The 57,671-nt window shown below is 34.3% G+C and carries 52 protein-coding genes (2 of these 52 running past the window's edge); 43 read left to right on the top strand and 9 right to left on the bottom strand.

Features of this window, described 5'->3' with window-relative positions; all coding sequences use genetic code 11:
- The 5 genes from ACKI3H_RS05195 to ACKI3H_RS05175 all read left to right on the top strand — a co-directional run.
- Nucleotides 1-688 carry the end of a PTS transporter subunit EIIC gene (locus tag ACKI3H_RS05195; RefSeq protein ID WP_407371213.1) on the top strand. The gene continues 917 nt to the left of window position 1, outside the view, so only the last 688 of its 1,605 coding nucleotides appear in the window; the start codon falls outside the window, past its left edge; its stop codon occupies nucleotides 686-688.
- A gap of 34 nt (nucleotides 689-722) precedes the next feature.
- Nucleotides 723-2,051: a 6-phospho-alpha-glucosidase gene (locus tag ACKI3H_RS05190; RefSeq protein WP_407371383.1), complete on the top strand. Its 1,329-nt coding sequence runs from the start codon at nucleotides 723-725 to the stop codon at nucleotides 2,049-2,051.
- 245 nt (nucleotides 2,052-2,296) lie between these two features.
- Nucleotides 2,297-3,856: a gluconokinase gene (locus ACKI3H_RS05185; RefSeq protein WP_407371212.1), complete on the top strand. Its 1,560-nt coding sequence runs from the start codon at nucleotides 2,297-2,299 to the stop codon at nucleotides 3,854-3,856.
- A 203-nt stretch (nucleotides 3,857-4,059) separates the two neighbouring features.
- Nucleotides 4,060-4,824 carry a threonine/serine exporter ThrE family protein gene (locus ACKI3H_RS05180; protein ID WP_407371211.1) on the top strand — a complete coding sequence of 255 codons (765 nt, stop codon included), beginning with the start codon at nucleotides 4,060-4,062 and terminating at the stop codon, nucleotides 4,822-4,824.
- Nucleotides 4,821-5,279, top strand: coding sequence for a threonine/serine exporter family protein (locus ACKI3H_RS05175; RefSeq protein ID WP_407371210.1), 459 nt, complete (start codon nucleotides 4,821-4,823; stop codon nucleotides 5,277-5,279). The genes ACKI3H_RS05180 and ACKI3H_RS05175 overlap by 4 nt, the downstream gene beginning before the upstream one ends.
- Before the next feature lie 85 nt (nucleotides 5,280-5,364).
- On the opposite strand, the gene ACKI3H_RS05170 is transcribed toward ACKI3H_RS05175, so the two are convergent.
- Nucleotides 5,365-6,192, bottom strand: a complete 828-nt coding sequence (locus ACKI3H_RS05170; RefSeq protein WP_407371209.1) for an aminotransferase class IV — start codon at nucleotides 6,190-6,192, stop codon at nucleotides 5,365-5,367.
- Nucleotides 6,193-6,326: 134 nt separating this feature from the next.
- Between ACKI3H_RS05170 and ACKI3H_RS05165 the strand changes: the two genes are divergently transcribed.
- From ACKI3H_RS05165 to ACKI3H_RS05065, 21 genes are all read left to right on the top strand, one after another.
- Nucleotides 6,327-6,500 carry a hypothetical protein gene (locus tag ACKI3H_RS05165; protein ID WP_407371208.1) on the top strand — a complete coding sequence of 58 codons (174 nt, stop codon included), beginning with the start codon at nucleotides 6,327-6,329 and terminating at the stop codon, nucleotides 6,498-6,500.
- Nucleotides 6,501-6,859: 359 nt separating this feature from the next.
- Entirely contained in the window at nucleotides 6,860-7,951 is a 1,092-nt protein-coding gene (locus ACKI3H_RS05160; RefSeq protein WP_407371207.1) for an ABC transporter permease, read from the top strand.
- A 15-nt stretch (nucleotides 7,952-7,966) separates the two neighbouring features.
- Nucleotides 7,967-8,647, top strand: coding sequence for an ABC transporter ATP-binding protein (locus ACKI3H_RS05155; protein ID WP_407371206.1), 681 nt, complete (start codon nucleotides 7,967-7,969; stop codon nucleotides 8,645-8,647).
- Nucleotides 8,648-8,693: 46 nt separating this feature from the next.
- A complete protein-coding gene (locus tag ACKI3H_RS05150) occupies nucleotides 8,694-9,149 on the top strand; it encodes a MarR family winged helix-turn-helix transcriptional regulator (RefSeq protein WP_407371205.1) in 456 nt (151 codons plus the stop codon).
- Between the two features lie 60 nt (nucleotides 9,150-9,209).
- A complete protein-coding gene (locus tag ACKI3H_RS05145; protein ID WP_407371204.1) occupies nucleotides 9,210-10,718 on the top strand; it encodes a phytoene desaturase family protein in 1,509 nt (502 codons plus the stop codon).
- Nucleotides 10,719-10,763: 45 nt separating this feature from the next.
- Nucleotides 10,764-11,624, top strand: coding sequence for a phytoene/squalene synthase family protein (locus ACKI3H_RS05140; protein ID WP_407371203.1), 861 nt, complete (start codon nucleotides 10,764-10,766; stop codon nucleotides 11,622-11,624).
- 92 nt (nucleotides 11,625-11,716) lie between these two features.
- Entirely contained in the window at nucleotides 11,717-13,222 is a 1,506-nt protein-coding gene (locus ACKI3H_RS05135) for a phytoene desaturase family protein (protein WP_407371202.1), read from the top strand.
- Nucleotides 13,212-14,624: an aldehyde dehydrogenase family protein gene (locus ACKI3H_RS05130; protein WP_407371201.1), complete on the top strand. Its 1,413-nt coding sequence runs from the start codon at nucleotides 13,212-13,214 to the stop codon at nucleotides 14,622-14,624. Before ACKI3H_RS05135 ends, ACKI3H_RS05130 begins: the two co-directional genes overlap by 11 nt.
- An 11-nt stretch (nucleotides 14,625-14,635) precedes the next feature.
- A complete protein-coding gene (locus ACKI3H_RS05125) occupies nucleotides 14,636-15,745 on the top strand; it encodes a glycosyltransferase family 2 protein (protein ID WP_407371200.1) in 1,110 nt (369 codons plus the stop codon).
- 4 nt (nucleotides 15,746-15,749) lie between these two features.
- Complete coding sequence (locus tag ACKI3H_RS05120) at nucleotides 15,750-16,271, top strand: glycosyl-4,4'-diaponeurosporenoate acyltransferase (protein WP_407371199.1); 522 nt, start codon at nucleotides 15,750-15,752, stop codon at nucleotides 16,269-16,271.
- Between the two features lie 115 nt (nucleotides 16,272-16,386).
- On the top strand, nucleotides 16,387-16,833 hold the full coding sequence (locus tag ACKI3H_RS05115; RefSeq protein ID WP_407371198.1) for a CopY/TcrY family copper transport repressor: 447 nt from the start codon (nucleotides 16,387-16,389) through the stop codon (nucleotides 16,831-16,833).
- 17 nt (nucleotides 16,834-16,850) lie between these two features.
- Nucleotides 16,851-19,298 carry a heavy metal translocating P-type ATPase gene (locus ACKI3H_RS05110; RefSeq protein WP_407371197.1) on the top strand — a complete coding sequence of 816 codons (2,448 nt, stop codon included), beginning with the start codon at nucleotides 16,851-16,853 and terminating at the stop codon, nucleotides 19,296-19,298.
- Nucleotides 19,299-19,348: 50 nt separating this feature from the next.
- Entirely contained in the window at nucleotides 19,349-19,558 is a 210-nt protein-coding gene (locus ACKI3H_RS05105) for a heavy-metal-associated domain-containing protein (protein ID WP_407371196.1), read from the top strand.
- Between the two features lie 202 nt (nucleotides 19,559-19,760).
- Nucleotides 19,761-21,098: an aminopeptidase C gene (locus ACKI3H_RS05100; protein WP_407371195.1), complete on the top strand. Its 1,338-nt coding sequence runs from the start codon at nucleotides 19,761-19,763 to the stop codon at nucleotides 21,096-21,098.
- 114 nt (nucleotides 21,099-21,212) lie between these two features.
- On the top strand, nucleotides 21,213-21,788 hold the full coding sequence (locus ACKI3H_RS05095) for a TetR/AcrR family transcriptional regulator (RefSeq protein WP_407371194.1): 576 nt from the start codon (nucleotides 21,213-21,215) through the stop codon (nucleotides 21,786-21,788).
- Between the two features lie 122 nt (nucleotides 21,789-21,910).
- Nucleotides 21,911-22,987, top strand: a complete 1,077-nt coding sequence (locus ACKI3H_RS05090; RefSeq protein ID WP_407371193.1) for an ABC transporter permease — start codon at nucleotides 21,911-21,913, stop codon at nucleotides 22,985-22,987.
- Entirely contained in the window at nucleotides 22,987-23,670 is a 684-nt protein-coding gene (locus ACKI3H_RS05085) for an ABC transporter ATP-binding protein (RefSeq protein WP_407371192.1), read from the top strand. The genes ACKI3H_RS05090 and ACKI3H_RS05085 overlap by 1 nt, the downstream gene beginning before the upstream one ends.
- Nucleotides 23,671-23,906: 236 nt before the next feature.
- A complete protein-coding gene (locus ACKI3H_RS05080) occupies nucleotides 23,907-25,106 on the top strand; it encodes a dicarboxylate/amino acid:cation symporter (RefSeq protein WP_407371191.1) in 1,200 nt (399 codons plus the stop codon).
- Nucleotides 25,107-25,275: 169 nt separating this feature from the next.
- The gene (locus tag ACKI3H_RS05075) at nucleotides 25,276-26,952 is read left to right on the top strand and encodes a formate--tetrahydrofolate ligase (protein WP_407371190.1); all 1,677 of its coding nucleotides are present in this window, start codon (nucleotides 25,276-25,278) and stop codon (nucleotides 26,950-26,952) included.
- A 35-nt stretch (nucleotides 26,953-26,987) separates the two neighbouring features.
- Entirely contained in the window at nucleotides 26,988-27,620 is a 633-nt protein-coding gene (locus ACKI3H_RS05070; protein WP_407371189.1) for a cyclodeaminase/cyclohydrolase family protein, read from the top strand.
- Between the two features lie 30 nt (nucleotides 27,621-27,650).
- The gene (locus ACKI3H_RS05065) at nucleotides 27,651-28,217 is read left to right on the top strand and encodes a 5-formyltetrahydrofolate cyclo-ligase (RefSeq protein WP_407371188.1); all 567 of its coding nucleotides are present in this window, start codon (nucleotides 27,651-27,653) and stop codon (nucleotides 28,215-28,217) included.
- Between the two features lie 62 nt (nucleotides 28,218-28,279).
- Here the strand turns inward: ACKI3H_RS05065 and ACKI3H_RS05060 are convergent, their stop codons facing one another.
- Complete coding sequence (locus ACKI3H_RS05060; protein ID WP_407371187.1) at nucleotides 28,280-28,717, bottom strand: acyl-CoA thioesterase; 438 nt, start codon at nucleotides 28,715-28,717, stop codon at nucleotides 28,280-28,282.
- Nucleotides 28,718-28,917: 200 nt separating this feature from the next.
- Here ACKI3H_RS05060 and ACKI3H_RS05055 point away from each other — a divergent pair, with 200 nt between their 5' ends.
- Both ACKI3H_RS05055 and ACKI3H_RS05050 read left to right on the top strand, forming a co-directional pair.
- Nucleotides 28,918-30,048, top strand: coding sequence for an exonuclease SbcCD subunit D (locus tag ACKI3H_RS05055; protein ID WP_407371186.1), 1,131 nt, complete (start codon nucleotides 28,918-28,920; stop codon nucleotides 30,046-30,048).
- A 1-nt stretch (nucleotide 30,049) separates the two neighbouring features.
- The gene (locus tag ACKI3H_RS05050) at nucleotides 30,050-33,109 is read left to right on the top strand and encodes an AAA family ATPase (RefSeq protein ID WP_407371185.1); all 3,060 of its coding nucleotides are present in this window, start codon (nucleotides 30,050-30,052) and stop codon (nucleotides 33,107-33,109) included.
- Between the two features lie 56 nt (nucleotides 33,110-33,165).
- Here ACKI3H_RS05050 and ACKI3H_RS05045 read toward each other — a convergent pair whose 3' ends face one another.
- Nucleotides 33,166-33,723: a hypothetical protein gene (locus ACKI3H_RS05045; protein WP_407371184.1), complete on the bottom strand. Its 558-nt coding sequence runs from the start codon at nucleotides 33,721-33,723 to the stop codon at nucleotides 33,166-33,168.
- A gap of 354 nt (nucleotides 33,724-34,077) precedes the next feature.
- Between ACKI3H_RS05045 and ACKI3H_RS05040 the strand changes: the two genes are divergently transcribed.
- The 5 genes from ACKI3H_RS05040 (at nucleotide 34,078) to ACKI3H_RS05020 (ending at nucleotide 40,731) form a co-directional block, all read left to right on the top strand.
- Nucleotides 34,078-34,944: a glycosyltransferase family 8 protein gene (locus tag ACKI3H_RS05040; protein WP_407371183.1), complete on the top strand. Its 867-nt coding sequence runs from the start codon at nucleotides 34,078-34,080 to the stop codon at nucleotides 34,942-34,944.
- Between the two features lie 102 nt (nucleotides 34,945-35,046).
- On the top strand, nucleotides 35,047-35,895 hold the full coding sequence (locus ACKI3H_RS05035) for a glycosyltransferase family 8 protein (protein WP_407371182.1): 849 nt from the start codon (nucleotides 35,047-35,049) through the stop codon (nucleotides 35,893-35,895).
- Between the two features lie 327 nt (nucleotides 35,896-36,222).
- Nucleotides 36,223-37,983: an ABC transporter ATP-binding protein gene (locus tag ACKI3H_RS05030; protein WP_407371181.1), complete on the top strand. Its 1,761-nt coding sequence runs from the start codon at nucleotides 36,223-36,225 to the stop codon at nucleotides 37,981-37,983.
- Complete coding sequence (locus tag ACKI3H_RS05025) at nucleotides 37,970-39,751, top strand: ABC transporter ATP-binding protein (RefSeq protein ID WP_407371180.1); 1,782 nt, start codon at nucleotides 37,970-37,972, stop codon at nucleotides 39,749-39,751. The genes ACKI3H_RS05030 and ACKI3H_RS05025 overlap by 14 nt, the downstream gene beginning before the upstream one ends.
- 227 nt (nucleotides 39,752-39,978) lie before the next feature.
- Complete coding sequence (locus tag ACKI3H_RS05020; RefSeq protein WP_407371179.1) at nucleotides 39,979-40,731, top strand: acyl-[acyl-carrier-protein] thioesterase; 753 nt, start codon at nucleotides 39,979-39,981, stop codon at nucleotides 40,729-40,731.
- Between the two features lie 46 nt (nucleotides 40,732-40,777).
- Here the strand turns inward: ACKI3H_RS05020 and ACKI3H_RS05015 are convergent, their stop codons facing one another.
- On the bottom strand, nucleotides 40,778-41,743 hold the full coding sequence (locus ACKI3H_RS05015) for an asparaginase (RefSeq protein WP_407371178.1): 966 nt from the start codon (nucleotides 41,741-41,743) through the stop codon (nucleotides 40,778-40,780).
- Between the two features lie 211 nt (nucleotides 41,744-41,954).
- Here ACKI3H_RS05015 and ACKI3H_RS05010 point away from each other — a divergent pair, with 211 nt between their 5' ends.
- Nucleotides 41,955-43,406 carry a DEAD/DEAH box helicase gene (locus ACKI3H_RS05010; protein WP_407371177.1) on the top strand — a complete coding sequence of 484 codons (1,452 nt, stop codon included), beginning with the start codon at nucleotides 41,955-41,957 and terminating at the stop codon, nucleotides 43,404-43,406.
- 240 nt (nucleotides 43,407-43,646) lie between these two features.
- Nucleotides 43,647-44,747 (top strand): GGDEF domain-containing protein, encoded by a 1,101-nt coding sequence (locus tag ACKI3H_RS05005; RefSeq protein ID WP_407371176.1) that lies wholly within the window; start codon nucleotides 43,647-43,649, stop codon nucleotides 44,745-44,747.
- 145 nt (nucleotides 44,748-44,892) lie between these two features.
- Here the strand turns inward: ACKI3H_RS05005 and ACKI3H_RS05000 are convergent, their stop codons facing one another.
- Complete coding sequence (locus tag ACKI3H_RS05000; protein ID WP_407371175.1) at nucleotides 44,893-46,521, bottom strand: ABC-F family ATP-binding cassette domain-containing protein; 1,629 nt, start codon at nucleotides 46,519-46,521, stop codon at nucleotides 44,893-44,895.
- 254 nt (nucleotides 46,522-46,775) lie between these two features.
- Between ACKI3H_RS05000 and ACKI3H_RS04995 the strand changes: the two genes are divergently transcribed.
- Nucleotides 46,776-47,243, top strand: coding sequence for a Dps family protein (locus ACKI3H_RS04995; protein WP_407371174.1), 468 nt, complete (start codon nucleotides 46,776-46,778; stop codon nucleotides 47,241-47,243).
- Between the two features lie 44 nt (nucleotides 47,244-47,287).
- Here the strand turns inward: ACKI3H_RS04995 and ACKI3H_RS04990 are convergent, their stop codons facing one another.
- The gene (locus tag ACKI3H_RS04990; protein ID WP_407371173.1) at nucleotides 47,288-48,328 is read right to left on the bottom strand and encodes a hypothetical protein; all 1,041 of its coding nucleotides are present in this window, start codon (nucleotides 48,326-48,328) and stop codon (nucleotides 47,288-47,290) included.
- Between the two features lie 151 nt (nucleotides 48,329-48,479).
- On the opposite strand from ACKI3H_RS04990, the gene ACKI3H_RS04985 reads away from it, so the two are divergent.
- Nucleotides 48,480-49,442, top strand: coding sequence for a phosphoglycerate dehydrogenase (locus ACKI3H_RS04985; RefSeq protein ID WP_407371172.1), 963 nt, complete (start codon nucleotides 48,480-48,482; stop codon nucleotides 49,440-49,442).
- Nucleotides 49,443-49,683: 241 nt separating this feature from the next.
- Nucleotides 49,684-51,042: a branched-chain amino acid transport system II carrier protein gene (gene brnQ / locus ACKI3H_RS04980; RefSeq protein WP_407371171.1), complete on the top strand. Its 1,359-nt coding sequence runs from the start codon at nucleotides 49,684-49,686 to the stop codon at nucleotides 51,040-51,042.
- An 80-nt stretch (nucleotides 51,043-51,122) separates the two neighbouring features.
- Here brnQ and ACKI3H_RS04975 read toward each other — a convergent pair whose 3' ends face one another.
- Nucleotides 51,123-51,602, bottom strand: coding sequence for a nucleoside 2-deoxyribosyltransferase (locus tag ACKI3H_RS04975; RefSeq protein WP_407371170.1), 480 nt, complete (start codon nucleotides 51,600-51,602; stop codon nucleotides 51,123-51,125).
- A gap of 150 nt (nucleotides 51,603-51,752) precedes the next feature.
- Between ACKI3H_RS04975 and ACKI3H_RS04970 the strand changes: the two genes are divergently transcribed.
- The 3 genes from ACKI3H_RS04970 (at nucleotide 51,753) to uvrC (ending at nucleotide 55,108) form a co-directional block, all read left to right on the top strand.
- Complete coding sequence (locus ACKI3H_RS04970; protein WP_407371169.1) at nucleotides 51,753-52,925, top strand: 3D domain-containing protein; 1,173 nt, start codon at nucleotides 51,753-51,755, stop codon at nucleotides 52,923-52,925.
- A gap of 25 nt (nucleotides 52,926-52,950) precedes the next feature.
- On the top strand, nucleotides 52,951-53,211 hold the full coding sequence (locus ACKI3H_RS04965; RefSeq protein ID WP_407371168.1) for a hypothetical protein: 261 nt from the start codon (nucleotides 52,951-52,953) through the stop codon (nucleotides 53,209-53,211).
- A gap of 124 nt (nucleotides 53,212-53,335) precedes the next feature.
- On the top strand, nucleotides 53,336-55,108 hold the full coding sequence (uvrC, locus tag ACKI3H_RS04960; protein ID WP_407371167.1) for an excinuclease ABC subunit UvrC: 1,773 nt from the start codon (nucleotides 53,336-53,338) through the stop codon (nucleotides 55,106-55,108).
- A 71-nt stretch (nucleotides 55,109-55,179) separates the two neighbouring features.
- Here the strand turns inward: uvrC and ACKI3H_RS04955 are convergent, their stop codons facing one another.
- Together ACKI3H_RS04955 and ACKI3H_RS04950 are read right to left on the bottom strand one after the other, a co-directional pair.
- A complete protein-coding gene (locus ACKI3H_RS04955; protein WP_407371166.1) occupies nucleotides 55,180-55,527 on the bottom strand; it encodes an iron-sulfur cluster biosynthesis family protein in 348 nt (115 codons plus the stop codon).
- Between the two features lie 94 nt (nucleotides 55,528-55,621).
- Nucleotides 55,622-55,966: an iron-sulfur cluster biosynthesis family protein gene (locus ACKI3H_RS04950; protein WP_407371165.1), complete on the bottom strand. Its 345-nt coding sequence runs from the start codon at nucleotides 55,964-55,966 to the stop codon at nucleotides 55,622-55,624.
- 200 nt (nucleotides 55,967-56,166) lie between these two features.
- On the opposite strand from ACKI3H_RS04950, the gene ACKI3H_RS04945 reads away from it, so the two are divergent.
- Together ACKI3H_RS04945 and ACKI3H_RS04940 are read left to right on the top strand one after the other, a co-directional pair.
- Nucleotides 56,167-56,637 carry an Rrf2 family transcriptional regulator gene (locus tag ACKI3H_RS04945; protein WP_407371164.1) on the top strand — a complete coding sequence of 157 codons (471 nt, stop codon included), beginning with the start codon at nucleotides 56,167-56,169 and terminating at the stop codon, nucleotides 56,635-56,637.
- A 33-nt stretch (nucleotides 56,638-56,670) separates the two neighbouring features.
- On the top strand, nucleotides 56,671-57,671 hold the start of the coding sequence (locus ACKI3H_RS04940; RefSeq protein WP_407371163.1) for a YhgE/Pip family protein. It continues 1,819 nt past the right edge of the window; only the first 1,001 of its 2,820 coding nucleotides appear in the window; its start codon is at nucleotides 56,671-56,673; the stop codon falls past the right edge of the window.

Genomic DNA, 57,671 nt, shown 5'->3' with positions numbered 1-57,671 from the left:
TAAAAACAAAGCAAAAGCTATTTTAATTCCTGCGGTAGTGACGTCATTTGTAGCAGGAGTAACAGAGCCTATCGAATTTTCATTTATGTTTGTAGCACCGTTGTTATTCGTTGTCCATGCAGTATTAAGTGGATTAAGTATGGTTGTATTGAACTTATTAAGTGTCCGAGCTATCGGACCAAATGGTTTTATTGATTTCCTATTGTACAATGTGCCTTTGGGAATTGAAAAAACCGGATGGCCAATGTATATCTTAGTAGGACTTGTATTCTTCGCTATCTACTACTTTACTTTCCGTTTCTTGATCACAACATTCAAATATAAAACAATCGGTCGTGAAGATACTGGTCAGGAAACAAAACTTTATTCTAAGAATGAGTACAATGAAAGTAAAACTAAAAATGTACCTGCTAAAGAAGGCGTACCTCAAGAAGAAAAGGGTTTAGCAAGTACGATTGTTGCAGCTTTAGGAGGACCAGAAAATATCAATACTGTAACCAATTGTTACACACGATTGAGATTAACCTTGCATAAGCCAGATAAAGTTGATGAATTAGCGTTGAAAAATGATACAGGAGCAAGCGGAGTCATCATCAAAGACCAGAATGTTCACGTTGTTTACGGATTGCAAGTTAATAGCGTTAGAAAAGCTGTCGATCAGTATTTAGGTAGAGAATCAGATGAGTAAACCAAGTAGACAAAATGAAGGGAAGTCATTAAAAATGAAAAAATTTTCAATCGTAATTGCAGGAGGCGGAAGTACGTTTACGCCAGGAATTGTTATGATGCTATTGGATAACATGGATCGTTTCCCCATTAAAGAATTGAAACTATACGATAATGACGGTGAAAGACAAAGTATTTTAGGCGATGCATTAGAAATTCTCTTAAAAGAACAAGCTCCACAAGTGAAGTTTTCACACACAACAGATCCTGAAACAGCCTTTACAGATGTGGATTTTGTTATGGCACATATTCGTGTTGGGAAATACGCCATGAGAGAACAAGATGAAAAAATTCCTTTAAAATATGGGATTGTTGGTCAAGAAACTTGTGGACCAGGCGGGATTGCTTATGGAATGCGCAGTATTACGGGAATGATGGAAATCATCGATTATATGGAAGAATACTCTCCGGATGCTTGGATGTTAAACTATTCAAATCCAGCTGCAATCGTAGCGGAAGCTTGCCGTGTGATGCGTCCAAATTCAAAAGTATTGAATATTTGTGATATGCCTGTTGGAACGTTGAGAAGAATGTCTCAAATCATTGGCAAAACACCTGATGAATTAGAAGTTCGTTACTTTGGATTAAATCACTTTGGTTGGTGGACTAGTGTAAAAGATATCGCCACTGGTCATGAATATTTAGATGAAATCAAAAAATACGTTGCTGAGAATGGTTACTTGACTCAAGTAGAAGTGGATACGCAACACATGGACGAAAGTTGGCAAGCCACTCATAAAAAAGCAAAAGATCTATTGGCGATTGAACCACGTTTCTTACCAAATACGTATTTGAAATACTACTTCTATCCGGATTATGAAGTTGCTCACTCAAATCCAGAATTTACTCGAGCAAATGAAGTTATGGCTGGACGTGAAAAAGAAGTGTTTACAGCTGCTAAAGGAATTATTGAAAAAGGGACTGCTGAAAACAGCGGTTTCCACATTGACAGCCACGCTTCCTTTATCGTTGATTTAGCTCGTGCGATTGCCTTCAATACACATGAACGGATGTTACTGATCGTCGAAAATAATGGCGCCATTGCGAACTTTGATGATGACGCTATGGTAGAAGTTCCTTGTATTGTGGGCAGCGATGGTCCAGAACCATTAGCTCAAGGGAAAATTCCGAATTTTGAGAGAGCATTGATGCTGCAACAAGTTACAGCTGAAAAAATGGTCGTAGAAGCCTATATAGAAGGAAGTTACCAAAAATTATGGCAAGCGTTAAGTCTATCCAAAATCGTTCCAAATGTAGAAGTGGCTAAAAATCTATTGGATGATTTAATTGTAGCGAATAAAGGGTTCTGGCCAGATTTAAACTAAAAAGTGTTTAACAAAAAAAAAGCAAGAAAAGGGACCTGCATTCACCTTTCTTGCTTTTTTATATGATGAAAAATGGACTGGAAATCCAGTGTTTTAATAGACTTGTTTTCTTTATAAAAAAGTTGACAAAATTATCGTCAAACGCCATGATTATAGGTGAGAATATTTTTATCTTGAAGAAAAATAGACGCATGAATACGCAACGAATTTGGAGATATTCGGTTTAATACAAAGGGGATTAGTAAATGGTCAAGCAGCAAAGGTATACAATTGGAGTAGATATTGGTACAACAAGCACAAAAGCCGTCTTATACCAAGAAGATCTTCAAGTAATAGATAGTACTTATGTAGGGTATTCTATTCATCAAACTGAAGTAGGCATGGCCGAACAAGATCCAAAAGTGATTTTTCAAGCTGTACTTTCAGTTATACATACATTAATGGAAAAAGATAAAGGAATCAGCCATCTAATTGATTTCATCTCTTTTTCAAGTGCTATGCACAGTGTTATTGTCGTAGATGAACAAGATGAATTGTTGACCAACTGCATCATTTGGGCTGATAATCGTCCAGCAGATCTAGTTGCTCACTTAAAACAAACAGCGGACTGGAAAGACTTATATAAAAAAACTGGCACTCCAGTTCACTCTATGAGCCCATTCAGCAAAATTTTGTGGCTGAAAGAGTATCATCCTGCTATTTTAAAAAAAGCTAAGAGGATTATTGGAATCAAAGAATATATCTTATTTCATTTGACTGGAGAATACAAAATTGATTACTCGATTGCTTCAGCAACAGGATTATTCAATATTCATGAATTATCATGGGATAAAGATATCCTGAAACTTCTTGGTATTGAGGAGTCACTTTTATCTGAACCTGTAGATGTTTCCTATAGATGGAATAAAATTCAAGAACGTTATGCTGAAGAAATGGCTATTGATTCTACAACGGACTTGGTCATTGGTGCCAGTGACGGTTGTTTATCGAACCTTGGTGTTGGGGCAATGGATCCTGGGGAAACGGCGATTACAATTGGTACTAGTGGAGCTATTCGAATGGTTACCAATCATATTGTATTGGATGCAGAGGGTAGAACCTTTTGTTACTATTTGTCGAAAGACCGTTGGGTTATCGGCGGGGCCGTAAACAATGGAGGAAATGTCATGTCATGGCTGACATCAATTCTTTACCCTGAAGGCAGCAAAATAATGGACAATGGTATCGAAACAAGACTAGAAAAGCTTAATCGATTTGCTGAAATAATAAAACCTGGTGCAGAAGGCTTATTCTTTTTACCTTATTTAAACGGCGAGCGTGCCCCTTTATGGGAATCGGAAGCTACGGGCAGCTTTATCGGATTGGCTTCTAGGCACACTACTGGACATATGGTACGTGCAGCTATGGAAGGCGTACTATTTAATCTTTACGATGTTTGGCAAATTATTCAAGATGTTGGAGGTCCATCTAAAACTATAAATGTAACAGGAGGTTTTTTAAATTCTCCACTCTGGAAACAAATGATAGCAGATATATTCGGAAGAACTATGCAACAGCCAACTAGTTTCGAGAGCTCTTGTTTAGGTGCAATCTTGATTGGTAAAGGAACGGAAGAAACGATTGAAACGGTAGTTAGCCATGAGGAGAAAGAGCGCATAGAAACTACAGTTGAATCAAAAATTAGCATACAGTATAACGAACAAACAGCGATAGACTACCAAAAAATTATTCTTGTGTATCAAAAATTAACAAAAGAAATGACAAAAGTTCGTGGAATGTTGAATGAAGAACAGTATCTTAACTAGTAAATTTTTTTACAGGGCAGAATTTTCTGTTCTGTTTTTTTATTATAAAATTAAAAAGGTCTTAGTAAAAAGAAGTAAAAATGGAATGAACAGTTCTAATAAGTTCATAAATTATGCTATACTAAGTTGAAATTTACATGTACAAAGAAAGCTGTAGGTTAAAGAAAGCGGTCAGCCATTGTGGGAAAGGAAGAGACGATAAAATGGATTACAAAACACTAATGGATGTCGCCATATTAGCAGGGAAAATTATGCTAGAAAGTAACGCTGAAACTTATCGTGTAGAGGATACAATGAACCATATTTTAAAAACATCAAAATTTGAAACAACTGAAGCATTTGCCATTGCTACTGGATTAGTCGCTACGCTAGATGATCCTAGCTTGGAAGATCCAATTACGATAGTGAATCGAATCAAGGTGCGTGATACGAATTTAAATAACATTGCCAGTGTAAATACGATCTCGAGACAATTGACTAGTGATGAAATCACAATTTCAGAAGCGTATACAGCTTTGCAAACTATTGGGAAAGTACAATATAAGTCTATCCATAAAGATATTGCTACATCAGCTTTAGCTGCTGCATTTGCTTTACTTTTAGGTGGTGGCCTTTTTGAAATACTGGCTGCTGGAATAAATGGTGCTTTATTGGCCTTGATCTTAAAAGGCGAAAAGAAGTTAGATATGGGCTCTTTTGTTCGAAATGTTTTATCTTCTGCTGTGATATCTGTGGGCGCTGGATTAATGGAGATGTTTATTTTCCCAACACTTATGATAAGTGTCGTTATAACGGGTACTATCATGCCTTTAGTTCCAGGAACGGCCATTACAAATGCCATACGAGATACTTTACAAGGAGACTACATGTCTGGTGGTGCTAAAGCTTTAGAAGCCTTTGTTACAGCTCTATCAATTGCTTTAGGCGTTGCGATAGGGCTAGTACTTATTGGAGGTGTGCTATTTTGATCAGCCAAGTCATTGGAGCTTTTTTAGCAGTCGCTGCAGCAGCAATTATCTTAGAATCGCCAAAAAAACATATTTTTGCAACAGCTATAGTAGGAGCTATTGGTTGGGGAGTTTATCTGATTTGTCTTGAAACATTAGGATCTGTTGTGTCAACCTACATCTCAGGATTAGTAATTTCTACTCAATCGCATATTTTTTCACGTATTTTTAAAGTTCCTGTAACCATTTTTTTCTTGCCGGGTTTTTTTCCATTAGTGCCAGGTTCGGGAATGTACTTAACGGTCTATGAATTTATTCAAGGAAATACTGATTTGGCACAAGGACATCTTCAAAATACTATCCAAATAGCGGGGATGATTGCTTTGGCTATTTTTACAATAGACACATTATTTAAAGTAATCCAGAGAGCGCGATATTTAAAAGGAAAACGAACCACATCAATGAAAAAAGAATAGAAACCGTTTCCTGATAAACCTATTAGAAACAAAAAATCCGAAATCGCATTTTAGATTTCAGATTTTTTGTTTCTTTTTTTGAGGTTTAAAAATGAGGAATTTGGTGTTCTATGATATATGTTTCGACTAGATCGGCATATTCGGTCAACAGCGTTTTGATTATCGGGTTGGTTGTAGAATGTAAAGGTACTTCTCCAATTGATTTGATGGGTAAGATGTTGTTCCCTGTGCCCGTTATAAAGGCTCCATCAATTTCAGCGAGTTTTGAAACAGCAATCGTATCTTCTCTAACGTCAAAATTTAATTTGGTACACAGTTCCAATGTTTTTTTTCGAACAATACCCAGCAAAACGTTTTTAGCTGGAGAAGTGTATAATTTATTGTTTTTTACAATAAATAAATTTGACCGACTGCCTTCAGTCACATGATCTGTTTGATCAACGAGCAATACCTCATAAGCAAGTTGTTTTTTACGTTCAGCTAAAACAACTTGCTGGTAGTCTTTACGCAATGTTTTAACATTAGGATCTGTTCGTTCTAACTTTAACAATGTGGTATGCATACCATTGAGGTAGTAGTCTTGTGGAGGATAAATAGACGTCGTGAAAAAAATCAATAATCCTTTTTCGGCATTTAAAATAATTTTGATATTTTTATTAATAACATGATTTAATGATACCAAGTGGTAAATACGCTTTGTTAAGACTGTATCGGAATCTTTTAAGTGTAGACCAGTTGCTGCTGCTGAAGCTCTAAAACGTTCTAAATGATCTTCTAGAAAAAGAGGGACACCTTGTTGAACACGAATAACTTCATAAATGTTTTTTCCTTCTAGCTCGTCAAATATAGTATTTTGTTCGGTCGGTATCATTTGATCGTCTATAAAATAAAAGGTCTCTTCTACTTGTTCCATAATTAAACTCCCTTTTGTGTGAACGAATAAGTCGTTTGTTTTCTTCTATTGTAATGAACTTACTGTACAATTAGCAAGAATAAGATTAGTGTATGATCGCTTGATGCTTTATAATGAAGGTTAATGTGTAGCAAATGAAGGAAGAATTATCTATTTCTAAGGATTCCATTCGCATTTTAGGAGAAATGGACTACATTGTTAATGAACGCATAATCATACGATCGTTCGTAGGGGAGCTAAAAAATATAACATTAGAAAAAATTCAGTTTAATGAAGAAGTGTATACGGTATCAGTGAGTTATTTTTAAACACATAATCCAATTTATTACGAGGCACATGTGAAGTTAGAACACGAAGAGAATTTTCCATTTGATCGAATTCCTGGTGGAAAAAATACAACTGGGAGCAAGGGAGGCATGTAGTACCTTTCTATATAATAAACGATTGTGCATTATGGGGCTTCACAGCTAATTTTACGGATCGTTTTATCCAACTGTTGAAGAAGCATAAAATGGATACTTATTCTGAAAATAAGTGAGATAAGTTTACAATAAATTTTATTCTGGTTATACTATATCGTGTGAGATATAAAAAGACTGATAAACTAAAAAAATTATTGTGTTTATTATTCTAAAGAGAACAAGCTACTTTAAAAGGGGGATATAACATGTTTTTAGCATGGAAAGAAATAAAGCATTCAAAAACTAGATTTGCTTTGATTATTGGGGTTATGATCTTGGTGTCTTATTTGGTTTATTTTTTAACTGGATTAGCGTATGGATTAGCTCAAGATAATCGTACAAGTGTAGATAAATGGGAAGCAGATGCCATTGTTCTAACAGATGAATCAAATACGAACATCAATATGTCTATGATGACATTTGAACAAGCTGAAGAAGTTAAAGCTGATGATACTGCTCTACTAGGATTAGCTCCTAGTGTGATACGAAAAGAAGGCGAAACGGGTGAATCATCAAAAATAAATGTAACTTTTTTTGGGATTGAACCAGAAGAATTCATTATGCCCGACGTGATTGATGGTCGAGTATTTGAAAATGATGATGAAGTTGTGGCTGATATTAGTTTAAAAGAAGAAGACAATATTGAGTTAGGCGATACAATCCAACTTGCTGGAAGCGATAAAGAAGTAGAAGTTGTTGGATTTACTGAAAACGCTAAATTCAATGTGGCTCCTGTTTTGTACACGACAATTCCTTCTTATCAAGAAGTTCGATTTGAAGAAGCAGATGATTCGGAAAATGGACGTATTAGTGCAGTAGTTGTTCGCGATTCATCAGAATCGATACAGGATGTTGTCACAGATTCTGATGACTTGGTAGCCTATTCTATTGGAGACTACATCTTTAAGATACCTGGTTACAGCGCGCAAGTTTTAACATTTGGATTAATGATTGGATTTTTAATTGTGATAGCAGCAGTTGTTATTGGGATTTTTATTTATGTATTAACTTTACAAAAAACGAGTATGTTTGGCGTTATGAAAGCACAAGGAATATCTTCAGGTTATATAGCAAAATCAGTTGTAGCACAAACCTTTTTATTATCTACTATCGGTGTTGGAATTGGTTTGATTTTAACAGTTATCACGTCTTTTGTTCTACCGGCAGCGGTTCCTTATAGTACCAATTGGTTGTTCATTGTAGGAATCACAGCTTTACTTATTGTTGTAGCGGTATTAGGAGCGTTATTTTCAGTGCGTACAGTAGTTAAGATTGATCCATTAGAAGCAATCGGATAAAGGAGGAAACCAAAAATGAAATTAATAGAGTTGGATAATGTGAGCCGTTCATTTGGTGAAGGGCATAAACGAGTAGAAGCATTAAAAGATACTACTTTTTCTGTAGGAGAAGGAGAGTTTGTTGCGATTATTGGTCCAAGTGGTTCAGGTAAAAGTACACTCTTAACGATTATTGGAGGGCTGCAAAAACCTTCAAAAGGTACCGTTATGATTAATGAAAAACCTTTTAGTGAAGTTTCTGAAAAAAAACGAGCTGCTTTACGTTTTGAAGAAATTGGATTTATTTTGCAAGCGTCAAATTTAGTCCCATTCTTAACGGTAAAAGACCAACTGAATCTTGTAAACAAAGTTGAAAAAACAAAAGTTGATAAGCAGAAACGAGACGATTTATTAGATGAGCTAGGTATCTTGGATTTGAAAGATAAATACCCAAGTGATCTATCAGGTGGAGAACGCCAACGGGTAGCAATCGCTCGCGCTTTGTATCATGAGCCATCTGTTATCTTGGCAGATGAGCCGACAGCAAGCTTGGATTCTGAAAAAGCATTTGAGGTAGTAGAAATATTGTCACGTGAAACAAAAAATAAAAAAAAAGCGACTATTATGGTTACTCATGATGAACGGTTGATCAGTCAATGTGATAAAGTGTATGTTATGAAGGATGGTATGTTGTCTTTAAGAGAATCAAACGAATAAGATCTGAAAGACAAAACTGGCACTTAGATTGGAAGGAGAGATTGAATTGGATGAAACCATGTTTGTTCGGTCTTTAGAAGACCAACTATGTTTTGAAGTATATAAAGCTTCAAGCGGGTTTTCAAGAATGTATGGAAGAGCGTTAAAACCTTTTGGACTAACGTTTCCCCAATACCTTGTTTTATTAGCATTGTGGGATGAAGATCATGTATTTATAAAAAACATTAGTGACCGTATAGGTATGAGCATAGGGACACTTAATCCAATCCTTAATCGATTGTCAACACAAGGCTGGATTGAAAAAGTCTCATCTGATATAGACAAACGTGCTGTAATTGTTACCTTAACTGAGAAAAGTCAGCAAACTAAAAAAGCCATTTCAAAAGCGATTTTAAATGAGATTATGCATTGCAATATGGCAGATATAAGCAATGCGGCTTTTATAAAAGGGTTAAAGTCATTGAATAATGAATTTGATCAATTAGAAGAAAAAAATGATTAGTACGACATAAACTCAAAAGATTCAATAGAGTTAGTGAGTGGGAAAAGAGGGGTGTTTTTGATGAAAAAAATAGCAGTCATCGGGGCGGGTGTAGCCGGTCTAGCGAGCGCTATACGTTTGCAGCACGAAGGATATGAAGTAGAAATTTATGAAAAAGAAGCCATACCTGGTGGGAAAATGCATCAAATTAAAAAGGACGGCTATACTTTTGATTTAGGTCCCAGTATCGTTATGATGCCACAAATCTATCGAGAAGTTTTTGAATTAGCAGGAAGAAATCCGGATGACTATATCCCAATGAAAAGACTCGATCCTATGTATACTGCTTTTTTTGGAACAGAAGATAAAGATAAGTTTGATGTATCTTCTGATTTGGTCAAATTAATGGAATCTCTAGAAGGAATTAGTGATGAAGATGCGAAGGGTTTTTTGAGTTATCTTCAAGATATATATAGCCGTTTTATTGTAGCAAAAGACCATTTTTTACAACGTCCGTTCCGTAACGCCTTGGACTTTTATAATCCGTTTATGATTAAACAGGCTTTGAAATTAAAAACTTTTGATAGCGCCAATCATTCCATCGGTAAATTTGTAAAAGATAAACGATTGCAACAAATGCTTAGCTTCCAAACCTTATACATAGGAGTTTCACCGGTTAACGGACCTTCTCTTTATACCATCATCCCTATGATTGAATTGCTATATGGCGTTTGGTTTATTGAAGGTGGTATGTATACGATGGCCAAATCTATGGAACGCTTATTTTTAGAATTGGGTGGAAAAGTTCATTACAATTCACCAGTAGAAAAAATCTTGATTAAAGACAAACAGGCGTATGGAATTTCACTACACGATAAAGAGGTTATTGCAGATTATGTTGTCTGTAATGCTGATTTCCCATATGCTATTAAAAATTTGGTTCAAGATACAGCTGCTAAAGGAAAATACACAGATAAAAAAGTCGATAGTATGAAATATTCTTGTTCTTGCTTTATCATGTATTTAGGTATGGATCGTAAATACGAAGGTGTTGATCAATTGCATAATTTTGTGTTTGCTGAAGATCTAGATAAAAATCTTGAAGATATTTTTGCTGGTAAGTTGCTAGATAATCCTTCTTACTATTTATATATGGGTTCAAAAATGGATCAATCAATGGCTCCAGAAGGAAAAGATGGACTTTATCTATTAGTCCCTGTTTCTGATTTATCTATTGCAGATTACGAGTGGACTGAAGAAACGATCCAGCATTACCGATCAGAAGTTTTAAATTCGTTGAAACAACTTAAAGGTTTTGAAAACGTTGAGAATGAGATTGTATCGGAAAGCTATATGACACCTATTGATTTCAAAGAAAAATTTAATGCGTACAATGGTGCTTGTTTTGGACTGAGACCTAATTTATTACAAAGTAATCATTTTCGTCCGCAAGCTAAAGCTAAAAATTGTGAGAATCTCTACTTTGCTGGAAGCAGTACGCACCCTGGAGCAGGAGTGCCAATCGTATTGATGTCTGCAAAAATAGCTACTGAGGAATTGATTTTAGATGATCGTGGCGTTAAGGCATAATTCATTACTGTATGAAGCTTAATCTATACTATAGGAGGCCTGGATATGGAAGCGAATAGACAAGAAACCATAAAACAAGATTATCAGTACTGCGAAGAGATCATAAAAAAACATTCAAAAAGCTTTTATTATGCTTTTTCGCGTTTACCAAAAGCCAAAGCACAAGCTATATTTGCCATTTATGCTTTCTGTCGAAAGGCTGATGATAGTGTAGACTTGGTTGATACAAAAGAAGAACAACTTTCGGCAGTAACAATTTTAGAAAAAGAACTGTCTCTATTCGAACAAGGAAATCCTATAGATCACCCAATTTGGCGTGCGTTAACAGATGTTTTTGACCGTTATGACATGTCTATTGAGCCTTTTTATGATCAATTAATAGGTCAAAAAATGGATATAGATTTTGCTGAACCAAAGAATCTAACGGAATTAGAAACCTACAGCTATTATGTTGCTGGATCAGTTGGATTAATGTTGTTGCCTGTTTTAGCTTCAAAATCGCACCAAGACCTCACTCAACTAGCGATTAATTTAGGAATAGCTATGCAATTGACAAATATCTTAAGAGATGTTGGCGAGGATTTCCAAAAAATTGATCGAATTTACTTGCCAGTTTCTGAGTTGACTGCTGAAAATTATACACGAAAAGATATAGAACAAAAAATTATCAATGTTAATTTTATTCGTATCTGGGAAAAAATGGCTCAACGTGCAGAATATTTATATGATGATGTGCAAGAGGGGTTTCGCTATTTTGATGAAGATAGTCGATTACCGGTCAAACTTTCGTCAGCGATTTATCGTGGGTTATTGAATGCTGTACGTAAGAATAATTACGATTGCTTTACTAAGCGTAATTATGTATCGCCAGTAGAAATGAAACGTATTTATCAATCGATAAAATAAGAATTTGTCCTTGACCAATAAGCTTTATAGCTTTAGTTTAGGACTTTTCTTGTCTATTCATTATAATAAACTATATGAGGAGTGGGTTAACTATGTCAACTCAAAAGAAAACGGTTATCGTTATAGGTGGAGGTTTAGGCGGCCTTTCAGCAGCTATTTCATTAGCTCAAAGTGGATACACCGTATCGCTTTATGAAAAAAATCATCATCTTGGAGGCAAATTAAACCGGTTGGAGCAAGATGGATTTGGATTTGATTTAGGCCCTTCCATTTTAACAATGCCACATGTATTCGAAAAGTTATTTACAGGAAGCAATCGCAAAATGGCTGACTACATATCGATTATTCAACTAGACCACCAGTGGAGATCTTTTTTTCCAGACAATTCGGTTATTGATTTGTACAGTGATTTAGAAAAAATGAACTATAAAAATAGTGAGTTAAGTGAAAAAGATATGAAGGAATATGCAGAATTTTTAGAGTATGCTAAAAAATTATACGATGCAACTGAAAAAGGGTATTTTGAAAAAGGGTTAGACAAAACAGGAGAAATTTTCCGTGAGCATGGCTTATTTGGCTCGATGAAAGACTTTGATTACTTTTCATCCATGTACGACGCTATTGAAAAAAGAATCAGTAATCAAAAAGTGCGCGATATGTTAGCTTATTTTATTAAATACGTAGGTTCTTCTCCGTACGATGCACCAGCGGTACTTAACATGATGATTTATATGCAACATGCTCAGGGTGTATGGTATGTTCCTGGAGGTATGCATAAAATTGCCGAAGGATTAATTAAATTAGCAACTGAGATAGGTGTAGAACTGCATACTGGTCTTGGTGTTACATCCTTTATCAAAGACGAACAAAATCAAATAAGTGCTGTAGAGCTTGCAGATGACTCTTTAAGAAAAGCCGACTATTATATTTCTAATATGGAAGTTATTCCGGCTTATCAAAAATTACTAAATGAGGAACCTGCTTTTATTGAAAAATTAGAAAAACGTTTTGAACCTTCAAGTTCAGGATTGGTGATACATCTTGGAGTGGACAGAGAATATCCGCAACTTGCTCATCATAATTTCTTTTTCTCATCTGATCCAGCCAATCATTTTGATACAGTCTTCAATCAGCATAAATTACCTAAAGATCCGACTATTTATTTAGTAAATGTAAACAAAACAGATAAAGCTCAATCAAAACCAGGACATGAAAATATTAAAATTTTGCCTCATATTCCATATATTCAAGATGAGCCATTCACTCATGAAGAGTATCTTTTACTTCGTGAACGTGTATTGATCAAGTTAGAAAAAATGGGATTGACCGATCTACGGAAGCATATTGTGACAGAAGATTTTTGGACACCAGATGATATTGAAAAAACTTATGGATCTCACAAAGGTTCAATTTATGGAACCGTTTCTAATCGTAAGAAAAATCATGGCTTTAAGCATGCTAAACATAGTGAACGGTATGACAACCTTTATTTTGTTGGAGGAACTGTAAACCCAGGTGGAGGTATGCCGATGGTTACGATGAGTGGCCAACAAGTGAGAGATAAAATCGTTCAAAGGGACCAACAAGATGATAACTAAAGCAGGCGTTAGCGATAATAAGACAAACTGGTCCATTATTCAACAGCATCAAAAAACGCTCGTAGCGGATAGCAATCATCTCAATACAACTAGACGAAAACAACTTTTAGAGGTTTTACGTATGTTATTAATGGAAAATGAATCCGAATTGCTCAGTGCTTTATATAAAGATCTAGGAAAATCACCAGAAGAAGCGTATGCTTCTGAACTGGCAGTATTGCTTCAAGAAATTGATTTTATGAAACGTTGCTTAAATAAATGGCAGCAACCTAAGCATAAGCGCCATATTAAACTAGGTTCGGTGAGCAAAACAACAGTTGAACATCATCCTTATGGTTCTATATTGGTCATTAGTCCATGGAACTATCCTTTACAGTTAGCGCTTATGCCTGTAATCGGAGCTCTTGCAGCAGGAAATAGCTGCTTTATCAAACCCTCTGAATTTGCTCCAGAGACCGCCAAGCTTCTAGCTAAATTAACAAGGGCTTATTTTTCGCCAGATGTTTTAATGGTTGTAAATGGAGACGCCACAGTAGCTGCTGAGTTATTAGAATTACCTTGGGATTTTATTTTTTTTACAGGAAGCAACAATGTAGGAGCCATTGTGCATCGCGCAGCTGCTGAAAAACAAATACCTGTTGTATTGGAGTTAGGCGGTAAAAATCCTTGTGTTGTTGATGAGACCAATTTAACGATAGCCGTTGTACAAAGAATTATATGGGGGAAATTTTTAAATGCTGGTCAAAGTTGCATTGCTCCAGATACTGTTTATGTTCATCAAACGATTTATCTTCAATTTCTTCAGATGGCAGTTGAACAAATCAAAAAGTTTTATGGTCTGCATCCTATTGAAGAGGGAACAATTGGGAGAATGGCTCATGAAAAACAATTTGAAAAGATGGTCGATTTTTTGAAACAAGGAAGTATTTATTATGGCGGAAAAGTTGATGCTACACAAAAAAGGATAGAGCCAACGGTATTAACAGATATAACAGCACGTAGTTCAATTCTTGAGGAAGAAATATTTGGTCCGATTTTACCGGTCATCCCATATACAAACTTATCAAAATTAGTAAATGAACTGAAACGAACGGACGATCCGCTTGTCACTTATATTTTCAGTAAAAATAAAGGAACTATTGAGTACGTTAAAACTAAATTACGTTCAGGAGCTTTTAGTCTGAATCAAGTAATTTTACACGCAATTAGTTCGGATAGTTCGTTTGGCGGAGTAGGAGCCAGTGGATTTGGACGATATCATGGCTCAGCAAGTCTAGATGCATTTAGTTATGAACGAACAGTCTATACTTATCTTCTGCCATTTAACATCCAAAAACAATACCCGCCCTATCAATCTAATGATTTAAACCTGCTTCGTAAATGGAGACGTTGGTTATTTTAGGAGGAGCAATGATGTTGTTCATAGTTGTATTAGTAAGTTTTATTTCAATGATGAGTGGCTTTTTGATGCTTTGGAAAGTTCCTTTGGCTATAAAAGACACGAATAATAGTAGTGTGAAAAAGACAGTTTCGATTATTATTCCTGCTAGGAATGAAGAAGATCGGTTGCCGACGCTGTTGGCATCTTTAAACAATCAGTCATACAAACCTATAGAAGTCATTGTTGTAGATGATGAGTCTTCTGACAGGACAGTTGCTGTTGCTCAACAACAAGGTGCAAAAGTTATAAAAAAGAGAAAAAATGATGAATGGATGGGGAAATCCGCTGCTTGTTGGAGTGGGGCCAATGAAGCAAAAGGTGATTGGTTATTGTTTTTAGATGCAGATACATTCTTTGAAGATAAAACCAGCTTGGAGCAACTGTTAGCGACTTATCAATCTGGCGATGCAATTGGAATTCTCTCATTCCAACCCTTTCATAAGATAACGAACGGGTATGAAAATTTATCTGCTGTATTTAATATTATATTAATGGCGGGCATGAATGTATTTACCCCGTTAGGTACTCAAATTGAGACGGCAGGTTCATTTGGACCTTGTATTTTATGTGATAAAGAAGAGTATTTTATTGTCGGAGGACATAAAGCTATAAAAGGAGCTATAATGGATGATCTTGCTCTAGGTGAAAAATTTAGGGAAAACAATTTTCCAGTTCGCTGTTATGGAGGACGGGGAATAATCCAGTTTCAAATGTACCCTGAAGGAATCAAGCAATTGGTTGAAGGATGGACAAAAAGTTTTGGCACGGCTGCTCAGTCTACCCATCCCCTAGTTACCAGTCTGATTTCACTTTGGATCAGTGGAGCATTTTTTACAATTGGTTCTTTAATCGTAGCTTTGTTGGCAAATAATACTAGTCTATTGATTGTCGCTAGTTTAGTTTGTACAGTTTTTGCCGTACAATTTTATTGGCTTGCTCATCGTTTTGGCCAATTTAGTTTATGGATTTTGTTTGGTTATCCACTATTCTTTTTGTTTTTTATTGGTTTATTTGTTTGGTCACTCTTTTTGACAAAAGTACTCCACAGAGTTACTTGGAGTGGACGAAAGTTGGAGGTGTAGACCATTGCAACTCATAGAATTTCCAATGATCTGGACCATCATTATTGACAGCATCGCATGGGCAATTTTTCAATTAAGCATTTCCTATTTTACGTTGTCTTTATCAGAAAATTATTTTCAAAAGCAAACCTTTATCTATCCAGCAAGAAAGTGGGAAAATGAAGGACAATTTTGGCAGACACATTTCAGCATAAAAAAGTGGGCAAAAATTATTCCTGACGGTACGAGAATACTAAAAAAAGGTTTTTATAAAAAAAATCTACAGCAAAAAGAAGCAAATTATCTTGAAACATTCATACTTGAAACAAAACGAGCTGAACTTACCCATTGGCTTTCCATACTCCCTTCATTCCTATTTTTTTTATGGAATCCTGTATGGGTAGGTTGGATCATGGTAATTTATGCGCTAGTATTTAATATACCGATTATCCTTTTGCAACGGTACAATCGTCCACGCCTTGAAAGAGTACTGAAACGTAAGAATGCAAGACAAAAAAATCCACTCATGCTACTAAAAGTAGAATGAGTGGATTTTTTGCCGTAAGAAATTTGAAACAGACTAGTTGACAAATAACGATTACAAATGTAAACTAAATTTATATAAATGATTACAAGTGTAGTCGAAAAGGAGGGATTCCAGAATGACGAATAAAATTAAACCCACTATCTCAGATGCTGAATGGGAAATCATGCGCGTAGTTTGGACAAATCATACAGTAACCAGTAAAGAAATTACCGAAATAGTAAAAGAAAAGATGAACTGGAAGCAAGCAACCATAAAAACATTGATTGGTCGTTTAGTTGAAAAAGGAATTTTAAGGACCGAAGCGATTGGAAACAAGTACTTGTATAGTCCAGTCATTAGTGAAGAAGAAAGTTTTAAAGGTAAGACAACTGATTTTTTTGATCAGATATGCAATCGAAAAGTTGGAGCAACTCTTGCTGAACTTATCCGTGAAGCCACGTTGAGTCACGCAGATGTTCAACTGTTAGAAGAACTTGTCCAACAAAAAAAAGAAGAAGCTGTTGACAGCGTTCCTTGTGACTGTATACCTGGACAATGCGACTGCCAACAGAACCATGCATAAAAAGGGAGTGAATTAAATTGACTGAGAAATCATTTACTATTGAAGGGATGAGTTGTGCGTCATGTGCTCAGACTGTAGAAAAAGCGACTAAGAAATTACCTGGAGTCAAAGAAGCCAGTGTAAATTTGGCTACTGAAAAAATGAATATTCAATACGATGAATCGATTCTGACAGATAAAGATATTCAAGAAGCCGTAAATCAATCAGGATACAAAGCTGTAACTGATACAAAACAGAAAACTTTTGCCATTGAAGGGATGACCTGTGCATCATGTGCTCAAACGATTGAAAAAGCTACTGGAAAATTACAAGGAGTAGCACATGTGAGTGTGAATTTAGCTACCGAAAAAATGAGTATCCAATATGATCCAAATCAACTAGAAGTAGCGGATATTACAAATGCCGTAAAAGAATCTGGTTATGAAGCTCATGAAGAAATTGAATCAGTTGATGCACTAGACATGGATCGTGAAAAAAAAGCACAACATATAAACGAGATGTGGCAACGATTTTGGATTTCAGCTGTTTTTACGGTCCCTTTATTGTATATTTCAATGGGTCATATGTTAGGAATGCCATTACCTGAAGTGATTGATCCTATGATGAATGCTAGAATCTTTTCTTTTACTCAATTGATTTTAACTTTACCGGTTGTAATTTTGGGAAGAGAATTTTTTAAAGTTGGATTCAAAGCTTTATTCAAAAGGCATCCCAATATGGATTCACTTGTTGCTTTAGGAACGAGTGCGGCCTTTCTATACAGCTTAGCTGCAACTATAGGCATATGGATGGGAAATGTTGGCTTAGTGATGGATCTTTATTATGAATCTGCAGCAGTTATTTTGACGTTAATCACACTTGGGAAATACTTTGAAGCTCTTTCAAAAGGAAAAACTTCTGAAGCAATCAAAAAACTAATGGGTCTTGCTCCAAAGAAAGCTAGAATGATGCGAAATGGACAAGAGATAGAAGTAGCAGTCGATGAAGTACAAGTAAATGATTTAATCATCGTGAAACCAGGTGAAAAAATGCCCGTCGATGGAGTAGTAGTCGATGGCATGACATCAGTTGATGAATCTATGCTGACTGGAGAAAGTATACCAGTTGAAAAAACTACCGGCGATGCGATAATTGGAGCAAGTATCAATAAAAATGGAACAATTCAATACAAAGCTACAAAAGTTGGCAAAGATACAGCCTTATCTCAAATCATTAAGTTGGTAGAAGATGCGCAAGGTTCAAAAGCTCCTATTGCAAAACTTGCCGATATTATTTCTGGATACTTTGTCCCAATCGTTATCGTATTGGCTGTTCTATCAGGAATTGTTTGGTATCTAGCTGGAGAATCAGGAATATTTGCATTAACAATCACTATTTCGGTATTGGTTATTGCTTGTCCATGTGCGTTAGGATTAGCAACACCTACCGCTATCATGGTCGGTACAGGAAAAGGAGCCGAATATGGCGTTTTAATCAAAAGTGGCGGTGCACTAGAAAAAACGCATAAAATCGACACAATCGTTTTTGATAAAACGGGCACACTGACTGAAGGAAAACCTGAAGTAACGGATATTGTAACCTTCAGTGAGCTTTCTGAAGAGAAGTTGCTGATTCTTGCAGCCTCTGCTGAAAAAGGTTCTGAACATCCACTAGGAGAAGCGATTGTTCACGGGGCAGAAAATAAGAAATTGATCCTTCTTAAAACGCAAACATTTAATGCCTTGCCTGGACATGGAATTGAAGTAACAATAGAGAATCAATCACTCTTATTAGGAAATAAAAAGTTGATGGTCGACCGCGGTATCTCACTTGATACAGTAGAGTCAATTTCCGATAAGTTAGCAAGTGAAGGTAAAACCCCAATGTATATTGCTAAAGATGGACAAATGGCAGGAATGATTGCCGTTGCAGATACAGTAAAAGCGAATAGCTTGAATGCCATTGAAAAATTGCATAAAATGGGTTTAGAGGTAGCCATGATTACTGGTGACAATAAACGGACTGCTGAAGCTATTGCCAAACAAGTAGGAATTGACCGTGTGTTAAGCGAAGTGTTACCGGAACAAAAAGCAAATGAAGTGAAGAAATTACAAGCTGAAGGAAAAATAGTCGCTATGGTGGGTGATGGTATCAATGATGCTCCGGCTTTAGCGCAAGCTGATATTGGTATTGCCATTGGAACGGGTACAGATGTAGCTATGGAATCTGCAGACATTGTGCTGATGAGAAGTGATTTGATGGATGTACCGACAGCCGTGGAATTGAGTAAAGCAACCATCAAAAACATTAAAGAAAACTTATTTTGGGCATTTGGGTACAATATTTTAGGTATTCCTATTGCTATGGGTCTACTACACGTTTTTGGAGGCCCATTGTTAAATCCGATGTTGGCTGGAGCAGCAATGAGTTTCAGTTCAGTATCCGTATTGATCAATGCACTGCGTTTAAAGAGATTCAAACCATAGTCTAAAGAGAATAATAGTGAACTATCATTATGGAATTGGAGTGATAAGAAATGAAAAAAGAATTAACGATAGAAGGCATGAAATGTGAAGGTTGTGCTAGTACGGTAGTTGAAAAACTTCAATCAGTTGAAGGTGTTGAACGTGTAGTTGTTGATTTAGAAACAAAAAAAGCGATTATTGAAAGTCCAAATGAAATTGATGAAACAGTTTTTGTCCAAGCATTAAGCGATACAAATTATACAATAACTAGTAGCAACTAAAGATTCTATAATGTTTAATATTAACAGACTAAAACCTCACTCTTCTATGAAAGAGTGAGGTTTTTATTTCACTTTTACGTGAAATAAACATTAATGGAAGAGTGACATCCTCCTAACTAGAATAATAGGAATAAATGAATCAACTTGCTAGATAATCCAAATAAGAGTATCCTGTTAAGTAATAAATTAGGGGGGAATGAAGATGGGAATCGATAATGAAATGTTAACAGAGTTTAAAGCACGATTTGATGTAAATAGTGCAAATCAGGTAATTAAAGGCGCCATAGCAAAAGTTGGTATTGATGATGCTTCTTTAGATAACAATGTTTTAAGAAGGCATTCTTTTGAGTTCTCAAACGAAACCAAACGTGGTGCAATAACAAATCAACAATCTAGTGGCCGGTGTTGGATGTTTGCGGCTTTAAATACAGCTCGTGTAGATACAATGGAAAAATTAGATATAGATAATTTTGAATTTTCTCAAAATTACACGTTGTTTTGGGATAAACTTGAAAAAGCCAATTATTTTTTAGACAGTATTTTAGAAACATTAGACGAACCGAAAAATTCTAGAATTGTTTCTCATCTATTGATGGATCCAGTTCAAGATGGAGGACAATGGGATATGTTTTCCGGATTATTAGAAAAATATGGTGCGGTTCCTAAATCTGTTATGCCCGAAACATTTCATTCTTCTAATACAAAAAAATTAAACTTAGTACTAACCTCTAAACTTAGAGAATTTGCTTGTCAATTACGTGAAAGTCATAAAGTAGGATCTTCACTAAACGAATTAACAGAGAATAAGGAAACGATGCTTTATTTCATTTATACTGTTCTAGTAAAAGCATTGGGCGAAGTTCCTGAGTCGTTTACTTACACCTATCGAAACAAAGAAGGGGAATACTGCCGTATCAATGAAATCACTCCACAAAACTTTTTTAAAGAATACGTCGGTTGGGATTTAACAAATTTAGTCAGCTTGTTAAATGCACCAACAGAAGATAAACCATTTGGAAGAGCCTACACTGTGAAGTATTTAGGTACCGTTAAAGAAGCAAAACCGATTCAATACATTAATGTCCCTATTCAGGTTTTAAAAGAAGCCGCTGTTGCTTCAATTAAAGACGCTCAGCCAGTCTGGTTTGGCTGCGATGTGGACAAAATGTTGGTAAGAGATAGTGGAATCATGGATGAACACAGTTACAACTATGAATTGACACTAGGTGAGGGTAGCGGATTAACAAAAGCGCAACGCTTAGATTATGGCGATAGTTTATTGACTCATGCAATGGTATTTGTGGGAGTAGATTTAGACGAACAAGGTCAGCCGCTAACGTGGAAAGTTGAAAACAGCTGGGGAGAAAAATCAGGTAAAAAGGGAATTTATTCTATGAGTGATAAATGGTTTGAGGAATTTAACTATCAAATTGCAGTAGATAAAAAATACATTCCTGAAAAATGGTTGAAAGCTTTAGAGCAGCCTATTATTGCATTAGAACCCTGGGATCCAATGGGTGCTTTAGCTTTGGTAAAATAAAAATAAAGAGCAAGGGTTTGAAGAAAAGAAACTTCAGACCCTTGTTTTTGCTTTTTAGCGAAATAAAACATGCTATAATCTACAGTAGAAAGAAAAAAATAAGGAGTGATTTTGGTGGCAAGAGAAAAGAAATTTTCAACAAATGATATTTATTTGCAGACACATAATCTCCTGATAAAAGAAGGTTATGAAAAATTTTCGTTTAGTTTGCTGGCCAAATCATTAAAAGTTTCAAGAGCGGCTATTTATAAATACTATACAAATAAAGATGAACTTATTAGTGATTACTTAGTAGGACAAATGAAAGAAATGATGGAAGAGTTCTATCAAATAAACTGGTCTTTAGACTATTCAGACCAATTTGATCAATTATTCGAGTTGATTTTTAAGTATCGAGAAGCACATTTGATTTCAAATACTCTTCCACATGACAAAATGGTCATCAGTACTGATAAACAAAAGCAAAAAGAAACTATTTCTGGAGAGGTCCATAGACATTTTTTTAATTATATTCAACAGTTTATTCAGACTGGTAAAACAAATGGTCATATAAAAAAAGAAATACCCGATAGTTTAATTGTGGGTATTATTTTTCATAGTATTAACATACCTGATCATTCTAATTTAAGTTCCAAAGAAAGAGCTTATTTTATTAAGATGATCATTAAAAATGGTATTTTTGATATTTAAAAGTGACACAAGTGTAACTTTGTTGTATACTATTATCTGTAAAGATAAGTACTTAAAGAAATGGGGTAGGATAAATGTTTTTAGCACTGAAGGAACTAAAGCACTCCAAAGGAAGATTTATTATGATTGGTTTAATTATAGTATTTATTTCGTGGCTTGTGTTTGTATTATCTGGTCTTGGAACGGGGTTATCTGATTTAGCAACTTCGACGTTAAAATATTCTGAGGCAGATTACGTTGTTTTTGAAAAGGAAACGGATTTTAGCTTTTCTAAATCTATTCTTTCTGAAGATTTGGAAGAACAATTGCTAAACGAAAAAGGGGTTGAAGCTGTCGCTTCAATGGGAACGGTCTCGGCTTCAATACGTTCTGCTGCCAGTGATGAAGAGAATGCAACAAAAACGGATGTCCTTATAGCGGGTATTCAGCCCGGATTATTTATGGAGCCGTCTGTCAGTTCTGGAAAAGCACTAATAAACAGCAATTTAAATGGTGTAATTGTGGATGAGTCTCTGAAAGAAGACGGGTTTTCATTAGGTGATACGCTAGCAATCAATGGATCTAATGAAGAAGTGGAGATTATCGGTTTTGTCCAAAATGAAACTTTAAATCATCAGCCGGTTATTTTTGCACAATTAGATAAATTTCGTGCTATTAAGTACGCTGCACCTGGTTCAGATAATGGTATAGAAAATCCAGTTAATGGAATTTTACTTCAAGGAACGAATGTAGACGTTGAAGCAATAAATGAAACAATTGATGGGATAGAAATAGGGACAAAAGATGAAGCTGTAAACGCTGTTCCTGGATATACAGCTGAAAATGGCACAATCATGATGATGCTGTGGTTTTTAATCATTATTTCAGCTTTTATTATTGGTGTGTTCTTTTATGTTTTAACCAATCAAAAAACGCAGCAATTTGGTGTTCTAAAAGCCATTGGAGGAAGTAACGGTTTTGTTATTAAAACCGTTATCTCACAAGTCTTCGTTTTATCAGCTATCAGTATCTTAGTAGGAATTGGGCTGACATATCTTACTGCTGCAGTACTACCAGAGGGTATGCCGTTTAACTTAAAACTCCCTATGGTCATCATTTATAGTATCGTTTTACTAGCGATAAGTGTCTTAAGTTCGCTATTTTCTGTGATCAAGATTTCTAAAATTGATCCTTTAACAGCATTAGGGAGGTTGGAATAATGTCTGGTATTCAATTAAAAAATGTCACAAAACGTTATCAAGATAGTGAAAGTGAAACGATTGCGTTAAATCAAGTTTCAATGACTGTGGATAAGGGAGAATTTGTAGCTATTATTGGACCATCTGGTTCAGGAAAGAGTACTTTTTTAGCAATTGCAGGAGCTTTATTGAAACCTTCTGAAGGAGAAGTATTTATTAAAGATAGAGCAATATCCTCTTTGAATGAAAAAGAGTTAGCACAAGTTCGCTTGGAACAGATTGGTTTTATACTGCAAACGTCAAATTTGATTCCTTATTTGACGGTACTAGATCAATTATTAGTTGTCGTAAAAATGAAGGGTTCCATTACTGAAGATATGAAAAAAATTGCAAGAGAACTTTTAACAGATTTAGGGTTAGATACTAAATTCGAAAAATTTCCAGACAAGTTATCTGGCGGTGAAAGGCAACGTGTGGCAATTGCGCGTTCCTTTATGAATGATCCTGATGTTATTTTAGCAGATGAACCCACAGCTAACTTAGATACTGCACGTGCTCATGAAGTCGTACAGTTGATTGCAAAAGAAGTGAAGTCTCGTAATAAAGCTGCTATTATGGTTACCCATGATGAACGCATGTTGAAATACTGTGATCGTGTTTATCGTATTGAAGATGGCGTACTCAAAGAAGAGAAAACTGTATAAGACAGTAAACTAAACATTAATAAAATAGCCATTGGCTGGTATATATTCGGTAGTATGCCGAGTTTATACCAGCTAATTTTTTATACTTTAATAAGTATGAGGACTAATTCTATTAAAAATGAACCTTATATTAATTAAAAAATGGTTAGAAATAAAAAAATATGTTAGGATAGTGAAGGAAGAATTTATAGATAAAAAGTAAATTCTTTTTTGTTTATAAAAGGAGTGAGTAAAAGATGAAAAGGATCAAATTAGGATTAGTAACAAAGTTGCTAATAGCAATTATTTTAGGTATTGTTTTTGGACAATTGGCTTTTTTGCCGGATTTTATTATTCAAATACCGGTTACGATTTCTGCTCTATTCAGTAGTTTACTAAGTTTTATCATCCCATTGATGATCATTGGTTTTGTGGTAGTGGGTATTGCGGATCTTACACAAGGAGCAGGAAAGCTGCTGGGTATCACCACATTAATGGCTTACTCTTCAACCTTGATTGCTGGTTTTCTCGCGTATTTAATAGCTGTAAATGTGTTTCCTTTATTTATAGATAGTGGATTAAGTGCGGAAGGTATCGGTGAAAAAGCTGGCCTTGCACCACTATTTTCTATTCCTTTAGAGCCTATTATGGATGTTACTTCTGCCATTGTTTTTTCATTTATGATTGGAATTTGTATTTCATGGCTGAGAGGTCAAAATAAAGGCGATACCATGTATAACTTTTTTAGTGAATTTAGTCTGATCATCAGTAGACTACTTAATTCGCTGATTATTCCAGGATTGCCCATTTTTATATTTGGTAATTTTGTGAATTTAAGTTATACAGGAAGTGTATTTTCGATTCTTTCAATTTTTTGGAAAGTATTTGCGATTGTGATTGGTTTACAACTGCTTCTTGTATCACTCTTTTTTGTAATTGCTGGACTTTATACAAAAAAAAACCCATTGATATTAATTAAGAATCAAGTTCCGGCTTATATAACAGCAATTGGAACGCAGTCTTCTGCAGCAACCATTCCAGTGAACTTAGAAATTGCTAAGAAAAATGGGGTATCTGCTCAAATTCGTGAGTTTGTCATTCCATTATGTGCAACGATTCATTTGTTAGGAAGTATCGTAACGGTTATTTCTTGTGTGACAGCAGTCTTATTAATGTATAATATGCCGATACAGTTTGGTATGATGGCAGGATTTATTGCAATGTTAGGTATAGCTATGGTAGCTGCCCCTGGAGCGCCAGGAGGAGGCATTATGAGTGCTCTACCTTTTATGACTATGGTTGGTATAGATCCAACGGGTGTTATGGGAAATCTCTTGATAACACTGTATTTAACGCAAGATAGTTTTGGCACTGCAGCAAATATTTCTGGAGATAATGCCATTGCAGTTATCATGGATAAAATTTATTACAAACACATTTTAAAAGAAAAAAATTAGAGTCAAAAAGATGAAAAAATCCGTTTAGCTTAACATAAGCAAAGCGTTTTTTTTTTTGAATAAAAATGAAATTAAAGGATTAAATTAACTAATTTTTGAAGGAAAAGATTAAGAAAAATGGTAATATAAGAATAAGAAAATGAGTTTAGAACTAGCTGGAGGGATACATATGGAATTTAAAACAGATGTCACGATTGCGCAAGAAACGACAATGGAACCAATAGTAAACATTGCTAAAAAAATAGGAATAGATGATGATGCGATTGAACAATATGGAAAGTATAAAGCTAAAATTAATGAAATAGAATTAACGGATTTGGAAGCTAAAACAGATGGTAAGTTGATCCTTGTAACGGCTATTACGCCAACTCCAGCTGGAGAAGGAAAGACAACAACCGTAGTCGGATTAGGAGACGGTCTTCAAAAAATAGGTAAAAAAGCTGCAATAGCACTTAGAGAACCGTCTTTAGGGCCTGTTTTTGGTATGAAAGGTGGAGCAGCAGGAGGTGGATACGCTCAAGTTGTACCCATGGAAGATTTAAATTTGCATTTTACTGGGGATTTCCATGCCATCAGTGCAGCCAATAATTTATTAGCTGCTATGTTAGACAATCATATTCACCATGGAAATGCACTAGCGATCGATACACGAAATATTACATGGAAACGTGTGGTGGATATGAATGATCGCCAATTGAGGTTTATCGTTGATGGACTAAATGGCAAAACGAATGGTGTTCCACGCGAAGATGGATTTGATATTACAGTAGCTTCAGAAATTATGGCTATCTTATGTTTATCAATGGATATGGAAGAAATGAAAGAAAAGCTGAAAAATATTATTGTAGGTTACAATGTAGCTGGGCAACCGATTACTGCAGGAGATTTGAAAGCACATGGAGCAATGGCAGCTTTATTAAAAGAAGCATTAAAACCGAACTTGGTTCAAACATTGGAACATACACCTGCGTTTATTCATGGAGGACCATTTGCCAATATCGCTCATGGATGTAATAGCATCAAAGCAACGAAATTAGCTTTAAAATATGCTGATTATGTTGTCACTGAAGCTGGATTTGGTGCTGACTTAGGAGCTGAAAAATTCATGGATATTAAATGCCGATTATCAGGTTTAGAACCTGCAGCTGTTGTAGTTGTAGCAACGGTAAGAGCATTGAAAATGCATGGTGGAATGGATAAAAAAGAATTAAAAGAAGAAAATGTGGTAGCTCTTGAAAAAGGCTTACCTAATTTAATGAAGCACATTGAAAATATGCAAACTGTTTTTGGTATGCCAACGGTTGTAGCCATCAATAAATTTCCAACAGATACTGCTGAAGAATTAGCATTAGTGAAAGAAAAGTGTGAAGAACTCGGGGTACATGTTGTTTTATCAGATGTTTGGGAAAATGGCGGTAATGGCGGACAAGATCTAGCTAGAGCAGTTGTTGATTTGGCAGAACAAAAAAGTACGTTAACCTATGCTTATGAGTTAGAAGACTCGTTGGTAGATAAAATGACTAAAGTTGTTCAAAAAGTCTATGGGGGCGAAGGAATTGCATTAGCTCCTGGAGTGAAAAAAGAAATTACTCGTCTAGAAGCTCTTGGATTTGGGAACTTACCTGTCTGTATGGCAAAGACACAATATTCTTTCTCAGATGATAAAAATAAACTAGGCCGGCCGGAAGGTTTTACAGTGACTATTAAAAAAGTAAAAGTTTCTGCTGGAGCGGGATTTATAGTTGTATTAACAGGCGATATTATGACGATGCCAGGATTGCCAAAAGTACCAGCAGCAGAGTCGATTGATGTTTTAGCGGATGGAAGAATCATTGGATTATTTTAATTTTCTTTAATTATTAAAGAAAGGGGATCATGACAATGAAAGAGCAAACGATTGAACATTTTTTAACTGAACTTTCTGCAAAACAATCCACACCTGGAGCAGGTGGTGCAGCGGCCTTAGTGGCTGCATTAGGTTCTTCTTTAGGTAGTATGGTTGGGAATTTTACGATTGGAAAGAAAAAGTATCAAGCCGTTGATACTGAAGTAAAAAAAATTGTTGAAGAGTTAGAACAAATTAAACTGGAGCTAGAAGAATTGATTCAAAAAGACGCCGATGCATTTTATCCCCTAGCACAAGCATATAAGTTGCCTAAAGAAACACCAGAAGAGATTGAGTATAAAGATAAGGTAATGGAAGAAGTATTAGAGGGCGCTACAACTGTGCCGATTGATATTATGAAAAAGACAGTAAGAGCGATTGAATTGCTTGAGCGAGTAGCTAAAATAGGAAATACCAGGCTAACAGCAGATGCTGGAACGGGGATTCTTTTTTGTAAAGCAGCTTTAGAAGGAGCAAGCTTAAGTGTTTATATCAACACGACAGAGATGCAAAATAAACAAAAAAGACATCTTTTAAATCAAGAAGCTGAACGATTAGTTGAAAAAGGGTCTACGATTGCTAGCAATGTTTATCAAATGATTAGTCAGTCTTTTAAATTAGCAAAGTAATATAAGAACTCAGATTGGAAGAGAAGAAGAATGACAGAAAAAATAGAAAAGCAAGCATTGCGAAAAAAAATGATTTCTTTACTCAATAGTATTTCTGCTGAAGAAAAAGCAGCAATTGAACTAAAACTAGAAGAGAATTTATTCATGTCGAGCGAATGGAAATCAGCTAAACGAATAGGTGTTACGCTTTCTCAAGGATTTGAATGGAACACATTAGGAATCATTAAACAAGCTTGGAAAGAAGGGAAAATTGTTTGTGCTCCAAAGTGCGTTCCAGAGCATAAGGCCATGACTTTTTATGACTTCACAAGTATGGATCAATTAGAAAAGGGTTTTTATAACCTAATTGAACCAAAACCTCCACAAACAAAAATGGTAGGTAAAACGGAGATTGATTTAGTATTGGTTCCAGGATTGATTTACGATGTGAAAGGGTATCGAGTCGGTTTTGGTGGTGGATACTATGATCGTTTTTTGAAAGACTTCCCAAACCATACTGTGGGACTTATTTACTCAAAGCAAATAACTTCAGCTCTTCCAATAGAACCATTTGATATTCCTATTCAGAAAATAATAACGGAAAAAAACTCGTTATAAAAAATAAACCCAAATGACAGCCTTGTCGTTTGGGTTTATTTTTTATAACTTGATAATTAAGCTTATTTTGATAAATCAACACCTAAATAAGCATCGAATAAATCATATAGTTCTGGATGCTTTTTTTTCAAAGAAACAGGTCGGTTTTCCTTGTCTAAGAAACAATGTTTGCTCTCCCCAGTTGTCCGCAATTTCCCGGTAATTTTATCTATAATTTGATACGAGATCGTTAAACGAATACCGTTAAAGGCTTCAATCTTAGGTAAGATGTAAACACGATCGTTGTAACGCACCATTGATTTATAGTGACATGCAATCTCTAGAACAGGAACAATTATTCCAAGTTTTTCCATTTTATCGTAACCAAAACCCATTTGATCTAATAAATTAGTTCTAGCTTCCTCAAACCAACGGATATAGTTTGAATGATGAATAATCCCCATCTGATCAGTTTCATAATACTGAGCTAAATGCTCGTACAAGTCGAATTTTTTTTTCATATCTGTTTCAGTCCTTACTAGTGTTTACTAGTATGATAGCATAGTTGACTTCTTTTATGTTCATCAAAAATAGAAGATATAGTTAGTTTTTATTAGCTGGTGTTCTCAGTGAACTATTCGTAGTATACTTCTTGATAGAAGAACGTTCAAAAAAATGATAAGCTGAATTTTTACAGTAATGTTAACAAAGGAGAATACCTATGCGATTATTACATACAGCAGACTGGCATATTGGGAAAATTGTCAACGAAATGTCAATGTTAGAAGATCAAGAATATTTTCTTAATCAATTAATTGAAAAATTAAAAACAATACAAGTTGACGCTTTAATTATGGCGGGAGATTTGTATGACCGTGCGATGCCTTCAAAAGAAGCAGTATCCTTAGCCAATAAAGTGTTAACAAGACTGATTCAAGAAGTTAATCTTCCTATTTTGGTGATAGCAGGCAACCATGATAGTAATGAACGAGTAGAATATGGTGCAGAACTTTTAGCAACCAATCAGCTCTATATTGAAGGAACCGTCAAAGAGGTGACAAGAAAAGTAACTCTTAAAGGAGTTAATTTTTATTTACTACCTTTTGCAGACTATGCTTATATTAGAGAGCTGCTGCAAGACGAGTCAATTAAAAGTTTAGAAGACGCTACAAGGGTTCAAATAGAAGCCATCAAAAAAGAAATGGATTCTTCAGAAATAAACGTTTTGATAGCACATGGATATGTCATTAATTTAACCAATGATACTTCTGAAACGACTGATTCAGAAAGACCATTAAGTATTGGAACTGCCGAATACGTAAGCGTGGAGCTGTTTGAAGATTTTGATTATGTAGCGTTGGGTCATTTGCATAAGGCTCAAAAAGTAAAGCATGATCGTATTCGGTATAGTGGATCAATATTAAAATATTCGAAATCAGAAGCGGTGCATAAAAAACAAGTATCCCTAGTAACGTTAGAAAAAAATCATGTTGAGATTGAACCGATTTACATCGAACCTAAACGAGATATGCGTATTCTCAAAGATTTCTTTACTAATTTAATGGAACAGCATTCAGATGATTATGTATTTTTTGAATTGCTGGATGAGAATTTTGTTATGGATGCAATGAATCAACTGCGTCGTCGTTATCCAAATGCGATGGGCTTGGAGTACGCAGCTCGAAAAGAACGTGAAGAAAACGCATCAACTATGCATCAGGAACAATTGAAAAAATTATCTGTCCAAGATATTTTTGATGATTTTTATGCACATTATAAAGAAAAAGCTTTAACTGTTGAACACAAAAGTATTATTAACAACATTTTGCATGAAATGGAGAGAGGTAAGTAGCATGAGACCATTAAAATTAGTTATGAATGCTTTTGGGCCTTATAAAGAAAAAGTTGTGATTAATTTTACTCAATTTCACCAACAAACATTATTCTTAGTAAGCGGTCCTACTGGGGCAGGAAAAACCACGATATTCGATGCTATCGCTTACGCTTTATATGATGATGCAAGTGGAACAAGTCGTGGAAAAGATTCTTTTAAATCACAATTTTCTACGGATGAAGTACTTTGTTTCGTAGAATTAGAATTTGAAATAGCGAGTAAAAAATATTATATTAAAAGAAGTCCTGCACAAAAAGGGCCAGGTAAAAATGGAAAGTTGAAAAATTGGTCTTCAGAAGTGGAGTTTCATCATGATGGTACGGTTACCACCAAAATTAATGAAGCAAACAAAGAAATTCAGGAATTGCTTTCATTATCGTACGAACAATTCAAGCAAATTGTTATGCTTCCTCAAGGCGAATTTAAAAAAATGTTGGAATCTAACAGCGCAGATAAGGAAAAGATTTTTCGGAATATTTTCCAAACAGATATGATTAAAGAATTTCAATCAAACTTAAAAGAAAAGGCCAGTGATTTAAAACAAGAAATCAACCAAAGTGAGAACACCTTACAGCAATTTGTTGGAATGATTCCCGAGCACACTAATGATATCTTAAATGAAGCTGTAGCATATTTCGATATACCAACTATCATAAAAGAGTTAGGCCATGTAGTTGAAAATTATCAAAAAAAGATTGTAGCTCTTGAAAAAGAATTAGCAACTTTAGACGGGAAATACCATAGCAATCAACGGAAGATAGATTTGTTAACAGTCTTAGATTCTTTAGAGAAAGAAAAAAAAATTTTGGATAACAATAAAGAAATGATTGAAACCAAACGGATGAGTTTTGAGCTTGCAAAAAAGGCAGAAGATTGTTTGGAAGTAAAACAGCAACTAGAAAGAATTGTAAACGAAAAAGAGACCATTGAAAAAGAACAATACAAAGAACAACAGAAGTTAGCTGAAACAGTGGATCAATTAGAGAAAACAGAAAAAAACTATCTTGTTTTGCAAAGGGCTTATAGTGAGTTGCCAAATAAGCGAGAAACTTTAATCAATTTGAAGGAACAAGAAAAATTATTGAATGAACGAATAGTTAAGTACGACATGCAAGCTAACTTAGAAAAAGAAAATGAGCAACATCTAAAGAATATTCAATTGCTGAAAAGCCAAGTTGATACAGTGGAAGAACAATTAAAAAAACAAGAACTTGAACTAAAAGAAATTCAACAGGCCAAAATAACCATGTTGGAGAAGCAACGTGAAGTAAGCAGTTTGCAACAAAAGCAATACGAAACTAAAAAACAGCAAGAGTCTTTAGATGAGCTAAATGTATTTTTAAAAAAACAAGCTGTTAAAGCGAGTGAATTTCAAGAAATAGAAGATCAGTTTACTCAAATAGAAAGGCAATACCAAGAGCAACGATTGGTTTATAATCGCAATATTGCTGGTGTTTTAGCGAATAATTTAGAAGAAAATAAAGCATGTCCTGTTTGCGGATCGTGTCATCATCCTGCTCCTGCAATGGTGGCATCAGACACGATTTCAAAAGAAATGCTTGAAGAGTTAGAAATACAAAAAAATGAAGTGGGTACGAAATTTGACCGAATTTCTATTGAGTTACAAGGATTAAATGAAGCCATTTATTCTAGTGAAAGAAAATTAGCTATTCAAACAAACGATGTACAGGATGAAAGGCATAAAATTGAACGCCAAGTATCTCATGAGAATCAGCAACAACGGCAATTAACAGCAGAGTTAGCTGATTTGCAAAATAGGGTAAATACAGAAGAAGAGATTGATAAGAATATACAAGAAAAAGTACTTCAAATAAAAGAAAAAGAATCAACCATTCAAGAACTTCATTCGTCAGTCCAATACAATAAACAGCGTATCACTGAATTGAAAACAGAAATTGACTTATTAAATACAACTGTAAAAGAAACTGATTTATCAGTTCTTTATAAACAAATTGAAGGAAAAACAAATGAAATCAAATATATTGAAAATGATTACGTTGAAGCTCAAGAAAAGAAAGTTCAACTAGAAAAAATGCTGACCCAGTACCAGACAAGTACGAAAGCTTTTGAAAAACAATTAAAGACATTACTTGAAAGAAAGTCAGAGATGGAAGAAAAATTTAAGCAACAATTAGCGATAAATCATTTAGAGGATACTTTCGAAAGGTATTTATTGAAACAAGAAATTAAGCAGCAATGGAGAGAAGAAATAGAATCGTTTGATAAGAAAAAATGGACGAATCAAGCGAATATCTTGGAACAAAAAAAGCTACTTGAAAAAGAATGCGCCACTCAATCCTGTGAAGTATATATATTGGATAATCAAGAAATTGAACGTGAAAGAAGGATGTTAAAAGAACAGCAGCATGAACAGATTGGAACGAATAAAACAATACAATCCATTCTTTCTCAAATTCAAATGAACCATCATGCAAAAAAGGATCAACAAGAAGAATATTTAATGTACAAAGAGTTAGCCGAAATGGCAAATGGATCAAAAGAAACAGATTATATTTCATTTGAACGCTATGTTTTAGGGATTTATTTTGAAGAAATTATTGAAGCAGCAAACACACGATTTACTCAAATGACGACTAATCGTTATTCTCTTATCCGCAATAAAGAAAAAACAAAAGGTGCGGGTCCTAAAGGATTGGATCTAGATGTTTTTGATAATTACACTGGTATGAAAAGAAGTGTTAAAACCTTATCGGGTGGAGAAAGTTTTAAAGCATCTTTAGCACTAGCTTTAGGTTTAAGTGATGTGATTCAAAATCATAGTGGAGGAGTCAGTGTAGATACTTTATTCATCGATGAAGGTTTTGGTACACTAGATGTGGATTCTTTAGACAGTGCGATTGAAACATTATTTGAATTAAATCAACGTGGTCGATTAGTAGGAATCATTTCTCATGTTGAAGAGTTGAAAACGAGAATCCCCGTTCACATTGAAGTAACAAAATCTTCTAGAGGTAGTCATGCTACTATAAAAGTATAAAAAAAGATCAAGACTTTAGTCTTGATCTTTTTTTATACTCATACTATTTTTTTTATTTAGGATAATAATAATTGCGGTTTAGTTTGCTCTTCAGAAACCGTTAAAAGATAGTCCATCAATGAACCCGAATAAAGCTGTTCAAATATAGAAAGTTGACTTAAATCTTCAGGTGTAACAAAATGCGGTTCTTTTTCAAATCTATGAATACCACTTTCACTAAGAACAGATGCTACAAATTGCGAACAAAAGTAAGAATCATTCCTATCAAAATCGATATTTAAAGCTAAAGTAATTAAACCAATTAAATTATAGTGGTAGATATCTTTAGTTTGATTATAAAAAGACAGCAATTCATCCAAATTTTTATATTGTGATTCGGATACTTCACAAGTATAAATAGCGCATTGGGCTCTTGAAAAATAATGACGAGATAAGTCTTCTTCTACAAAACCTCCCCAAAAAGGGTTATGCGCATACTTGCGACCAAAACTATAAGGTTTTAATAATGAAGGTTCCAAAGCAATGGAAGCATGATTATAGGTTGCTTTTGTGTAGAGTTTAATGGCTCTTGAAAATAAAGTATTTGTATCGGTTAACATAAGGTAAATTTTCACTATAAGACCTTCTTCTCTTTCACTTACTATCTTGATAAATTAGGCAAGCTAATTTTTATAAATAAGGAATAATATGTATTTTTGAATTTGTTTTCAGTATACACGAAATATAAAATTTTTCTATAGTACTAAAGAACTAAAAATGAATTAAAAGCCAAAAAAATCAAGTCACAAGTGGATGAAAACGATTACGGAATAAGTATTTTTTTAATTTTTTAAAGTAAACGTTGTTATACCAAGGCATATTGTTTGTAAAAAAAAGAATAAAGAGGTAGAATTTTGTATAGACAGAAATCAAATTTTAATTAAATATTCATAACTATTTAATAAACTAACAGAAAGGATGGTTGGAAAATGGGAGAAAGAAAACTGATTCCGATTGTAAGTGCTGCAGATAATAATTATGCACCTTATCTAAGTGTCACTCTAAAAACAATTTTGGATAATCTTTCTAGTGATTACGATGTAGCATTTTACATTATTGATGATCACATAACTTCTGAGAGTAAAGAAAAGTTAGAAAAAAGCATTTCCAATCACACTGCTACAATTGACTATTTAGAAGTAGATTCAGAATTGTATGCCAACGTTATGGAAAGCGACCATATCACACAAACAGCTTACTATAGAATATCATTACCTGATTTATTAGAAGATAAACACTATGAAAAGGTATTGTATATCGATAGCGATGTTTTAGTAATGGATGACATTTCAAAATTGTATGAAACAGATATAGGAGATAAAGTTGTTGGTGCTGTAATTGATCCTGGACAAGCCTTGGCGCATCCTAGACTAGGAATTGAAACAAAAGATTACTATTTTAATTCTGGGTTGTTGTTAATGGATTTGACTAATTGGCGTAAGGCTAAAATCACTGAGAAAACATTGACGTTTCTTGAAAAACAAAAAGATAAAATTATCTATCATGACCAAGATGCCTTAAATGGAACTCTTTATGAGAAGTGGTATGCACTTCATCCAAAATGGAATGCTCAAACTTCTTTAGTATTTGAAAGGCATCAACCTCCAAATGATTTCTACGTTAAGGCCTATAAAGAAGCTGTTGATCAGCCATCCATAGTACATTTCACAGGACATGATAAACCATGGAATTCTGATGAATACCATCCATATACTAAAAGGTATTTAAAAGAATTAAAGAAAACACCTTTTTATGATGAAGTAACTAAAAAGGATGCTGTTAATCAAATTAAATAAGACAATTAGAAGAGTTGCTCTTCTACAAATGGATACTTATCTTGCGATTTTAAGATATCTTAGACAAGATAAGAATGAAGCAAATTTAAGGAGGAATTACCAATGGTTGAACAAAAAAGTATCTCAATTGTCTCATCGAGCAATGAAGCATTTGTGCCACACTTGGCAACACTCTTTCTTTCACTATTAACAACAAAACAAACACACACAACTTTTCACTTTTATGTGATTGATGATAATATTTCTCTTCGTTCAAAATTTTTATTAAATCGTACAGTTGGGGAATACAATTCTAGAATCAGTTATGTCACAATTGATCCTACCGAATTTTCAGGCGCAGTAGAAAGTGATCGTATTCCGCAAACGGCATACTACCGTATTTCGATACCAAATCTATTAAAAGAAACTAAGCGTGCTATTTATATGGATTGCGATATGATTACGTTAGAAGATATTGAAGCACTTTGGAAAGTTGATTTAGGAGATCAATTACTAGGTGCAGTAGAAGATGCTGGTTTCCATAACCGATTAGAGAAAATGGAGATTGAGAGCGAAACTGATCTTTACTTTAATTCAGGCCTTATGGTAATGGATTTAGAAAAGTGGCGTGAACAGAAAATAACCGAACAAGTTTTAGCTTTTATCGAAAATAACCCTGAAAAATTAAGATTCCATGATCAAGATGCATTGAATGCCATTCTACATGATAGATGGTTAGAATTGGATCCGCGTTGGAATGCTCAAACTTATATGATGTTGCAAGAAAAAGAACATCCGACGATACAAGGGCAATTAAAATGGGATGAAGCAAGAGAAAATCCTGCGGTGATACATTTCTGTGGACATGCTAAACCTTGGAATGCTGATTCTGACCACCCGTTTAGAGAGCAGTATTTTGATATTCGTGAAAAAACGTTCTTCCCAATACAAAAGGAAACCAAATTGCTTTAAAGTAGCAAATGAATTTAACTGTATGGGTAAAAGGGCTGGAATATTATTCCAGCCCTTTTACGTATTTGGGTGCAGCCAATGCATTTTTTTAAGCTCATTTGCGTTAGTTGATAAAGGCTGTTTTACATTGAATGAATAGTAAAAAATAAAAATGAGATTTACATAATCGACATAAGTGAGCAGAATAAGTGTATTCATATTCCTAATCAAATATAATAGGAAGAAATGAATAAGTTATTTACTTGGAGCACGAATAGTAAATGAACTGTATGAAAGACAGAGTTGCTTATTAGTATATGAAAAAGTAAGAGTAGGAGGCATTATTGTATGAGCAGTATTAAATGGGTTTCACAGTACATCAAATCAAATAAAGTAAAAGCTCTTGTGGGAACGATTCTTGTGGTCATTGTCGCAGTATTAAATATTGTTTCCCCATTGATTAGTGGAGAAATTGTCGATCGAGTCATTGTGGATGCGCAGAGAAATCTCTTAATCCCCTTGTTAGCCTTAATGATTGGAGCAACAGTGTTGCGGACAATATTAAGGTATGTGTATCAGATTATGTTTGAACGGATAGGACAAGACGCTATCTACCAAATGAGAGAAGCCTTGTATAAAAAACTTCAAGAACTTGATTTTGCTTTTTTTAATAACACGCGCGTAGGAGATATTATGGCTCGGATGTCTGGGGATACGGATGCCATTCGTCATGCCATTTCATGGTTGTCTTATAATGTTTTAGACAATCTTTTGTTGTTGATCTCAGCAATCATAGTCATGGGATTTATAGAATGGCGATTAATGCTGGCTTTATTAATTGTTACACCTTTTATAGGAATACTAACGGTTTTACTGTCAGGAAAAGCCAACGCTGTTTATTATGAAATTCGAGAAAGTTTTTCGAGGTTAAATTCAATGGTTGAAGAAAATGTTAGTGGAAATAAAGTTATTAAAGCTTTTGCAAGAGAAGATTATGAAAAAGAAAAATTTGATAAATATAATGAAGATTATAAACAACGAAATATGGATTCTGCTAATGTAACAAGAACGTATTTACCACCATTAGAGACACTGGCAGGTTTTTTATCAGTTATTACGGTAGGGTATGGCGGATTTTTAGTAATCAATGGGACTATGAGTTTAGGTGATCTGGTTGCTTTTAATGGTTTTATCTGGATGCTGAACTTGCCAATGCGTAATGTTGGTTGGTACGTGAATGATTTACAACGATTCATTGCTTCCTCTTATAAAATCCGTGAAATGTTAGCGTCTAAGCCAATGATACCTATAGAAGAAAAAGAATCCGCTGAGACGATTCAAGGTATAGTAGAATTTCAAGATGTTTCATTTTCATTTGCAGATGATCCTGAAACTCCTGTTTTGAGTCATATTTCGTTAAAAGCTAAACCCGGTATGACTATTGGGATTTTAGGAGAGACAGGGTCCGGTAAATCAACGTTGGTTAATCTTATCTCACGTTTCTTTGATCCTACAGAAGGTAAAGTATTGATTGATGGAATCGATGCAAAGAAATGGAATGTAAGAGAGTTGAGAAGTCACATTGCGATTGTTATGCAAGATGTATTTCTATTTTCTGATTCGATTCAAAAAAACATTTCATTTGGAACTCCTGGAGCAGATCTTGAGCGCGTTCAAAAAAGTGCACGAGTAGCAGATGCTGATCCATTTATCCAAGGTATGCCTGAACAGTATAATACCTATTTAGGAGAACGCGGCAGTGGACTATCTGGGGGGCAACGACAACGGATATCTTTAGCAAGAGGACTGATGAAGGATCCGTCTATTTTAATTTTAGATGACACAACCTCTGCTGTGGATATGGAAACAGAAGTGAAAATTCAACAAGGATTAGGCGAGTTAATGAAGGAAAAAACAACTTTTATTATTGCCAATCGAATATCCTCTGTAAAATCTGCAGATGAAATTATCATCTTATCTAAGGGAGAAATCATCGAAAGAGGAAATCATGCTTCTCTACTAGATAAAAAAGGGTATTATTATAGAATTTATCAGAAACAATTAGGGCAATCTGATGAAGAGGAGGTAGAGGCAAATGGAGCAGACTGAAAGTTCAATTGAACAAAAAAATAAACCAAAAACAAATACAAACTTATTAAAAAGAGTCGGTAAGTACCTTGCTCCGTATAAAAGTGGATTTTTAAAACTTTTTTTTGCGATTTTAGTTTCTAATATTGTTTTAGTTTTAGGACCTTACTTTACAAGTATTGTTATTGATGAAACGATTCCCAATAAAAACACTACACAATTGATGTGGATTATTATCCTGTTTTCATTGGCGCAGTTATTTGGCGGCTGGTCTTCAAGATACCGGATAAGAAATATTACTTTATTGGGACAAAACGTGTTAAAGGATATGAGAACCGATGTTTTTGTTCATTTGCAAAAACTACCTTTTTCCTTTTTTGATAGTCGTCCTCATGGGAAAATTGTTACTCGTGTCGTAAATTACATTAATTCTCTAAGCGATTTATTGTCTAATGGCTTAATCAACGTCTTATCGGACGTCATGAGTCTAGTTGTTACCTTAGGTATAATGTTTACAATGGACGTCAGGTTAACACTTTATAGTTTTATCTTACTGCCAGTTTTATTTGTTGTGACTTTAGTGATTCAAAAAAAACAACGGGAAGCATATGAAGAAGTTAGTAGTAAACAAGCAGGATTGAATGCTTACATTCATGAAAGTGTAGCTGGAATCAAGGTTACCCAATCGTTTACGCGAGAAAATGTTAATAGAGATATTTTTTCAGAAGTAAGTGAGGATCAGCGATCATCTTGGATGCATGCAGTGAAAATTCAGTTCTTACTTGCACCATTTATTCAAAATATTGCCACCCTAACAATTTCAATTATTTACTTTGTTGGTTTAAATGGACTTGGAATAGATGTATCTACCGGTATACTGATTGCTTTTATCGGTTATGTTAATAACTTTTGGAATCCCATGATTAACATTGGTAATTTTTATAACAGTCTAGTAACGGGTATGGTTTACTTGGAACGTATTTTCGAATTGATGGACATTGAACCAGAAATTCAAGATGCACCGAATGCCTTTGAATTGCCTCCTATCCAAGGATATGTTGTGTTTAATGATGTAACATTTGGATATAAAAAGAACCAACCAATTTTTGAAAATCTTTCGTTCCAAGTTCGTTCTGGAGAGACTATTGCATTAGTTGGTCCGACAGGTGCAGGTAAATCGACCATTATTAATTTAATGACTCGTTTTTACGATGTCGATTCCGGAGAAATTTTAGTAGATGGGATCGATATTCGAAAAGTAACCTTAAACTCATTAAGAAATGAAATAGGCGTGATGCTCCAAGAGACCTTCATCTTTTCTGGAACCATAATGGAAAATATTCGTTTTGGTAAATTAGACGCTACTGAAGAAGAAATTATACGTGCGGCTAAAATTGTCCGAGCACATGATTTTATCAGTGCTTTAAAAGATGGCTATCGTACCGTTGTCAAGGAACGCGGAAGCACATTATCTGCTGGACAAAGGCAGCTGATTTCATTTGCTCGTACCTTGCTTGCTGATCCTAAAGTACTCATATTGGATGAAGCTACTTCCAGCATAGACACCCAAACAGAAATCTTGTTGCAGGAAGGTCTAGATCGCTTGTTGGAAGGTAGAACAGCATTTATTATTGCTCATAGGCTGTCAACGATAAAAAATAGTTCCCGTATTTTTTATATTGCAGATAAGAAGATTCAAGAATCAGGTAGCCATGACGAATTGATGGCTAAAAAAGGGTTGTACTACCAGTTGTATTCAACTCAAGCAGAATTATTGAAAAAGATGTAATAAGGTAAAGCATCAAAAGGAAATTCTCTAACAAGATACCTCAAATACCAATAATGTAGAAAGGAGAGACTAAGTTTTTCTTAGTCTCTTTTTTTTAGCTCAAAAATCTCATGTTTAAAATAATGGTTGCAGAAAAAGAGTAATGAATATGCCTTATTTTTTAGGTGTTTTTAATAAAAATGTGCTATCCTTAAAGAAGAATTTTTAAAAGGAAATGAGGATTTTGAATGAGCGGGAAAATATACGAGAAAGAGCACCAAATTAAATATTACGAGTGTGATACAACTCAAAAAATGACACTTTCTATGCTGTTAAATGTTATGCTTCACGTATCTGGTGAGCAAAGCTATTTATTAGGAGTAGGGGACGAAGTTTTAGCTGAGAAAGGGTTAGCATGGATTATTCTTCAATATGAAGTGAAAGTTGAACGTATGCCGGCTTTTTATGAAACAATCAATATTACAACTCAAGCTACCTCTTACAACAAATTGTTTTGTTATCGGATATTTAAAGTATACGATGCAGAGGGCAATTTATGTGTGACTGTTAATAGCACATTTGCTTTGATGAATGTGAAAGAACGTAAGATGGCACGTGTGCCAGATGAAATTGTAGCACCATACGAATCTGAATTTACTAAGAAATTGGTGCGTAGTCCAAAGCCGATAAAAGTTGATGAAGAAACGATGATCTCTAAAGAATACCGTGTAAGATACTTAGATATTGACAGCAATCGTCATGTGAATAACTCTAAATATATCGAGTGGGCTATAGATACATTAAATCTTGAGTTCCTTACAACACATGAAATAAAAAGTATGACAATCAAGTTTGAAAAGGAAGTTCATTATGGACAATTGATCCATAGTGAAATGAGTGCAACAAAAGAGACCGACAACAACATGATCACGGCTCATCGTATAATAGCTGAAGGAGTTACAAATTGTGAAGCCAGCATTGAATGGAAAACAGTTGAGTAACTAAAAATAGAAAAACCGTTCAGCTAAACTGAACGGTTTTTTTTTATTAAAAATACTCTTCAAGTGAGCGAGATAAGGTACCTTGGCTTAAGACCACTTGTAACTTAATGCGTGCTTTAGGACCGGACAATCCAGTTGCAAAAATAACGCCAGCTTCTTTCAGTTGCTTACCCCCACCCTTGTAATCATAAACATCTTGTGCAATACCGTTAAATGAGCGCGATACAAGTACTACGGGAATCTGATTAGCTATCAAACGATCAAGGGCAGATAATGTAGCCGGTGGTAGATTTCCAGCACCCAAGGCTTCGATTACGAGGCCATCAGTAGTAGGTTGATTTATAGCATCAAATAAGGTTCCATCCATTCCAGCGTAAACTTTTAATAGATAAATAGTTTTATTTACAGACTCGATTGAATAAACTTCTTCTTCAATTAATTTTTGAAAAAAGAGTACTTTATTTTTTGAAATCAATCCAATTGGACCGAATGTAGGTGTTTGGAAAGTAGCCACATTACTTGTGTGGGTTTTGGTCACATAGCGCGCAGTATGAATTTCATCATTCATCACGACTAAAACACCTTTTTCTTTAGCTTCTTGAGATAAAGCAACCCAAATAGCGCTTTGAAAATTGTAAAGTCCATCAGAGCCGACTTCATTGATTGAACGCATAGCTCCGGTTACAACTATTGGTATCGTTGTTTTTATTGTCAGATCTAAAAAATAAGCTGTTTCTTCCAAGGTGTCTGTTCCATGAGTAATGACGATTCCATCTGCTTCATTAGCAACAATAGCTTGGTGGATTCTATTTTTTAATAATAGCATTTTATCAGGTGTCATATGTGGAGAGGGCAAGTGGAAAAAATCCTCGACAATCATATTTGCCACATTATCAAATAAATGTCCCCGTTTATTTAAAGGGTTTTCTGAGTTTGGAGATACTTTCCCAGTTGTTTGATCTTCACTCATTGAGATGGTCCCGCCAGTATGCAATACAAGAATAGTCTTCACTATGTTTCCTCCTATAAAATCTAATCATTTTTGTTAGTAGTATACCACGTTTTTTATGTTCTTTTATGAAACGCAATGAAGAAACAGATGTTAAAAAATTTTGAATCTGGACACTAATTAAATAGATTTCCTAAAATATCTCTTTAAAAGACAGTAATTTTGTGCATATGCTGTTATACTAGTAGAAACTGAACAATTGAAAGAGGTTATTATGAATAAAAAGAAAACATTTGAAGAATTTGCAATTAGTGATGAAATTGTTGCTGCTCTAACAAGTTTACGTTATTTTCATCCTACTAAAGTCCAAGAAGAAGTGATTCCATTAGCATTAGAAGGAAAAGATGTTATTGTAGAATCTCAAACAGGAAGCGGAAAAACAGTTAGTTATGGAGTACCGCTATGTGAAAAAGTCGATTGGGAAGAAAACAAACCTCAAGTACTCGTTTTAGTTCCAACAAGAGAACTGGCCATTCAAGTGAAAGAAGATCTAATGAATGTTGGTCGCTTAAAGAGAGTAAAGGCTACTGCAGTCTATGGTAAAGCCTCATTCGATACTCAAAAATCTGAGTTAAAACAAAAAAGTCATATTGTTGTAGGTACACCTGGTCGTGTATTAGATCATTTACAAAAAGGAACTTTCAAAGTAGAAAAAATTGAATGTTTAGTCTTAGATGAAGCTGATGAGATGTTAAATATGGGATTCGCGGACCAAGTAGAAGCAATCATTAACTTTTTACCTGCAGAACGTCAGACGCTACTTTTCTCAGCAACTATGCCAAAAGAAATTGAACGCATAGCAAGTTTTTATATGAAGCAGGATAAACAATCTATTGTTATCGAGACAACTGAATTGTCAAAACCTAAAATCATTCAATCAAGTGTCAAGGTACAAGAAGATAAGAAAGAACAGCAACTGCTCGACTTGTTAACTGTGGAAAATGCAGATTCATGTATGATTTTTTGTAATACTCAAGAAGCTGTAAACAACTTATACACATTTTTAAATAAAGCAGGATTGCCAATTGATAAAATCCATGGTGGAATGGTTCAAGAGGATCGTTTTTCAGTCATGGATGATTTCAGACAAGGAAGATTTCGTTATTTAGTGGCAACGGATGTTGCTGCCAGAGGAATCGATATTGAGAATGTAACACACGTAGTCAACTATGACGTACCAGTAGAAAAAGAAAGCTTTGTGCATCGTACTGGTCGCACGGGTAGAGCTGGAAAAACTGGAATGGCTTTGACACTGGTGACACCTAGAGAAGAAAAATGGTGGAATGAAGTGAAAGAGTATGCTGGTCAGACGGTTATTGAAGTCTCATTGCCAACTACACGATTAGTTCAAAGTCATAAATCTGCTTTTGAGAAAAAATTACAAGAACGTCCACCATTGAAACAAGTACGTTCAAAAGAATTGAATCGCGGCATTACTAAAGTTTATTTTAATGGCGGTAAAAAGAAAAAAATGCGTGCAGTCGATTTTGTTGGAACGATTGCTAAAATCCCAGGAATTAATGCTGAAGATATTGGCATTATTACCATTCAAGAGAATGTCACGTATATCGATATACTGAATGGAAAAGGACCTTTAGTAATAGAAGAAATGCAAGATCGCACGATTAAAGGGAAAAAATTAAAAGTGCATAAAGCTAGGAAATGAGATAAGTGAGTTAGATTTTTTCAGCTACTAATAGGCATTTTTAGATAACCTAAACGACCTTCGAAGAGATATACTGTAAACCAGTACATCTCTTCGAAATTTTTTTATAAATGAACGATAATTAATCATGAGATAACGTCGTATCTTAAACAAATTATTATTGAAATTATAAGCAAAAAAGAAAGAAGATTTAGTAGAGATTTCTGATTAACTATAACTAACTCAATGGAGGTGTGTTATATGCTGACATCTATTATTTTAGATATGATCGCAAACATTTCGATTCTTAGTACAGCATCTTACATATTTATAAAACTGATTCCAAAGAAAAAAAAAATTACACTAAACACAAAAGAACAGGTACTAATGATTGGAATTGCTGGTTTAACAAGTTTCCTATTGATGCTATTTTCAATTGCTCTACCGAACAAAGCGCTACTAGACTTAAGACATATTATTTTAATTTTGATGATTTATTATTTTGGCAATAAATTTGCTCTTCCAGTAGTCATTTTGATGTCAGCACTTCGTTTTTTATTGGGAGTCAATCCCGCTTCAATTCAGACTGCAATCATGTATATTCTGTTTGCATTATTCTTACCGATCATATGTAAAAAAGTAATTAAAAAAGTGAACAATAAATATAGTGTATTGCTGATTTTAAATGCGATTTGTGTGTCTCTGATTGCGTTAAATTTACAATTATTATATCAAAATTTAGTGTCGAATAGTTTAATTTACATTGGTTTATTAATACTTTCTAGCTTTGTCATTATTATGGTCACTGCATTTATTGAAGACTTATTAACAAGCCGCAATCTTTATTTAGAAGTACAAGAACATGCAAGAATGGACTTTTTGACGGGTTTATACAATATGAGAGAATTTAATGAAAAATGGAAAAATATTCAGTTAGATAAAAAAATTAATACCACTGCACTAATGATGATTGATATAGATCATTTTAAATGGATTAATGATAATTATGGCCATTCCAATGGAAACTTTGTTTTACGGCAAGTAGCTACAATTTTAAAAGTTAAAGCTCTTGATAGTGAACTGGTTTACCGTGTAGGTGGAGAAGAATTTTGTTTGATTCTTAGTGATTTGCCTTTTTCAGATCAACAGAAAGCAGCAGAAAAAGTCAGAATGAGTATAGCAAACACATCTTTTTTGTTAGAAAATGGTGATAGTATCCAAGTGACTGCTTCAATTGGGTTAGCTGCTTCAACACGAAATAAAGATATGAAAAAATTATTTCGATTAGCCGATCGTTGCTTATATCTAGCGAAAGATCAAGGCAGGAATAAAGTGATTTGTAAAAAACTAGAAAATGAGTAATTCTTTTTTCATAAAAAAAAACTGTATCCACAATTCAGCTTGTGAAATACAGTTTTTTTCTTTTAAACAACACGTAAAAAAAATAGACTTTAGCCTTCCTAATAAAAAAGGAAGAACTAACAGTCTAAAATATCAAGTAACTAAATTAGTTAGCATATAACGTTGCAATTTGTTCTTTAACAGACTTGTTATCTAAGAAATCATCATAAGTTGTTTCAGCACGATCGACAACTCCATTTGGAGAAATTTCGATAATACGGTTTGCTATGGTTTGGATAAATTGGTGGTCATGTGAGCCAAACAATATTGAGCCTTTAAAAGCAATCAAACCATCATTTAAAGCTGTAATAGATTCTAAATCCAAGTGGTTCGTAGGATCGTCCATTACTAAAACGTTTGATTTGCTCAACATCATTTTAGATAACATACAACGAACTTTTTCTCCACCGGAAAGAACAGAAACTTCTTTTAGAACGTCTTCTCCAGAAAATAACATACGACCTAAGAAACTACGCAAGAATGTGTTGTCGTTTTCTTCGGCAGAAGCGAATTGGCGTAACCAGTCAACAACCGTTAATTTGTCATTTGGAAATTCGTCAGTTGTATCTTTTGGCAGGTAAGATTGAGTAGTTGTTACTCCCCATTTGAATGTTCCAGTATCTGGTTCCATTTCGCCCGTCAAAATTTTAAATAAAACAGTGATAGCTATGTCATTTTTACTTGAAAAGGCAACTTTATCGTCTTTGTTCAAAGTAAAACTGATATTGTCTAATATTTTTTTGCCATCGATTGTTTTAGAGATATTTTCCACACGCAATAAGTCATTACCGATTTCACGATCAGGAGTAAACCCAACGAATGGGTAACGACGAGAAGAAGGTTGAATATCATCTAAAGTGATTTTTTCTAACATTTTTTTACGAGACGTTGCTTGTTTTGATTTAGACGCATTAGCACTAAATCGAGCAATAAAGGCTTGTAGTTCTTTAATCTGCTCTTCTTTTTTAGCATTTACATTACCTTGTAATTTAGAAGCTAATTGGCTAGATTCTAACCAGAAGTCATAGTTTCCAACATATAACTTGATTTTACTAAAGTCAACGTCAGCCATATGAGTACAAACTTTGTTTAAGAAGTGACGGTCATGGGAAACAACAATAACAGTATTAGGGAAATCAATTAAGAATTCTTCTAACCATTCAATTGATTGTTTGTCTAAACCATTGGTAGGCTCATCTAATAGAAGAACGTCAGGTTTACCGAATAAAGCTTGTGCTAACAAGACTTTAACTTTTAAACCTTCTGTTAACTCACTCATTTTTTTATCGTGCATAGCTTCTGAAATTCCTAGACCTTGTAACATAACAGCCGCTTGAGGTTCAGCTTCCCAACCATCTAATTCAGCGAATTCGCCTTCTAATTCAGCAGCTAAAATACCATCTGCATCAGTGAAGTCAGCTTTCATATAGACAGCATCTTTTTCTTTCATTATTTCGTATAAACGTTTGTGTCCCATAATAACTGTTTCTAAAACAGTATAATCTTCAAAGCCATAGTGATTTTGACTTAAAGTAGTCAAACGTTCGTCGGGACCCATAGAAACATTACCAGTTGAAGGTTGAATCTCACCAGCTAATATTTTTAAGAAAGTTGACTTACCTGCACCATTTGCACCAATTAGACCATAACAATTGCCAGGAATGAATTTTATATTTACGTCATCGAACAATTTTCTATCTGAAAATTGTAAACTTACATTAGTTACTGTAATCATTTAATTTATTTACCCCTATTCTTTTATATATCTTGACCATTTTAGCACAAATAATTATGAAATGCGATGGTAGGGATTCTTTTCTTCATAAATTGACCACAAACTATCCTAAATGTGTAAAATATCCTATCTATTTAATGAACATCAATTGTTTAAATAATTTTAAAAATAAAGGGTTTTTGCTAGACTATAAATTTTAGTTAAATTATAATAACTATAAGTTAATAAATAAAATAAATAGGAGGAATAGAATAGTGGAAAAACAAACTGAAGTACAAGAATTGTTAAATGAATTGGTTGCAACTTTTGGGGTTTTTAACATTAAACTGTATCAACATCACTTCTATGTAAAAGGTCCTCATTTCTTTAACTTACATGAAAAATTTGAAGAACTTTATGATGAAGTAACTGAACAATTTGATGAATTGGCAGAGCGTTTGATTGCAGTAGGTGGAAAACCTTATTCGACTTTGGGAGAGTTTTTAGAACATTCTTTAGTTAAAGAAGCTCCATATGATGGCAAAGAAACTGCTGAAGAAATGGTAGCATCAACTGTTTCAGATTATAAAATTATTGGGGATAAATTAGCAAAAGGAATTGTTCTCACTGGTGAAGCTGGAGACGATGCAACACAAGACTTGTTGATTGGATATAAATCTGGTGTAGATAAAACGATTTGGATGTTGCAAGCTTATTTAGGCAATGATCCACTGGATGCTTAAAAAAATAAAAAAGAGCTCTTAGATTATTATCTAAGGGCTCTTTTTTAACGATTAATTTCTGTGAACAGATATAAAATCAGTGATTCATCTCGTAAAATATGCAATTGGTTACGATAATGTCGTGTTCGGTTGTAAATTCTAAATTTATGGATCTCTTGTCTAGGGAGGTCTAATAAAATTTCATTTTGTAAGATCACTTTAAAGATAGGTGAAGTAGGAATCACTAGTAAGAAATCAGGAGAATGTGACGAGTTTTCAAGTGCAGCTGGAAGCTTCTCTATTAAGCGAACGGACTTAGAACGATATAAACGATCTTTTTTTACTTTTTGCTGATCCATTTCAAATGAAAATAAAAGTCCATCTTGCATGGATGGTGGGTTTAAGGATAAGGGCAGCAAATATTCTTGTACACTACTAGTCAAAGAATCACTTGACTGAGTTATTTGTAGACTATTCGTAACATACAATTGACCTTTTTGTTCACTAAATTGAGTTTTGTACGTCAATTCAGATTGACTTCGACCATATTGAATAACATCATGGTGATCCCATATCGCTTGAGAAGAATAGTGGGAATTGACTTGATACACACGTGTGGCAACTTGGCGTTCAAGTTGTTCATAATAATAGTAAGAAGAGAGTAAGTATTCAAAAAGACCAGCTTCCCCAGCAGATAAAGCCATTCTTCCTGTAGACGATAAGGAAATAGAGTAGACTGGTTGTTCCCAAATGCGTATTTTTTCAGCGTCTTTTCTTACTAAAGAATAACGGTAAAAACCAGTATAATCTGAATAATACAAGGTATGATTAAATAAAGCACTATCGTAAATTGATTCAGGAAAAGAAAGGGTTCTTTCTAGGAATGGAGCTAATTCCTCTAATGTAACACGTAATTGTTCAGTAGGTTGTGGTTCTAAATAGATGGGTCGATCAATTAAAGTCAATTGTTGCATCCATTTGTTCCAATTGTAGATGTTCAAGGTTTTTTGATTGGTCCATAAATAAAATTTCCCACTATACAGTTGAAAATCATGAAAGTCACCCTCGATAATTATTTTTGTCATCAGTAAATGTTCTTTATCCATCCAAGCCCCCCGTTCTAACCTTCTATCTTTCACTCTATTGTACCATCTAATACGATAAAATTAACAGAAAATGGAAAGAGATAAGTGAAATTCTTTGCTATCTTTTTTTGTAATGAGATAATAAAAGAAAAAATGAAAAGGTGATATTGAAATGACTAAAAAAAGTATTTTACTGATACAAGAAACAACAAAAGAACAATTTCAAACGCTAAAAGAATTAGCACCAGAATATGAGTTGATTAAAGGATGGGAAACAGATTTAAAAGAAATCTCTTTAGAGTCTGTTGAAATTATATATGGATGGACAGGACAATATGCACAAGAGTTACTAGAAAATAATAAAAGTCAGTTGAAGTGGGCACAAGGAAAAGCAGCGGGTGTCGATTTTCTTGATTTAGAAAAACTAAAACAAAAAAATATCATACTGACTAATGGAAGTGGGATACATAGTATTCCGATTGCAGAATCCGTTTTTGGAATACTGTTGGCTTATGCTAGAGGGATTCAAAAGGCAATTAAAGATCAACAAACCAAAACATGGGAGCAAGTAGATAAATTGATGGAATTGCATGGGAAAACGATTATGATCGTAGGGACCGGGAAAATCGGCGTGGAAGTTGGACGATTGGCAAAAGCATTTAATATGAAAACAATCGGTGTAAATCGCAGTGGAAGAGATGTTGAATACATGGATCAATTAATTAAGCAGCCGGAACTAGTTGACCAAGTGAAACAAGCGGACATCCTCATAAATATCTTACCGCATACGGATCAAACCCATTACTTTTTTAATCAAGATATTTTCTCTCAAATGAAAGAAGGAACTCTTTTCGTCAATGTTGGAAGAGGACCAACGGTTAAAACAGATGATTTAATAGCAGCTCTTAATAATGGTCAGTTAACTTTCGCCGGTTTAGATGTTTTTGAAACAGAACCCTTACCAGAAGAGAGCGCACTGTGGGATAGAGAAGATGTTTTGATTACTCCTCATATTACTGGAATCGCAGAACATTTCAAAAAACGTCTATTTGCTATCTTTGAAGAAAATCTAAAAGCTTACTTAGCTGATGAAAAATTGCCTGTAAACTTGATTGACTACGATCAACAATATTAAATTACTTTACAATAAATAAGGGAACACCTCGCTACAACTAGGAGGTGTTTTCTTAATGTTGAGAGCTACTGACTGTTAAAATGATCTAACAGTTTTTTTAATTGTGTCATTATCTATAAAAGCAATAGAAATCTTTTTTAGTAAGATTCAACCTTATTAAGGATTTTGCTTGAAGGAGAGCATCAAAAAAGCTATTATTTAAGTTACGTGTAACACAGATACGTTAGAAAGGACGTTTTTTATGAAAAAAGGATTAACATTGTCTTCCTATCTATATATAGGATCCATGTTGTTTGGTTTGTTTTTTGGAGCTGGTAATTTAATATTTCCCGTTCACATGGGGCAAGTGGCAGGTTCAAATGTAAGCTGGGCTACATTAGGTTTTTTAGTAACAGGTATAGGATTGCCATTCTTAGGCGTAATCGCTATTGGCCTATCTAAAAGTAATGGTTTGTTTGATTTAGCTAGTCGCATTCATCCTTATTATGGGTATTTTATGACAGTAGCTTTATATTTAACAATTGGACCATTTTTTGCGCTACCAAGATTAAGTACAGTCTCTTATGAAATTGGGATAACACCTTACATCAGTTCAAATCATCAAACATTAGGGTTAGCAATTTTTTCTATTTTATTTTATGGTGTCGCATTATTTCTTTCTTTAAAACCAACGAAAATCTTGGTATACGTTGGTAAAGTATTGAATCCTATCTTCTTGGTATTTTTAGGTGTTTTAATTTTAACGGCATTTATTCGTCCAATGGGAGGGGTAGCAGAAGCACCTATCACTGGTCACTATGTCAATCAACCTTTTGTTAGTGGTTTTCTTCAAGGGTATAATACAATGGACGCATTAGCTTCTCTTGCCTTTGGGATAGTCGTTGTTCAAACGATTAAAAATCTTGGGGTAACTAAACCAAGTGAGATAGCAAAAGACACGGTCAAATCTGGACTAATCAGTATTATTTTAATGGGCATTATTTATGCTAGTTTAGCTTATTTAGGAACAATGAGTGTTGGTCAATTTCCAGTTTCAGAAAATGGTGGAATTGCTTTAACACAAATTTCGCAATTTTACTTCGGTTCGTTAGGTAGTGTGTTGCTAGCTGTGATTGTAACAGTGGCTTGTTTAAAAACAGCGATTGGTTTAATTACAGCTTGTGCGGAAACGTTTAAAGAAATGTTTCCTCTTTCTATTAGCTACAAAGCTTATGTTGTTGTATTTAGTGTTTTAACAACGCTAGTCGCTAATGTAGGTTTAACAAATATTATTGCTTACTCGTTACCGGTCTTAATGTTCTTATATCCATTAGCGATTACGCTGATTTTATTAGCTCTGTTGTCTCCATTATTTAAGGATAGACAAGTAGTCTATGTGACAACGACTTTATTTACTTTAGTGGTGAGTGTGGCAGATTTATTTAAAGCATTACCAAAAAGTGTTCAAAGTATTAATGGAGTGCAAGAATTCTTAGCTTTTTGCAATGAGTATCTTCCATTGTTCAGTATCGGAATGGGATGGATTCTTCCAGCTACAATTGGTTTTGTGATTGGGTTATTCATCACTTGGTTTACTGAACCAACAACTCAAGTTCTCTAAATATAAAAGATAGTTAAATAAAAGCACATAAAAGAGCAATGGAAACCAGCTGGTTTCCATTGCTCTTTTGTTACGAAAAATTACAAATAATCATTGATTGCGGTAATAAAATCTTCTGAAGTGCTATAAATAGCTCCATTCATTTTTATAAGTCCAACCGTGTAAAGATTGACATAAGAAAATTGAGATTCTGCAACTTCTTGTAAAGCGGCTAATTTTTGAGGATTTTTAGCACCTTGTTGACGAGCGTCAGTATAGAGACCAATAATTGGAATTCCGGCTTGATAAGCAACGCCAATTTCTGTAGCAACTCCGACATCGATTGTGGAACCGTCTAAGACAGCTACCATTAATTGGCTAGCTAGCAGTGCCTCAGTATCATATTTAGCAATAGCGATTGAATCAGCATAAGTATTTTTATCATTTATTTCACCTTGTTCTTGAGGAACATAGACCTCTATGTCTGAATAAGTTTCTCTAATACTAAGGACAAGCTTTTCATTGTAACTTTTTTCCATTTCAGAGAAAAGTGGACTAGCAAAATAGATTTTTTTAAACATTTTTCATCCTCCTAATACGATTATTACAATTTTAGCACACCAAAAAAAGATTTTGTAACAAAAAGTAATCGTAAAGAAATATAACAAGTCGTTTTATTGGTTATAATCATTGAAGGGATTAAAAGTAGAAGAGAAGGGTGTTGTCAATTTGTGAGAATAAAAAAACTAGTTTCTAGCCTTATGTTGGCTTTATTATTGGTTAATGTCATTCCGACCGTTGGTTTTGCAGCGACATTAGATGAAATTGAATCGCAACAGAACACAAAAGAAAAAGAGATGGCAGAAATTGATAGTCAAATTAATAAAGCATTAACTAAGGTAAATGAAAAAAATAGTGAGCTAGAAGAATTAACTACTCAAATTGAAGTTTTAAAAGAGACCGTTCAAGCAACAAGTGCAACAGTTTCAGAACAAGAAGAGGTTGTTAAAGAACGATTGGATCAAGCAAAAGAACGAATCTTATCGATGCAAACAACAGAAGTAAATCAAAACGTAGTAGTGTCATTATTTGAATCTGAAAGTGTTACAGACTTATTTAATCGTGCTTATGTTTTAGTTACTCTACAATCAGCAGGAAACGATCAATTGGAAGTTGCTGAAGATGAAAAGCAAGAGTTAGCAGACTTAAAAAATGAATTAGAAAGTGATTTAGCTTTATTGGAAAATCAAACAGTAGAAGCTAAAGAACAAAAAGAGGAATTAGATACACAAGTTGCTACTCTTCAAAAAACAATGGACGAAAATCAAACGATTTTAAATGAGTTAGATGAACAACGTGAATTAGAAGAATCAAAAATTGCCGCAGCAGAGGAAAAAGCATCAGAAGAGACTAAGGCAAAAGAAGAACAAGCGGCAGCAGATAAAGCAGCTGCTGAAGCTGAGGCAACTCTTGCAACAAAAACAGAATCAGCGACTGTGACAACAACTGCAGCTGAACCATCAAATAGTCAAACGGAAATCAAAGAAACAGAATCTACTGTTGAAACTAAAAAAACTGCAACAACTAAGCCTGCTGAAAGTACAGAAACGTCTTCAAAAGGAAAATCGATTGTTGTTTCTGCAACGGGCTATTCAACAAAACAAGCTAATTTAAGTACTCATACTGCAACAGGAATCAATTTAGAAAGCAATCCAATGGTTATAGCAGTAGATCCAAAAGTCATACCATTAGGTTCTATGGTTGAAATACCAGGATATGGGGTATTTATTGCCGGCGATACCGGTGGAGCAATAAAAGGAAATAAAATTGATATTCATTTCCCAAGTGTTCAACAAGCCAATAATTTTGGTAGAAAAACAATTACGATTAATATTTTAAATTAAGAGTTTCTTAGAAAAGGTGATTCAAGTGGCGGAGCAAGTAGAGATTGATTTTTATTTAGATAGTGATGAAGAAGCTTTCTTAGAACTATGGGAAAACAAATATGGACAACTTGACGGAGAACAAATAGAAAAGTTGTATCAAGCAATGGCACAAGATATTGAAGAGAAATATAAATCAGGTGAACATAAACTTGGAAAGAAATATGTATACCAAGATATTGTAGTAGGTTACTCAGATTATAGTGCATTTAATAACTGGTTTTTATTTAGTTCTACTAAAAAATAATAAGACAAGAACAACGACAGAGTATTAATTCTGTCGTTGTTTTACTGTTTAATGGTAAACTAGTGAATAAGAATTACAGAATGACGTTAAAAAAGTAATGAAGAATATAAGGGGAATCATAAATATGGTCAGTACACATATTAATAATAAACTTTTGTTGCTTCCTGACTTACCAGGATGCTACTTGATGAAAAATAAAGAAAAAGAAATCATTTATATCGGAAAAGCTAAAAATTTAAAAAAAAGAGTCCGGTCTTATTTTAGAGGAACACATGAAGGAAAAACCCAACTATTGGTTGAAGAAATTGTTGATTTTGAAACCATTATCACTTCAACCGATAAAGAATGTTTACTGCTTGAAATTACTTTAATAAAAAAACACCTGCCAAAATACAATATTAAATTAAAGCAAGGAACAAGTTACCCATATTTAAAAATTACAAATGAAAAAGACCCGCAACTCGTTATTACATCTGAAGTAAAGAGAGATGGAGGTCATTATTTCGGTCCTTATCCAAACGTATATGCAGCGAGTGAGACTCAACAGTTTATCCAAAAAGTTTATCCATTGAGAAAATGCAATGGATATCAAAAGAGAGCTTGTTTGTACTATCACCTTGGGCAATGTATTGGTCCTTGTGATCATGAGATTCCAAAAGAAGAGTATGATGCTCAAATCGACAAAATTAGACGGTTCTTGAACGGCGATGTAAAAGAAATTAAAAAAACATTGAAAAGTAAAATGGTGCAAGCAGCTGAGGAACTGGCTTTTGAACGAGCAGCTGAATACCGCAATCAAATTCAATACATCGAAACAACTGTAGAAAGACAAAATATTATTACAAATGATTTTACGACTAGAGATGTTTTCAGCTATTACATGAATAAAGGCTGGATCTCCATTCAAGTGTTCTTTATTCGACAAGCTACGTTGATTAAACGAGAAGCGACTATATTTCCTTGCTACGATACACCACAAGAAGAATTAGCCTCTTATATTGTCCAGTTTTATCAGGAAGACAATCATCTGCTTCCTAGAGAAGTATTGGTGCCAAATGGTGTAGATACAAAAACTTTATCGGAAGTATTGGAAATTCCAGTAAAAGTTCCAATCCAAGGACGTAAAAAGGATATGTTGGATCTAGCGACAAAAAATAGTGAAATATCGTTAAATGAAAAATTTCAACTGATTGAAATGGATGACCGCAAAACAATCGGGGCGATCAAAGAACTGTCAGAAGCATTAAGTTTACCTTTAGCCAGCCGTATTGAAGCTTTTGATCACTCTAACATTCAAGGAACAAACCCAGTTTCAGCTATGGTTTCCTTTTTAGATGGAAAGCCTGATAAAAGTAACTATCGAAAATACAAAATAAAAAGTGTTTCTGGTAGTAATGAATTAGCAACAACTGAAGAAGTTATTCGTAGACGTTATGGACGGCTTTTAAAAGAAGGCAAACCATTGCCCGATTTAATTTTAATGGATGGTGGTAAAATTCAAGTTAATGGAGCGATTAATATCCTGGAAAATGAACTTGGGTTATCCATTCCAGTAGCAGGTATGGTGAAAGATGATAAACATAGAACCTCTTCGCTTATTTTTGGAGAGGATCTTCAAAAAGTGACGCTTAAACCAACGAGTCAAGCATTTTATCTTGTACAACGGATTCAAGATGAGGTCCACCGTTTTGCAATCACCTTCCATCGCCAATTACGCGGAAAGAATAGTTTATCTTCTAAATTGGATCGTATCGAAGGTGTTGGACCCAAAACACGTACAAAAGTACTAAAACATTTCAAATCAGTTAAAAATGTAAAAGAAGCCAGTGTAGAAGAAATAAATGGCCTCGGAATCCCACTAAAAACAGCTGTAAGAATCAAAGAAGGACTGGAATAAAAAATAAAAAACGATGAGACTATGGATTGATTCCATAGTCTCAGCGTTTTTTTACCTAATAGAATGAACGATTAAAATAATTTGTTATTATCATTATCGAGAACCGTAACGTCATCATTTATTAACCCAGCGTCACTTCTTAAAATCAAACTATTCATCGTTTTTTTGTAATCCAATACAACATTTTCTGACAAGTCATTTAAGCGTTCCTTCTGAACTGCTATTTTTCCGATTGTGGAATCAATGGTATCATTCAACTCTTCACTAGGACTGGTAAACAATTTTAGTGAAAAAGTGCCTACAATTCCACACGCATATCCGCCAGTGATACGATTATAATATAAAGCTAATTTTCCAGGATGTTGTGCTTGGATGGTTTTGATCCGTTCTATTGCAGGTTCAGTTACTGTTAAAAACATAAAATACCTCCATTTAACTAATCTACTATTATTTAGTAAGTAAATGAATTGTAACGGAAATACAGAAAAATGTCCATTATTCTGTTTAAAGAACTTAAGAAATAGACTGATTAGCATCATTAAGAATCAATACATTATCATTTATCAGGCCACTATCACTGCGTAGAATAAGAGCATGTTTTGATTCATTGTAATCTAGTTTCATTTGGTCATCTAAAAAAGGAAGGCTCCATCCTTGAATAGGCAATTTACCTAAAGAAGAATCTAAAGTTGCATCTAACTCGGAATCGTTTTGCTGAGTGATTTTTAATAAGAAAATACCATTATTTCCACAAGTACAGCCGATTCTAGATTCATAATAAAATACCAAGTGCCCTGTATGATGAGAGCAGATCTGTTTAATTTTTTGTTGAGCGAGCTCGGTTATGTCCAAAAACATGTCAGATCAACTCCTTTAGTTCTTTATATTTAGGATAACTTGAACCATTAAACTTGTCTAGCAAAACTCATTTTGTCTTTATGTGATAAAAAAAATTTAAGAATAAAATAGTTGTAATTTTATAAGGAAAGAGGTATATTATTCGTCGTGGACATTTAAAGTCCACAATTAAATTTTATGGAATAGAAAGAAGGGAAACAATGAAGTTAACAAAGGGTTTGGAACAAGCAATCTGTATATTAGCTATGCTTTCTACTCAAGATAATTATATTCCAATCACTTCACATGTATTAAATAGTCGTTTAAAAGGAACATCTCATTCTTATATCAGAAAAATTATCCGAAAGTTAGTTGTTAGCGGATTAGCAACATCAATTCCTGGAAGCAATGGTGGTTTTATATTAGCTAAAAAACCTGAAAAAATAAACTTACTGGAAATTGTTGAAGCATTAGAAGGTAAGATTGTTACCTACCCAAACTCAGGAATGATTAATCAGGTTTTCTCAGATATAGGCGAACCAGCTAGTAATGGAGAAAAAACCTTAGTAACGACTTTTGAAGAGGCAGATAAACAATACACAAATTTTCTAAAACGTCAGACGTTAGATCAACTTATTTGGTCATCAATAGGAAAAAATGAAATGCCTGGTATTGATTGGAATAAAAAATAAAAGTCGTTTTATTGAAAGGGATGTACAAGTAAAATGGATATGTTAAAAACGGAATGGAAGAAATTAGTCTCTAATAAAATGTTGCTGATTTCTTGTATGGTTATGTTATTTATACCTATCATGTATGCTGGATTCTTTTTGAAATCTAACTGGGATCCATATGGAAATACAGATAAATTATCTGTGGCTGTGGTTAATTTAGACCACTCTGTTGATTATCAAGGAAATCAGCTTGATATCGGATCAGATGTTGTTGATAAACTCAAAAAGAATGATGCATTAGATTGGCATTTTGTGTCTCAAGAAGAAGCGCAAAAAGGCTTAGAAAATCGCGAGTATTATATGGTAATGACATTACCAAGTGATTTTTCAACAGATGCTGCTACATTGATGGAGACGAATCCAGAAAAAATGACAATTGATTATGAAACAAATGGCTCATTAAATTATATTGGAGAAGTTATTAGTAAATCTGCTGCAAAAGATGTTAAAGCAGAAGTATCCACTAATGTAACAAAAGCTTATACCGAAGCAATTTTTGAACAATTAGGCACAATTGGAACAGGTTTTTCAGAAGCAGCTGATGGAGCTGGAGAAATTGATGAGGGAACTGGGAAATTAGCTGATGGAAGCCAAGAACTAACAAAAAATCTAGAAAAGTTATCTTCAAGTACATTAACATTTGAAGAAGGAACCCAAACGCTGGCTGTTGGACTAAAAGAATACACAGCTGGAGTGGCCCAAGTAAATAATGGAGCAGACCAACTGAACAATGGAATTAATCAACTTTCTTCAAAAGTAAAACCATTAGAAAATGGGGGATCTCTTTTAGAAAATGGTTCAACAGAACTTACAAACGGACTGAAAACTTATACTGCTGGTGTTTCACAACTTGCTGATGGAACAAAAGTTTTGAATGAAAATTCTTCGGACTTACAAGCAGGCACAATTGAAGTCAGTAATGGTGTTGATCAAGTTAAATCGGGCAGCGATCAATTGTTAACTGGTTTGAATCAACTTTCTTCAGAATTAGA

It is taken from the genome of Carnobacterium sp., from assembly GCF_045617425.1.
GTDB lineage: Bacteria > Bacillota > Bacilli > Lactobacillales > Carnobacteriaceae > Carnobacterium_B.
Note: the sequence above shows the minus strand (reverse complement) of the source record. Positions and strands in the feature narration are given on the sequence as shown.

What these genes read in the sequence shown, in the direction of transcription:
- ACKI3H_RS05180 (WP_407371211.1), top strand. Translation starts at nt 4,060, where the DNA reads ATGGATTACAAAACACTAATGGATGTCGCCATATTAGCAGGGAAAATT.
- ACKI3H_RS05010 (WP_407371177.1), top strand. Translation starts at nt 41,955, where the DNA reads ATGAATAAAAAGAAAACATTTGAAGAATTTGCAATTAGTGATGAAATT.
- ACKI3H_RS04975 (WP_407371170.1), bottom strand. Translation starts at nt 51,602, where the DNA reads ATGTTTAAAAAAATCTATTTTGCTAGTCCACTTTTCTCTGAAATGGAA.
- ACKI3H_RS05055 (WP_407371186.1), top strand. Translation starts at nt 28,918, where the DNA reads ATGCGATTATTACATACAGCAGACTGGCATATTGGGAAAATTGTCAAC.
- ACKI3H_RS05155 (WP_407371206.1), top strand. Translation starts at nt 7,967, where the DNA reads ATGAAATTAATAGAGTTGGATAATGTGAGCCGTTCATTTGGTGAAGGG.
- ACKI3H_RS05170 (WP_407371209.1), bottom strand. Translation starts at nt 6,192, where the DNA reads ATGGAACAAGTAGAAGAGACCTTTTATTTTATAGACGATCAAATGATA.
- ACKI3H_RS04950 (WP_407371165.1), bottom strand. Translation starts at nt 55,966, where the DNA reads ATGTTTTTGGACATAACCGAGCTCGCTCAACAAAAAATTAAACAGATC.
- ACKI3H_RS05065 (WP_407371188.1), top strand. Translation starts at nt 27,651, where the DNA reads ATGACAGAAAAAATAGAAAAGCAAGCATTGCGAAAAAAAATGATTTCT.
- ACKI3H_RS05115 (WP_407371198.1), top strand. Translation starts at nt 16,387, where the DNA reads ATGACGAATAAAATTAAACCCACTATCTCAGATGCTGAATGGGAAATC.
- ACKI3H_RS05025 (WP_407371180.1), top strand. Translation starts at nt 37,970, where the DNA reads ATGGAGCAGACTGAAAGTTCAATTGAACAAAAAAATAAACCAAAAACA.
- ACKI3H_RS05060 (WP_407371187.1), bottom strand. Translation starts at nt 28,717, where the DNA reads ATGAAAAAAAAATTCGACTTGTACGAGCATTTAGCTCAGTATTATGAA.
- ACKI3H_RS05135 (WP_407371202.1), top strand. Translation starts at nt 11,717, where the DNA reads ATGTCAACTCAAAAGAAAACGGTTATCGTTATAGGTGGAGGTTTAGGC.
- ACKI3H_RS05145 (WP_407371204.1), top strand. Translation starts at nt 9,210, where the DNA reads ATGAAAAAAATAGCAGTCATCGGGGCGGGTGTAGCCGGTCTAGCGAGC.
- ACKI3H_RS05190 (WP_407371383.1), top strand. Translation starts at nt 723, where the DNA reads ATGAAAAAATTTTCAATCGTAATTGCAGGAGGCGGAAGTACGTTTACG.
- ACKI3H_RS05125 (WP_407371200.1), top strand. Translation starts at nt 14,636, where the DNA reads ATGTTGTTCATAGTTGTATTAGTAAGTTTTATTTCAATGATGAGTGGC.
- ACKI3H_RS04985 (WP_407371172.1), top strand. Translation starts at nt 48,480, where the DNA reads ATGACTAAAAAAAGTATTTTACTGATACAAGAAACAACAAAAGAACAA.
- ACKI3H_RS04955 (WP_407371166.1), bottom strand. Translation starts at nt 55,527, where the DNA reads ATGTTTTTAACAGTAACTGAACCTGCAATAGAACGGATCAAAACCATC.
- ACKI3H_RS05000 (WP_407371175.1), bottom strand. Translation starts at nt 46,521, where the DNA reads ATGATTACAGTAACTAATGTAAGTTTACAATTTTCAGATAGAAAATTG.
- uvrC (WP_407371167.1), top strand. Translation starts at nt 53,336, where the DNA reads ATGGTCAGTACACATATTAATAATAAACTTTTGTTGCTTCCTGACTTA.
- ACKI3H_RS05070 (WP_407371189.1), top strand. Translation starts at nt 26,988, where the DNA reads ATGAAAGAGCAAACGATTGAACATTTTTTAACTGAACTTTCTGCAAAA.
- ACKI3H_RS04990 (WP_407371173.1), bottom strand. Translation starts at nt 48,328, where the DNA reads ATGGATAAAGAACATTTACTGATGACAAAAATAATTATCGAGGGTGAC.
- ACKI3H_RS05040 (WP_407371183.1), top strand. Translation starts at nt 34,078, where the DNA reads ATGGGAGAAAGAAAACTGATTCCGATTGTAAGTGCTGCAGATAATAAT.
- ACKI3H_RS05050 (WP_407371185.1), top strand. Translation starts at nt 30,050, where the DNA reads ATGAGACCATTAAAATTAGTTATGAATGCTTTTGGGCCTTATAAAGAA.
- brnQ (WP_407371171.1), top strand. Translation starts at nt 49,684, where the DNA reads ATGAAAAAAGGATTAACATTGTCTTCCTATCTATATATAGGATCCATG.
- ACKI3H_RS05020 (WP_407371179.1), top strand. Translation starts at nt 39,979, where the DNA reads ATGAGCGGGAAAATATACGAGAAAGAGCACCAAATTAAATATTACGAG.
- ACKI3H_RS05165 (WP_407371208.1), top strand. Translation starts at nt 6,327, where the DNA reads ATGAAGGAAGAATTATCTATTTCTAAGGATTCCATTCGCATTTTAGGA.
- ACKI3H_RS04945 (WP_407371164.1), top strand. Translation starts at nt 56,167, where the DNA reads ATGAAGTTAACAAAGGGTTTGGAACAAGCAATCTGTATATTAGCTATG.
- ACKI3H_RS05090 (WP_407371193.1), top strand. Translation starts at nt 21,911, where the DNA reads ATGATTGGTTTAATTATAGTATTTATTTCGTGGCTTGTGTTTGTATTA.
- ACKI3H_RS05005 (WP_407371176.1), top strand. Translation starts at nt 43,647, where the DNA reads ATGCTGACATCTATTATTTTAGATATGATCGCAAACATTTCGATTCTT.
- ACKI3H_RS05105 (WP_407371196.1), top strand. Translation starts at nt 19,349, where the DNA reads ATGAAAAAAGAATTAACGATAGAAGGCATGAAATGTGAAGGTTGTGCT.
- ACKI3H_RS05160 (WP_407371207.1), top strand. Translation starts at nt 6,860, where the DNA reads ATGTTTTTAGCATGGAAAGAAATAAAGCATTCAAAAACTAGATTTGCT.
- ACKI3H_RS05035 (WP_407371182.1), top strand. Translation starts at nt 35,047, where the DNA reads ATGGTTGAACAAAAAAGTATCTCAATTGTCTCATCGAGCAATGAAGCA.
- ACKI3H_RS05140 (WP_407371203.1), top strand. Translation starts at nt 10,764, where the DNA reads ATGGAAGCGAATAGACAAGAAACCATAAAACAAGATTATCAGTACTGC.
- ACKI3H_RS05075 (WP_407371190.1), top strand. Translation starts at nt 25,276, where the DNA reads ATGGAATTTAAAACAGATGTCACGATTGCGCAAGAAACGACAATGGAA.
- ACKI3H_RS05100 (WP_407371195.1), top strand. Translation starts at nt 19,761, where the DNA reads ATGGGAATCGATAATGAAATGTTAACAGAGTTTAAAGCACGATTTGAT.
- ACKI3H_RS05030 (WP_407371181.1), top strand. Translation starts at nt 36,223, where the DNA reads ATGAGCAGTATTAAATGGGTTTCACAGTACATCAAATCAAATAAAGTA.
- ACKI3H_RS05080 (WP_407371191.1), top strand. Translation starts at nt 23,907, where the DNA reads ATGAAAAGGATCAAATTAGGATTAGTAACAAAGTTGCTAATAGCAATT.
- ACKI3H_RS05130 (WP_407371201.1), top strand. Translation starts at nt 13,212, where the DNA reads ATGATAACTAAAGCAGGCGTTAGCGATAATAAGACAAACTGGTCCATT.
- ACKI3H_RS05085 (WP_407371192.1), top strand. Translation starts at nt 22,987, where the DNA reads ATGTCTGGTATTCAATTAAAAAATGTCACAAAACGTTATCAAGATAGT.
- ACKI3H_RS05185 (WP_407371212.1), top strand. Translation starts at nt 2,297, where the DNA reads ATGGTCAAGCAGCAAAGGTATACAATTGGAGTAGATATTGGTACAACA.